Annotated in this window: 37 protein-coding genes and 2 pseudogenes (1 of these 39 cut by a window edge); 20 read left to right on the forward strand and 19 right to left on the reverse strand. The window is 71.4% G+C overall.

From position 1 onward, the window contains the following. Together IPG72_14260 and IPG72_14265 are read right to left on the reverse strand one after the other, a co-directional pair. On the reverse strand, positions 1-444 hold the start of the coding sequence (locus tag IPG72_14260; protein ID MBK6770145.1) for a DNA double-strand break repair nuclease NurA. The gene continues 714 nt to the left of window position 1, outside the view; 444 of the gene's 1,158 nt are visible here — the first part of the coding sequence; it begins with the start codon at positions 442-444; the stop codon falls past the left edge of the window. Positions 445-456: 12 nt separating this feature from the next. Further along, the gene (locus IPG72_14265) at positions 457-774 is read right to left on the reverse strand and encodes a hypothetical protein (protein MBK6770146.1); all 318 of its coding nucleotides are present in this window, start codon (positions 772-774) and stop codon (positions 457-459) included. Between the two features lie 263 nt (positions 775-1,037). Here IPG72_14265 and IPG72_14270 point away from each other — a divergent pair, with 263 nt between their 5' ends. Further along, positions 1,038-1,304: a DUF2277 domain-containing protein gene (locus tag IPG72_14270; GenBank protein MBK6770147.1), complete on the forward strand. Its 267-nt coding sequence runs from the start codon at positions 1,038-1,040 to the stop codon at positions 1,302-1,304. A 155-nt stretch (positions 1,305-1,459) separates the two neighbouring features. Next, complete coding sequence (locus IPG72_14275) at positions 1,460-3,838, forward strand: hypothetical protein (GenBank protein MBK6770148.1); 2,379 nt, start codon at positions 1,460-1,462, stop codon at positions 3,836-3,838. A gap of 57 nt (positions 3,839-3,895) precedes the next feature. Here the strand turns inward: IPG72_14275 and IPG72_14280 are convergent, their stop codons facing one another. Further along, positions 3,896-6,811 carry a phosphoribosylformylglycinamidine synthase gene (locus IPG72_14280; protein ID MBK6770149.1) on the reverse strand — a complete coding sequence of 972 codons (2,916 nt, stop codon included), beginning with the start codon at positions 6,809-6,811 and terminating at the stop codon, positions 3,896-3,898. A 52-nt stretch (positions 6,812-6,863) separates the two neighbouring features. Here IPG72_14280 and IPG72_14285 point away from each other — a divergent pair, with 52 nt between their 5' ends. Next, on the forward strand, positions 6,864-7,445 hold the full coding sequence (locus IPG72_14285) for a methyltransferase (protein MBK6770150.1): 582 nt from the start codon (positions 6,864-6,866) through the stop codon (positions 7,443-7,445). 166 nt (positions 7,446-7,611) lie between these two features. Here IPG72_14285 and IPG72_14290 read toward each other — a convergent pair whose 3' ends face one another. The 6 genes from IPG72_14290 to IPG72_14315 form a co-directional block, all read right to left on the reverse strand. Further along, positions 7,612-8,163 (reverse strand): Uma2 family endonuclease, encoded by a 552-nt coding sequence (locus IPG72_14290; GenBank protein ID MBK6770151.1) that lies wholly within the window; start codon positions 8,161-8,163, stop codon positions 7,612-7,614. 115 nt (positions 8,164-8,278) lie between these two features. Next, positions 8,279-9,343, reverse strand: a complete 1,065-nt coding sequence (locus IPG72_14295; GenBank protein MBK6770152.1) for a thermonuclease family protein — start codon at positions 9,341-9,343, stop codon at positions 8,279-8,281. A gap of 64 nt (positions 9,344-9,407) precedes the next feature. Then, a complete protein-coding gene (locus tag IPG72_14300) occupies positions 9,408-10,094 on the reverse strand; it encodes a LysM peptidoglycan-binding domain-containing protein (protein ID MBK6770153.1) in 687 nt (228 codons plus the stop codon). A gap of 52 nt (positions 10,095-10,146) precedes the next feature. Beyond that, positions 10,147-10,848, reverse strand: a complete 702-nt coding sequence (locus IPG72_14305; protein ID MBK6770154.1) for a response regulator transcription factor — start codon at positions 10,846-10,848, stop codon at positions 10,147-10,149. A 5-nt stretch (positions 10,849-10,853) separates the two neighbouring features. Beyond that, complete coding sequence (locus IPG72_14310) at positions 10,854-11,579, reverse strand: response regulator transcription factor (GenBank protein ID MBK6770155.1); 726 nt, start codon at positions 11,577-11,579, stop codon at positions 10,854-10,856. Then, positions 11,580-12,710 (reverse strand): HAMP domain-containing histidine kinase, encoded by a 1,131-nt coding sequence (locus IPG72_14315; GenBank protein MBK6770156.1) that lies wholly within the window; start codon positions 12,708-12,710, stop codon positions 11,580-11,582. A gap of 223 nt (positions 12,711-12,933) precedes the next feature. Between IPG72_14315 and IPG72_14320 the strand changes: the two genes are divergently transcribed. Both IPG72_14320 and IPG72_14325 read left to right on the forward strand, forming a co-directional pair. After that, positions 12,934-14,082: an ATP-binding protein gene (locus IPG72_14320; GenBank protein ID MBK6770157.1), complete on the forward strand. Its 1,149-nt coding sequence runs from the start codon at positions 12,934-12,936 to the stop codon at positions 14,080-14,082. A 31-nt stretch (positions 14,083-14,113) separates the two neighbouring features. Next, entirely contained in the window at positions 14,114-14,995 is an 882-nt protein-coding gene (locus IPG72_14325) for a VWA domain-containing protein (protein ID MBK6770158.1), read from the forward strand. Positions 14,996-15,023: 28 nt separating this feature from the next. On the opposite strand, the gene IPG72_14330 is transcribed toward IPG72_14325, so the two are convergent. Continuing rightward, a complete protein-coding gene (locus tag IPG72_14330; protein ID MBK6770159.1) occupies positions 15,024-15,398 on the reverse strand; it encodes a sulfurtransferase in 375 nt (124 codons plus the stop codon). 115 nt (positions 15,399-15,513) lie between these two features. Here IPG72_14330 and IPG72_14335 point away from each other — a divergent pair, with 115 nt between their 5' ends. Genes IPG72_14335 through IPG72_14345 form a run of 3 tightly spaced genes read left to right on the forward strand, consistent with a single transcriptional unit; the run spans position 15,514 to position 19,301 of the window. Continuing rightward, positions 15,514-16,080 carry an RNA polymerase sigma factor gene (locus tag IPG72_14335; protein ID MBK6770160.1) on the forward strand — a complete coding sequence of 189 codons (567 nt, stop codon included), beginning with the start codon at positions 15,514-15,516 and terminating at the stop codon, positions 16,078-16,080. Then, a complete protein-coding gene (locus IPG72_14340) occupies positions 16,055-16,873 on the forward strand; it encodes a hypothetical protein (protein MBK6770161.1) in 819 nt (272 codons plus the stop codon). Before IPG72_14335 ends, IPG72_14340 begins: the two co-directional genes overlap by 26 nt. 19 nt (positions 16,874-16,892) lie before the next feature. Further along, the gene (locus IPG72_14345; protein MBK6770162.1) at positions 16,893-19,301 is read left to right on the forward strand and encodes a hypothetical protein; all 2,409 of its coding nucleotides are present in this window, start codon (positions 16,893-16,895) and stop codon (positions 19,299-19,301) included. A gap of 37 nt (positions 19,302-19,338) precedes the next feature. Here the strand turns inward: IPG72_14345 and IPG72_14350 are convergent, their stop codons facing one another. The 3 genes from IPG72_14350 to IPG72_14360 are packed head-to-tail and all read right to left on the reverse strand — an operon-like array spanning position 19,339 to position 27,427. Next, positions 19,339-21,765 carry a glycosyltransferase family 39 protein gene (locus tag IPG72_14350; GenBank protein MBK6770163.1) on the reverse strand — a complete coding sequence of 809 codons (2,427 nt, stop codon included), beginning with the start codon at positions 21,763-21,765 and terminating at the stop codon, positions 19,339-19,341. After that, positions 21,762-23,687, reverse strand: coding sequence for an asparagine synthase (glutamine-hydrolyzing) (asnB, locus tag IPG72_14355; GenBank protein ID MBK6770164.1), 1,926 nt, complete (start codon positions 23,685-23,687; stop codon positions 21,762-21,764). Before asnB ends, IPG72_14350 begins: the two co-directional genes overlap by 4 nt. Before the next feature lie 5 nt (positions 23,688-23,692). Further along, positions 23,693-27,427: a lamin tail domain-containing protein gene (locus IPG72_14360; GenBank protein ID MBK6770165.1), complete on the reverse strand. Its 3,735-nt coding sequence runs from the start codon at positions 27,425-27,427 to the stop codon at positions 23,693-23,695. 317 nt (positions 27,428-27,744) lie between these two features. Here IPG72_14360 and IPG72_14365 point away from each other — a divergent pair, with 317 nt between their 5' ends. After that, a complete protein-coding gene (locus tag IPG72_14365) occupies positions 27,745-28,596 on the forward strand; it encodes a polyphosphate polymerase domain-containing protein (GenBank protein ID MBK6770166.1) in 852 nt (283 codons plus the stop codon). After that, a complete protein-coding gene (locus tag IPG72_14370; GenBank protein MBK6770167.1) occupies positions 28,568-29,287 on the forward strand; it encodes a DUF4956 domain-containing protein in 720 nt (239 codons plus the stop codon). Before IPG72_14365 ends, IPG72_14370 begins: the two co-directional genes overlap by 29 nt. Before the next feature lie 23 nt (positions 29,288-29,310). Here IPG72_14370 and IPG72_14375 read toward each other — a convergent pair whose 3' ends face one another. Further along, positions 29,311-30,339 (reverse strand): RNA methyltransferase, encoded by a 1,029-nt coding sequence (locus tag IPG72_14375; GenBank protein MBK6770168.1) that lies wholly within the window; start codon positions 30,337-30,339, stop codon positions 29,311-29,313. 20 nt (positions 30,340-30,359) lie between these two features. Between IPG72_14375 and IPG72_14380 the strand changes: the two genes are divergently transcribed. After that, on the forward strand, positions 30,360-32,852 hold the full coding sequence (locus tag IPG72_14380; GenBank protein ID MBK6770169.1) for an FAD-binding protein: 2,493 nt from the start codon (positions 30,360-30,362) through the stop codon (positions 32,850-32,852). Positions 32,853-32,874: 22 nt separating this feature from the next. On the opposite strand, the gene IPG72_14385 is transcribed toward IPG72_14380, so the two are convergent. The 4 genes from IPG72_14385 to IPG72_14400 form a co-directional block, all read right to left on the reverse strand. After that, a complete protein-coding gene (locus IPG72_14385) occupies positions 32,875-36,045 on the reverse strand; it encodes a M28 family peptidase (GenBank protein MBK6770170.1) in 3,171 nt (1,056 codons plus the stop codon). Between the two features lie 109 nt (positions 36,046-36,154). Further along, complete coding sequence (locus tag IPG72_14390; GenBank protein ID MBK6770171.1) at positions 36,155-39,010, reverse strand: VCBS repeat-containing protein; 2,856 nt, start codon at positions 39,008-39,010, stop codon at positions 36,155-36,157. Between the two features lie 6 nt (positions 39,011-39,016). Further along, positions 39,017-41,146, reverse strand: coding sequence for a hypothetical protein (locus IPG72_14395; protein ID MBK6770172.1), 2,130 nt, complete (start codon positions 41,144-41,146; stop codon positions 39,017-39,019). A 190-nt stretch (positions 41,147-41,336) separates the two neighbouring features. Next, on the reverse strand, positions 41,337-41,882 hold the full coding sequence (locus tag IPG72_14400; protein MBK6770173.1) for a DUF420 domain-containing protein: 546 nt from the start codon (positions 41,880-41,882) through the stop codon (positions 41,337-41,339). Positions 41,883-42,375: 493 nt separating this feature from the next. Here IPG72_14400 and IPG72_14405 point away from each other — a divergent pair, with 493 nt between their 5' ends. Then, positions 42,376-46,074, forward strand: a complete 3,699-nt coding sequence (locus tag IPG72_14405; GenBank protein MBK6770174.1) for a hypothetical protein — start codon at positions 42,376-42,378, stop codon at positions 46,072-46,074. A 217-nt stretch (positions 46,075-46,291) separates the two neighbouring features. Here the strand turns inward: IPG72_14405 and IPG72_14410 are convergent, their stop codons facing one another. After that, complete coding sequence (locus tag IPG72_14410; GenBank protein ID MBK6770175.1) at positions 46,292-46,549, reverse strand: hypothetical protein; 258 nt, start codon at positions 46,547-46,549, stop codon at positions 46,292-46,294. A 391-nt stretch (positions 46,550-46,940) separates the two neighbouring features. Between IPG72_14410 and IPG72_14415 the strand changes: the two genes are divergently transcribed. The 8 genes and pseudogenes from IPG72_14415 to IPG72_14450 all read left to right on the forward strand — a co-directional run bounded on the left by IPG72_14415 (position 46,941) and on the right by IPG72_14450 (position 51,157). Next, positions 46,941-47,429, forward strand: coding sequence for a hypothetical protein (locus IPG72_14415; protein ID MBK6770176.1), 489 nt, complete (start codon positions 46,941-46,943; stop codon positions 47,427-47,429). 207 nt (positions 47,430-47,636) lie between these two features. Next, positions 47,637-47,825 carry a helix-turn-helix transcriptional regulator gene (locus IPG72_14420; protein MBK6770177.1) on the forward strand — a complete coding sequence of 63 codons (189 nt, stop codon included), beginning with the start codon at positions 47,637-47,639 and terminating at the stop codon, positions 47,823-47,825. A gap of 1,488 nt (positions 47,826-49,313) precedes the next feature. Next, the gene (locus IPG72_14425) at positions 49,314-49,523 is read left to right on the forward strand and encodes a hypothetical protein (protein MBK6770178.1); all 210 of its coding nucleotides are present in this window, start codon (positions 49,314-49,316) and stop codon (positions 49,521-49,523) included. Continuing rightward, positions 49,460-49,702 (forward strand): annotated as a pseudogene (locus IPG72_14430) (DNA topoisomerase IV subunit B). Before IPG72_14425 ends, IPG72_14430 begins: the two are co-directional and overlap by 64 nt. 87 nt (positions 49,703-49,789) lie before the next feature. Continuing rightward, the gene (locus IPG72_14435) at positions 49,790-50,344 is read left to right on the forward strand and encodes a hypothetical protein (protein MBK6770179.1); all 555 of its coding nucleotides are present in this window, start codon (positions 49,790-49,792) and stop codon (positions 50,342-50,344) included. Further along, positions 50,341-50,640 carry a hypothetical protein gene (locus IPG72_14440; GenBank protein MBK6770180.1) on the forward strand — a complete coding sequence of 100 codons (300 nt, stop codon included), beginning with the start codon at positions 50,341-50,343 and terminating at the stop codon, positions 50,638-50,640. Before IPG72_14435 ends, IPG72_14440 begins: the two co-directional genes overlap by 4 nt. 3 nt (positions 50,641-50,643) lie before the next feature. Then, positions 50,644-50,934 (forward strand): annotated as a pseudogene (locus IPG72_14445) (hypothetical protein). Positions 50,935-50,944: 10 nt separating this feature from the next. Then, on the forward strand, positions 50,945-51,157 hold the full coding sequence (locus tag IPG72_14450; GenBank protein ID MBK6770181.1) for a hypothetical protein: 213 nt from the start codon (positions 50,945-50,947) through the stop codon (positions 51,155-51,157). Positions 51,158-51,964: the final 807 nt, after the last annotated feature.

Raw genomic sequence — 51,964 nt, forward strand, 5'->3', positions numbered from 1 at the left:
GAGCTGCGGCAGCCAGCCGTACAGCGCGCCGTCGAGGAAGACGACGCTGCCGGGCGCCGCCACGGCGACGACCTCGCACGCCACGCCGATCTCGTGCTGCCGTTGGAGCAGGTCCGCGTAGCGGCTGGCCGTCGAGGCGGCGGTGGACGGCGGCAGGACCTCCATCCCGCCGCGCTGGAAGGCCTCGCCGCCGTCCTTGAGCGCCAAGGCGCGGACGATAAAGAGGTAGCTCCCGTCGTCGAGGTCGACCTGGACGATGCTGCCGTCGACGGCGTAGGCCGGCCAAGTGGCGGCACCGGGCGGTGCCGGGAGGGCATGCCAGTGCGACGCGACGTAGGCCGGCAGCGCGTCGACGGCCGCCTTCGGCTCGCCGCTGAGGGCCGCGGTCAGGCGGGCGCGATCGCGTTCGATCTGGGCGGTGAGGGTGTCGAGGAAGTCGGCCAAAATGGGCGCCGTTCAGTCGAATGCGTCGATGCGGCGGCGGTAACCCTGGACGGCCGCGACGCCGGCAAGCGCAAAGGCGATGCGGGTGCCCACGTGCAACAGCGCGGCATCGCCGGCCGGATCGCCGCCGCGCCCCGCCCACGCCTCGAACGCCTGCCCGATGCCCACGATCAGCAGGCAGGCGAACGTCAGCGCCCACCACAGATCGCGGCGCTGCCGGAAGGCGCGGTGGCGCGGCAGCGCCATGAGCAGCCCGACGGCCCACGCCAAGCTGGCTGCGGCGGCGAGTGCAAGGTCGATCGTGGCGACGGAAGCGGCGGCATCGGGCATTGCGGAACGTCCTGCGGTGCGTGGATGGCACGGACACGAAACCGCGTCCGGTCGACATCCGAGCGGGCGATGGCGTTGACGATTGGTGTCGATGTCATGTTGGCGTTGAGTCCCTCGCCCGTCAATCGTCGGCGGGTACGTGCGCGGTTGCGGGCGTGTCGGCAGCGACCAACCCGCCGATGCCGGGGCGATGCGGACAGCGGGCGCCGATCGCATTGCCCCGACTATCATGAAGCCCGTTCGGATTCCGAAAGGACCGCCCGATGTGCCGCAGCATCAAGCCCCTCCACAACCTCGCCCCGCCCGCCACGGACGACGAGGTCGCCGCGGCAGCCCGCCAGTTCGTCCGCAAGCTGAGCGGGTGCCACACGCCGTCCCGCGCCAACGCCGCCGCCTTCGAACAGGCGGTCGCCGCCGTGGCCGCCGCCGCCCGCACGCTGCTCGACGACCTCGTGACGAGCGCCCCGGCGCGCGACCGCGAGGTCGAGGCGGCCAAGGCGCGGGCGAGGGCGGTGACGCGACGCCATTAGGGACCGGGCAGAGAGACCGGGCCGAGAGACCGGGTACGAGTCTGCTCTGCCCGACGTTCCATGCGGCCGGCTCCCGAGTCATGCCCCATGCGTGCGTGATGGCCGCAAACGACAGGCCGCGGTATGCTTGCGTTGCAGGAACGGGGGCCCAATCCATGACGTCGTCACGCCGATCCTCCCAGCCACCGACATCTACGGCTGCCGACGGCACGCTCGCGCGCGATATGGGCGTCGACGAGCGTGCGTACGGCGACGATGTCGAAGTGGAAGATGATGTGCGCGTCGACGACCACGGCGATCCGGTACGCGACGTACATGATCCGGTACATGATCCGATCGCCGAACAGAACGTCGCGCTGCGCCGGCGCGTCGCCGACCTCGAGCGGTCGCTGGCGGAACGCGACCGCGATCGCGCGCGTGATCGCTTTCCGCGTGCCCTATCGACAACCATCCATTGGCGTTGGCTCGCGCTGTGGTTGCTCCTGACCACGCTGGCCGCCGCTGGCCCGCTCCTGGTCGTCACCGACCGCTGGCTCGATGTCGCGTCCGTGCGGCAACTGGCGAGAGGGCTGTGGTGCCGCAGCACTTTCCTGTGCGCGAGCGCCTTGCCGGCCTATTTCGCACTTGTCGGCCTTGCCTCTGCCACACTGATCGCGGTCGCGCTCGCCCTGCGCCCGTCGCCGGACGCGTTCCGTGCGGACGACGGCCCGCCTATCCCGACCGAATCGCTTGGCCCCCCCAAGCCCGCGCGGCCGTTCGCGGCGATCTGGCACCGCTATGGCGAACGTTTCGTCGGCCTCGCCGTACTGCAGCTGGCCCTGCTCTCAGCACTGTACGGCCTGTACGGCGCGCGCGAGCCGGTGCTCGCACCGCTGGTCGTCGCCGCCGGCGCGGCGTGGTGCGTTCGCAGTGAGCTTCGTCGTGCCGGCCCGGCCTTCTGGCTGACGGCCCTGGCGCTCATCCTCGGCGCCCACAATATGAACGCGTGGTGGTTCGCCGTGGTGGGGGACGAGTACGGCTACTACGACCTGGCGCGCGACGTCGCGCTGCACATGCCGCTGACCACCGCCCTCGGCAACCTTCTGGACAGCAACTGGTCGTTCGGCAGCTATCCGTTCGGGTCGACGTTCATCCAGGCCACGTTCATGCGCCTCTTCGGCACGGGCAACTTCGGCTGGCGGATCGGCAGCATCGGCACCGCCGCGCTGTCTCTGCCGCTGCTGGCCGTCTTCTACGGCGGCTTCATGCGCCGAGGCGTCGCAGTGTCAGCCTTGGCGTTCCTGGCATCGTCCCACTACCTCATGTCGTTCGGCAAGATCGGCTACGACAACCTGCAAGCCCTGTTGGCCATGGCGCTGGTGCTGGCCGCGGCCACGTGGTCGATCCGCTCGCGCACGCGCAGCGCCGCCGCCGGCCTCGGCATCGCTGTCGGCCTGTGCTTCTACGTGTTCCCGGGCGCCCTGTTCGCACCGCTGATCGGCGCCCTGCTCGTGCTGTGCATGGACCGGCCGTACGACCGCGGTGCGCTGCGGCGCTGGGCGCTGGCGGGCGGCGTCGCGCTGGCGGCGGCCGCGCCGATGCTGGCGCAGGCCACCTTCTGGTCCGAACAGCGCGTGGGGATGCTGCGCCACAACTCGGCGCTCACGGCCGCCGCGGCGCCGGGTTGGAGAGACGTCGCGCACAACGTCCTCTACGCCCTCGCCACGCCGTTCTATACCGTCGATGAGAGCCACTTCGTCGCCGTCGGCCACCTGGACCCGCTCACTGCCGGCTTCATGGCACTCGGCGTGGCGTGCGCGATCGGTATGGCCCGCCGCGACGGGTTCGCCCGCTTCCTGTTGCTTGCGTACGCCGTCTCGGCCGTGCTCGTCGGCGCGCTGCACGGCAAGGCCACGCCGCCGAACACGCGGATGTTCCTGCTGCTGCCGTGGTACGCCGCCTTCGCAGCCATCGGCTTGGCATGGTCGGGCGCGCTCGCGGCGCGTGCCTGGCCAGCGCTGGCAGGCCGCCGCCCGCGAAGCGCCCTGGCCGCCGTGGTCCTGATCGCGGCGCTTGCCCTCAACCTCTACCAGGCCGATGTCCTGTCCCGCCGCCGTCTCGCCGGGCGCTACCAGCCCCCGCCCACGACATTCATGCGCCTCGCGATGGCCGAGGCCGATCGGCGCGGGCCCGATGCCGTCGGCCCGACGTACCTCATCGTCCATCACCCCCAGACGCTGTACGTCGGGTCGCTGCGCAAGCTGATCGCGGTCTACGGCCTGCCGTTGGGCCCGGGCCAGGTGATCGGCGTCGATGTGGGCCCGGAACAGGACGAGGCCAAGACACCGATCGACGCGCTGACCGCGGCTCGCTTGAGCGATCCGGACACGCTCGCGATCATCCCGACGGACGTCGGCGCGGCGCAGCGCGCGCCGTTCGAGGCGGCGCTGCAGGCGAGCGGAAAACACGCGTGCGAGTGGCGCAACGAGGCGAAGCAGCCGACGTTCGTGGTGTGGCTGGGGGGAGCATACGACGGGTTGTGCGTTCCGCCGTAGGGCGGTGCGCTCAGGGCGACTCTCAGGGCGACTCTCAGGCGCGCCCAGCGAAAGACGCTAGTGAAAGACGAAGCGCATCGCCGATTCCCATGCTTCCTGCAGGGCGGCGATGCCGATTCGCGCCAGCTCCCGCCCGCCGTCACTGAGCCGCAGCTCACGCGCGTCGATCGTCCGGCCGATGACGGCATGCGGAACGCCGGTGAACGCGGCGACGTCGGCCGGGTCGACGACCTCGCACACGAACACGCCGGCCGTCTCGTTGAACAGCGCCACATCGGGTCGCATCCGGCGGTCCGCCGTTCCGCTCCCGACGCCCGCTTCGAACTCAAGCGCCGCAAGGTCGATCTCGGCTCCGCGGTCGCCGCCGAAGCCCATCTCGGCCAGGCACGCCAGCAGGCCGCCCTCGCTCACGTCGTGGCACGACAGCACGCGGTCGCCGGCGATGGCGGCGTGCACGGCGTCGAGGACGCGGGGCAGCACCATGAGATCGACGTGCGGCGCGTCGACGCCGCGCAGGCCGTGCACGTCCAGGTAGACCGAACCGCCGAGGCCGTGGCCGCGGAGCGGATCGACGTCCCGGGCGCCGACAAGGACGAGCGTCGAGCCGGAGCGCTTGAAGTCGGACGACGTCGTCTTGGCGACGTCGGGGATGCGGCCGAAGACCGAGATGCACAGGACGGGCGGGATCTCGAGCACGGTGCCGTCCGGGTAGCGGTACGTGGACGACAGCGAGTCCTTGCCGCTGATGAACGGCCGGCCGAGCGCGTGCATGACATCGACGCACGCATCGACCGCCCGGTCGAGCCCGCCGAGCGCCGGCCCGTCCGGCACGGGCCAGATGAAGTTGTCGATCAAGCCGACCTCGCGCGGGTTGCCGCCGACGGCGACGAGGTTCGCCATCGCCTCGGCCGCGGCCCAGATCCCGCCCCAGTACGGGTCGAACGTGTTCAGCACCGGGTTCAGGCCGTGGGCGATGACGAGGCCGTACGGCTTGTCGGGGAGGGGCGCGAGCACGGCCGCATCACCGGGCGCGTCGCCCTCCCGCCCGCCGAACGGCGGCAGGACGCCCATCGCCTGCACGGTGTGGTCGTACTGCCGGACGATCGGCTCCTTGGAGGCCACGTTCGGGTGGGCCATCACGCGACGGGCGAGGTCGATCCAGGCGTCATTCGATGCCGGAAGTGCCGGCAGCGCCGACCGTGCAGCCACGTCGCCGTCGACGGTGCGGGCCGTCCACGTGCCGGTCAGCGTCTTGTCGGGCAGCCCGTCGTGCATGAACCCCATCGCCAGCTCGCCGACGACCTCGCCCGCATAGCGGACGACGAGCCGGCCGGTCGGGAGGAACGCGCCGACGTCGACGGCTTCGACGTTGTAAGTGGCGCAGATCGCCAGGACGCGCGCGACGTCTTCGGGGGCGACGGCGGCGACCATGCGCTCCTGGCTCTCGGAGAGATAGATTTCCCACGGCGCAAGCCCGGTGTATTTGAGCGGCGCCCGGTCGAGCTCGACCTCGGCGCCCAGCCGCTCGCCCATCTCGCCGATCGCCGACGAGAAGCCGCCGGCGCCGCAATCCGTCAGCGCCTGGAGCAGCCCGTCGTCGCGACACACCAGCAGCGCGTCGAGCAGCCGCTTCTCCTCGACCGCGTTGCCGATCTGCACCGCCTGGCTGTTGACGGTGATCGTGTCGGCCGTCATCGCCGTCGAGCTGAACGTGGCGCCGTGGATCCCGTCGCGGCCGGTGCGGCCGCCGAGCACGACGATCCGGTCGCCGGGGCGCGGATGGCCCTTGACCGCCCGATCCTCCGGCAGGAGGCCGTACGCGCCGACGATGACCGTCGGCTTGGCGCGGAAATCGGGGTGGAAGTGCACGCTGCCGTTGTTCGTCGGGATGCCCATTCGGTTGCCGTAATCCCGCACGCCGGCGACCACGCGCCGCAGGAGGTAGTCCGGCGGCAGCGCGCCAGGCGGGACGTCCGCGGGGGGCAGGTCGGGCGGGGCGAAGCAGAACATGTCCGTCGAGGCGATGACGCGCGCACCCTGGCCGGTGCCGAGGACATCGCGGAAGACGCCGCCCGAGCCCGTCATCGCCCCACCGTACGGCTCGATCGCCGACGGGCTGTTGTGCGTCTCGACCTTGCCGCAGACGGCCCAGCCGTCGTAGAAGCGCAGGACGCCCGAGTTGTCGACGAACGCCGAGACGACGAGGTCGTCGTAGCGCCGCGAAGTCTCCTTGAGCCGTTGCATGAACGGCGCCTTCAGCACGCCGTCGATGAGAACCGGGCGCTTGAACGTCTTGTGGACGCAGTGCTCGCTCCAAGTCTGCGCCAGGATCTCGAGCTCGAGGTCCGTCGGGTCGCGCCCGAGTTCCTCGAAGTACTCGCGGATCGCGTGCATCTCGTCCAAGTCGAGATACAGGCCGTCGTTCGACAGCCGCACCAGCGCGTCGTCGTCCATCCCGCGCAGCGCGATCCGCCGGGTCGGCCCCGGCTGGCCCTCGATGAGGAGCGTCGCGGGCGGTTCGGCGACGACGCGCTCGATCGTCGGGTTCACCAGGAGGCGGTGGACGACGCGGTCGACGTCGGTCGTGGAAAGGGCATCCATTGCTGCCGGGTAGAACGCGTACTCCCGGCTCGCGTCGACCGCGACGAGATCGACGCCGAGGTCCGCCGCCGCCTTCAGGATGGACGCCGCTTCCGGGTTCATCACCCCGGGCAGGTACGCCACCTCGACGACGTGCGCCGCGTCGGTCAGGATCGGCGCGTCGATCGTCCAGTCGTGGTCGACCGGCTCGCACAGCAACGCCTCGGCCAGTCGGCGGGCCGCAGCCTCGTCGGCGCCCTCCAAGCGGAATACGCGCACCGTGCGAACCCGGCCGATCGCCGCGAGGCCGAGCGTGCGGCGGATCTCCGCAAGGACATCGCGGCCAACGGGATCGGTGTCGGCCTTGGCGGCGACGCGGATGGTGTGGATCATGCGGCATGTCCGGGGCAGCGCGGTCGAAGCGGCGTAGGTTAGCATATCAGCCATGGACATCGCCGCCCTGAAGGCCCCCCTCGTCATCGAGACCCAGCTGCGGGGCCACGCCTGCACGTTCCACAGCACGTGGGGCCTCTTCTCGCCGAAGGCGATCGACGAGGGCACCCGCCTCCTCATCGACCACCTGCCGATCCGCCCGGACGACGACTGCCTCGACCTCGGCTGCGGCTACGGCCCGGTCGGCATCGCGATGGCCCACGAGGCACCCGGCGGCACGACGCTCATGGTGGACGTGAACGTCGTCGCCGTCCGCTACGCCGCGGCGAACGCGCAGCGGAACGGCCTCGCGAACGCCGACGCCCAGCTCTCCAACGGCCTGGACGACATCGACCCCGCCCGCCGATTCGACCTCGTCGCCGCCAACCTGCCGGCCAAGGTCGGACGCGAGCTGCTGGCGATCTTCGTCCACGACGCGCACGCGCGGCTGCGGCCGGGCGGGCGAATGGCGGTCGTGGCGATCAGCCAGCTGCGGCCGGTCGTCGAGCGGGCGTTTCGCGAGACGTTCGGGAACGCGGACAAGCTGAAGCAGGGGCGGGCGCATGTGGTGATGGGGGCGATTCGTGACGGATAGGCACGGGCGCGATGCGTTTCGGCATGTCGCCCTTTCGACACGGCCAGCGCGATTAGTCGTCGCGCGTGATCGGCAGGTGCGCCGGCAGCCGGTCGACCCTGTGCCCAGGCGGTGAGCACGTGAGCTTGGACATCGAGACACGGCAGAACGGTGACGTCGGGAGGGGCTACAACGCGAAGATGTCCGCCACCGGCATCGTGAAGCCGGGCAAGACATCGCCTCCATCGAGAACTTCACCCTCTGCCACCCGCGACGGACCCACGCCGGGGATGTGAACAGTGACGATCCGACGCCGCGTGTCGACGACCCAAACGAGCCGCGCACCTGCCGCCAGGTATTCACGGACCTTGCGCGCGATCTCGCCGGCTCGGTTCGTCGGCGAGAGGATCTCAACGGCCAAGTCGGGTGCCCCTTCCACGTAGCGATCGAGATCCCCCTCAGAAGCCAGACGGCTCGTGTCGATGAACGCAACGTCTGGCCCGCGCACGGTGTCGGGTCCACGCTCGACGACGTAACCCGTGTGCAGGACGTAGCCGGTCTTCGCCGACTCGGCGAACTGCATCAAGCGGAACGTGATCCGACTTTCGACCAGCGCATGGCGCGGTTTGGGAAACGACATCTCGATCACCACGCCCCGCACGAGCTCGTGCCGGCCTCGCAGATCGAGCTGCGCGAACTCCTCAGCCGTAAGCCCGACCAACGTCTGCATCGTCGCCATGACCATCCTCCCGTTCGCGTGCCGCATTCAACAGCCCGATCCGCGACCTCGTTGTCTGCCCTGAGCACACTGCCCAAACGATAGCGTACCCTTCCCCTCCGACCCACCGCCTTCGTCAAGGCCCGCCCGCCCCCGCCCCTGCCACCACCCGCACGTCCTCCGCCCCTCGAACGACGATCTGCGGCGCCCCGCGGTACAGCTCGATCCGCCCCTGGACGACGATGCACTTGCCCGCAAAATGCTCGGCCGGCGGTGCCGGAAAATCGGCATAGTCCGTGGGGAACACGGCAGCGTAGAAGTGGGATTGGAACGGTTCGTGCGAGTTGAGAAACGTCACCTTGCCCGTGTCCTTGGCCCGCACGACCTCGAACTCGACCGCTTGGTACGTATCGAGGTGGTCGCCGGCCAACTCCGCCGGGATGGCACCGGCAACGCGCGCGCCGCACGGCTGGGACGGGTCGACGGCGCCGCCGCTCACGGCCGCGCGCGTCGCTGCGACGGGAGGCGTTGCGACGGGGGACGACGCGGCCGCGGCCCTCAGCGTCGATTCGTGAGCCTGTGCGTCTGCCGGTGCACGGCCCGACACGGTCGGCGGTGTCGCGAACACCGCCACCCCCGTCGGCCGAGCCCTGCCCCACAGCCCGCGCCGCGCCGCACGCGCCGCCGCCTCGGCCGTGCGCAGCTCGGCCTCGTGGCCGACGTTCGGCGGGATGACGAGAACGTGTGCCAGGCCCTCGGCGACCAACGTGGCGGCGACGAGGCGGCCGTCGACGCGGACGTGGCGCAGCAGACGGCCGTAGTCGTCGATGTCGACGGCGTCGCGCTCAAGCCGCACCGTGCGTCCGTCGACGAGCGCGGACATGCGCACCGCCGCCTCAGGCCCGAAGGGCTGCGGGCCGTCCATGTCCGGGTGGTGCGTCTCCGGCGTGTCGATGCCGATCACACGGACCGTTCGCCCGTCCGCCGTGACCAGCGTGTCGCCATCGATCGCGTGGTCGACGCGGACGCGCTCGCCGCTCGCGCCGCCATCTGCACCGGTAAGGGCGGCCGCGATATACGCTCGCATGCCCGGCGAGACGGCCAGCGCAACCGCCAGCACCAGCGCCGCGACCCCGGCGAGCCTTACGAACCGCAGGATCGGATGCTTCAGACGATGGACAAGCCTGTCGATGCTCGGCATACCGACAGGTTATGACATGGCTCGTGCGTCCGGAAGGCAATCCGCGCCACGTTTGCGACAGACGCTACGACACGCTCTTCGGCGGCGGCGGCGCCACGGGCTCGAGGACCGCGTCAGGCGAAACGGGCTTGCGCGCCGCGCCGGCGCTCGTTCCGCCGCCGGCCCCGGTCGGCGTCGCCTTCCGCTCGCGGAAGCCGAGGGCCCACGCGAACATCGGGAAGGCGCTCGACCACGCGAACCCGTCCTTGATCGCCCCGAAGAGGAAATGCGGCGTCATCTCCGGGTTGCCGACCACCCCGGCCTGCATCGCAGCGTAGCTGGCCAACGCGAGGACGAACGAGATGCTGAACATCTGAACGCGGTAGCCCTTGGGGAGAATCCCGACGGCCAGCGCCAGCCAGAAGCTCAGGAAGACGCCGAGGAACTCGGCCCCGAGGCCGGCGGCATGGGTGCCGAGCAGCTTCTGCCACGTCATCGCCTCCGGCGGCACGGTGACCTCGGTGCCCTCCGTCAGAATGGCCGTGGGCGAAAGCGTCGCGTTCGCCAGCTTGAGGTCGTCCACCGTGACGCCAAGCTCGGCGGCGATACCCGGGAGCGTGTCACCGCCTTTGCCGATCTCCACGACCTGCGTCGTCGTCGTGTGGACGACGAGGCCGCGGTCCAGACGCGCGCCGCGCCAGCCGGACCAGCCGACGAAGGCGATGACGGCGAGGAAGCCGAGGGCCAGGACATAGAGCGCAAGGGCCTTCATCGCGTTCTCCTCTGATGCGCGCGGCGTCCGCAACCGACGCCGATGCGCAGGTCTACGTCGCTGCGGCGAATCGGTAGCCGGCGCCCGGCACGGTGAGGACGATCTCGGGCTTTTCCGGATCGGCTTCGATCTTCTGCCTCAGCCGCCAGATGTACTGCTTGAGGACTTCGGTCGGGCGGTGCTTCTCCGGGGCGCGGCCCCAGACACCGGCCAGGATCTCCTCGTGGCTCAGCGGGCCGCTGCCGTGGGCGATGAAGAACTCGAGCAGCCGAAACTCGCGCGGCGTGAGCGGTGCCGGCTCGCCGCGCACCCAGACCTGGCGCGACTCGAAGTTCACCCACAACCGGCGATCGACGTACACGCCCGCATCCGGTTCGGCCGCCGGCACCCGGTCCGTGCGCCGCAGCACGGCCTCGATACGCGCCCCGACCTCGTCGGGATGCGCGCCGGCGTCCACACAGTCCTCTGCGCCGGCCTCGAACGCGCGCCGAACGTCGCCGGCGCCGGCGCCGAGGACGATCAGACGGCCGGAGGACAGGACGGGCGCCAGCGACCACGCCACGTCCTCGGGCACGCCGGTCGTATCGAGGAGCACGAGATCGGGCGGCGGGTCGCGGTCGTATACGTCCTCGTCGGCCAGCCGCGCGCTCGGGGCCTCGATGTCGACGCGAAAGCTGTTCGCGCGCAGCGCCGCGACGAGGTCGGCGCGCGCGTCGGGCCGCGCGCTGACGAGGAGGATCCGCCGACCGGCCATCCCGGCTACACCGTCTGGAAGCGGTAGCCGATGCCGCGCTCGGTCCGCAGATAGCGCGGTCGGCGCGGATCGGGCTCGATCTTGCGGCGCAGGTGGTGGAGGTGGACGCGGAGCGTCGCCTCGGCGTCGTTGTAGGCGTCACCCCAGATCAATCGCAGGAGCTCGGCGCTGGTCACCGGTTGGTTGGGGTGCTGGACGAGGTGGCGGAGCAGATCGAACTCGATCGGCGTCAGCGCCACGGACTCGCCCTCGACGACCACGTCGCGCGTCGCCAGGTCGACGGTCAGATGGGCGTCCTGGTAGCGCATCGGTCGCTGCAGATAGGGTCGATCGCTTGCGCGCTTGAGGACCGCCTTGACCCGCATCCGCAGCTCGTCGATGTCCCAGGGCTTCGAGACGTAGTCGTCGGCGCCGATGCCAAGCCCTTTGACCCGGGCATCGAGCTGCGAAAGCGCCGTGACCATGATGATGGGCGTGTCCCAGACCTCGCGGATCCGCTGGCACGTCAGCCAACCGTCCATGAGCGGCATCTCGATATCCAGCAGGATCAGGTCGGGTCGCATCTCGTGAGAAACGCGCAGTGCCGCCAGCCCGTCGGCGGCCTCGATGATCTCGTAGTCATCGAGGGAAAGCGCCATGCGCATCAGCGCACGCGCCTCGTCGTCGTCATCGACGATGAGAAGGCGCTTCAGGTCGGCGATGCGCTTGGGGATCTCGGCGCTCGTCGGCATCTACTGGGACGGCTCAGCGGCCACCGGCAGCGTCAACGACATCGTCGTCCCCGATGGCGAGGTGCGGGCGATCCATAGACGGCCGCCGTGCGAGCGGGCGATGTTGCGCGCCAAGTACAGTCCGAGGCCGTAGCCTTCCTTGTCGCCGGTGTTCCGGCCGCGCCCGAACGGCGTGAACACCCTGTCGACGTCCTCGGGTCGGATGCCCGGCCCGCGATCGGTGATGTCCAATCGCACCCCGCCCTCGGATGCGTGAATCCGGACGTTGACCGGCTTGCCCGGCGCGTACTTGGCCGCATTGTCGATCAGGTGCTCGATCACCCGCGCGATCTGACTGGCATCGCCGCGCGCGAGCGGCGTTCCGGCATCGACCTTCACATCGAATGTCGTGCCCGTCGCCCTCTCCTCGGCCGCCAGCGCGAACGGTTCGATGGACGAGGCAGCCATCGCGCCAAGGTCGAGCGGCTCGAGCTTGATCAACCAGCCGCCGGTGGCCGCAACGGCATCCAGCAGCGCCTCGAGCCGCGCCAGCAGCCGTCCGCTTTGGCTCTCGATGATCGTGAGCGCCTTGCGAACGCTGTCCATATCGCCCACGTCCAGGTTGCGCTGCGCCAGCTGCGCCCCAACGCGCACGTTCGACAGGGGTGCGCGCAGGTCGTGACCGAGCAGCGCCAGGAACTGGTCGCGTGCATCCGCGTCGAAGCGCCCGGCATCCGCGGCGTCCAGTCCGAGCCGGGCGAGCGTGGCCGCCACCTCGACGAGCGTGACCTCCTCGGCGTTCGGCGCGACGGAACGCGACAGTGCGATGACACCGCGCGTGCCGGTGCCGGCAGTCTGTGGGAGGGGCACGCACAACCAGCCGTCGATGTGGGCGACCTCGGCCTCCGCCATCACCTCGGCCAACGCTCTGCGCTCCGGCGAGCGCGGCGGGGCACCCGAACCGGGCGCCCGGTGCAGCGCCGAGAGCGTCGGGCCGCCGACGTCAAGCCATACCTCGCACGCATCGGCCTCGAGGACCTCAGCGATGCCGCGCGCCACGACCGGCAGGAACGCCGTCCGGTCGACTGCGCCGGCTGCCGCCCGGGCCATGTCCAGGAGTGGATCGAGTCGCGTGTTCAGCTGCAGATCCACAGGTTCCTCCGCGCGCCGGGCTCAAGCCGGGCTTAATCCTTCGGTCACGAGAACTAAACGATAATATAACCAGCGCAGGGACGGATTGCAAGGGGGAGCGCGCGAACGGGTCGCACGGTCTTGGCCGATTCGCACAGCGTCCACGTTGCGGGCGGGGGCACAACGCGACGCGGATGGCCTTCGGGCGACGCATGCGTCGTCCCTACGATATAATCGTCGCCCTATGCCACAGCTCTTCCCGTTCTCGGCCATCGTCGGGCAAGACGATCTGCGACGCGCGCTCGTGCTGAACGCCGTGCGGCCGGACATCGGCGGCGTGCTGGTGCGCGGCGAGCGCGGCACGGCCAAGAGCACGGCGGCGCGCGGCCTCGCGGCGCTCCTGCCGCCGATCCGCGCGGTGGTCGGCTGCCCATACGCCTGCGATCCGGACAGAACGGCGCAGCTCTGCGAACGGTGCATTGCGCTGCTGGAAGACGGCCTCGACCTGCCGAGCGGCCTGCGTCCGACGCCGTTCGTCGACTTGCCGGTCAGCGCCACCGAGGACCGCGTCGTCGGTACGCTGGACATCGAACACGTGCTGGCCACGGGCGAGCGGCGATTTGAGCCGGGCGTGCTGGCCTCGGCCAACCGCGGCCTGCTCTACATCGACGAGGTGAACCTGCTCGACGACCACGTCGTCGACGTCCTGCTCGACGCCGCGGCGATGGGCGTGAACGTCGTCGAGCGCGAGGGCGTGAGCTTCAGCCACCCGGCACGCTTCATCCTCGTCGGAACGATGAACCCCGAAGAGGGTGAGCTTCGCCCGCAGCTGACGGATCGCTTCGGCCTTTCGGTGACCGTCGGGGCCGTGCACGATGTCGAGCTGCGCACCGAGATCCTCCGCCGCCGGTTGGCCTACGACGACGATCCGGACACGTTCATGGCCCGCTGGTCGGCCAGCGAGGCGGCGTTGCGCGAACGGATTCTCGCCGGGCGCGACGGACTCGGCCACGTCGAGATCACGGACAACGACCTCCGCTTGGCAGCGCGCCTCGTCGCGGCCGCCGGCGTCGACGGGCACCGGGCCGAGATCGCCATCCTGAAGACGGCGCAGGCGAACGCCGCGTTCGAGGGCCGGACGGCCATCAGCGTGGCCGACATGGCGCTTGCGGCCCGCCTGGCCCTGCCCCACCGCCAGCGCCGCGGACCGCTCGAGGGCGGCTCGTCCGACATGGTGGCGGTGCACGAGGTGCTGGCACAGGCCGACCGCGACGGGCTCGAGACCGCGGCCGACGGCATGACGTCGCTCGCCGACGGGCAGCCGCAGCACGGTAAAGGAGATCCGTTGGCGCCAGACGCCGACGGGCCGAAAAGTGGAGGCTTCAGCTTCTAGCCCGTCGGCCGATGGCCAGGGTTCGCAGCCCATGCCGGGCCACACCCAGCCGGACGCCACGCGGACCGAGGAAGCCGTTCAGGCCGCCGCCACCTTCGCCGCGCGCCACTTCGAGACCGACCTCGACCGTCTCAGCCGCCGCGCCTCCGGCCGCCGCAGCGTGACGCGCACCGAGACGCGCCGCGGGCGCTACGTGGCCGCCCGCCCGGCCGAAGGCCGCTACGACGACATCGCGTTCGACGCGACGCTGCGGGCGGCGGCGCTGCGGCAGGCGCCGATCCAGCCCGGCAAGCCCATCGAGATCAAGCTCGGCGACCTGCACCGCAAAGAGCGGGTCCGCAAGGCCGGCAACCTGATCCTGTTCATGGTCGACGCCAGCTGGTCGATGGCCACCGCCGAGCGCTTGGCCGCCGCCAAAGGCGCCGTGCTCAGCCTGCTCGTAGACGCCTACCAACGCCGCGACCGCGTCGGCCTTGCCGTGTTCCGGCGCGAGGGCACGGAGATCGTCCTGCCCTTCACCGGCAGCACCGCCCTGGCCGAACGCCGGCTGCGCGACATCGCCGTCGGCGGAAAGACACCGCTGTCGCACGCCCTGTACACCGCCGACCAGCTCTTCCAGCAGGCGATGCAGCGCGATCCGTCCGCCCTGCCGTTGCTCGTCCTCCTCACGGACGGTGCCGGCAACATCTCCCTCACCGGCCGCGCGCCGCTCGAGGAGATGCGCCTCCTCGCCGCCGCGCTCCGCCGCCGCGGCGTGCGCTCGATCGTCGTCGACATGTACACCCGCTCCCGCTTCTACCCGACCAGCCCGGCGGCTGAGCTGGCGGCGTGCCTCGGCGGTGAGCTGTGCAACATGTCGGAGCTGCGGGCGGAGGGGGTGGTGACGAAGGTGCGGTCGGCGATGGGGGGGTGAGGGAACCGGGCATGCGTCCGCGTTCCGCTCAGTAGCCCATCATCCCGGGCTCCACCTCAACCCGCCAAGCCTCGATCCCCCCGGTCAGGTTCGCCAGTGCCGTGAATCCTTGCGCCGCCAGCGCGTAGCACAGGGACTGGCTGCGGCGGCCATGGTGGCACTGGAACACGATCGGCTCGTCGGGGTCGAGATCGGGCCACCACGCGCGGACTTCGGATAACGGCAGGAAGTCGGAGCCGGCGATGCAGCAGATCGCGCGCTCGTGGGGTTCGCGGATGTCGATCAGGCGGGGCGCGGAATCGGCGGCCATGAGGGCGGCCAACTCCGTCGGCGCGATCTCGCGAAACGGCATCGTCGGCGGCGGCGACGGCTCGGTCGGAGGGGGCGGTGCGGGGGTCGACATCGCGCGCTATGATAGGTCGCCTTCACATGCGGCGCCACAACCGTCCGATGGGGTGTCCGTCGGGTGTCCGTTGGGGCTGTGGTCAGCGAAGGACGTGTCGCGTGTTGTTAACCCCGTGAGGTCGGAAGCCTTGGTGTACGACGAGGACTGGCTGGTCGAGGCCGCACGCCACGACCGCCAAGCATTCGGGCAGTTGTACGACCGTCACTTCGACGCGATCTACCACTACGTGGCGCGTCGGGTGGGGGATGAGGCACTGGCAGAAGACCTGACCGCCGCGGTGTGGGAGCGCGCCTTGGTCGCCATCGAGCGCTTCGAGCTGCGCGGCGTGCCGTTCGCGGCATGGCTCTATCGGATCGCCGGCAACGTCATCGCCAACCACCATCGTCGCGCTCACCTCGTCTCGTTCGTCCCCTTTCTGCCGCAGGCCCACCATGAAGGTGTCCATTTCGCCGATCCCATCGATGAACGCACCATGGTTCGCGAGGCGTTCATCCGTTTGTCCGACAGCGATCGCGAGGTGCTCAGCCTGTGCTATCACGCCGGCCTGACGCCGCCGGAGATCGCCGACGTCCTGAGCTGCAGCCCGGCCGCAGTGCACAAGCGACTGCACCGCGCCCGCCAGCGGCTGCGACAGCTCCTCGAGGGAGAACATCGTGTCCCGGTCTCATCCGTCCACTAGCCCGCCGCTCGATCCGAATGACCCGTTCGTCCGCCTGCTGGGTGCCGACGAGCGACACACGGCGCGCCCGGAGTTCCGGGCCGCGCTCCGCGATCGCCTGCTGACGCTGACCCCGGCGCCCGGCGTGCCGATCGACGCGCCGCTGATCGGCCGCGTCGTCCTTCGCCCCGTGCCCGCCCTCGTGGCTGCGGCGCTCGGCACGGCGCTGATCGCCGCAGTGTGGGTCATGCAGCCCGTCGACCGCGACGGCTTCATCCCGCCGCCGCCCGTCGATCAGCGGGAGCCGGCTGCACCGCTTCCCGCCGCCGCAGCACCGGCCGTCGGGTCCGTGCGCGTGCGCCCGCCATCCAGTGCAGCCGAACTGCGCGCCACGATCGCCGACCGCAGCGCCGTCGACCGTCCGGTCAAGCGCCCGGCGACGTCCACGTCGGCCGCCGAGCGGGACGATGTCGTTCCGGCACGGGCAGCCCTGCGAGCGGCGCCCCTTCGACCGCTGGCCGCGACCGAGTCGGGGGCCGGTGTCGCCGATCGTGCGCTGCCCGTGCCGCCGGCGCCCGCCGATGCGGCGAGCGTTGCGCCGCCGCGCAATCCATCGTCGGACGGCGGCCGTGACCGCGGCCGGCCGGCCGCCGCCCCGTCGGCCACCGCCACCACGAACGCGGCCGACGCATCGGGCGGCGCCGGGGCGACATCGCCCGCGCTCCTGCCGCCGGAGCCGGCGGAGCCGACACCGGCACCCGTCGTGGCGATGCCGACCGTCCCCGTCGCGCCGACGCCAACGCCCGGCCCGTAGCGCCGGCAACCCAACGCCGTTGGCCAAGGCCGTTCCCTCGCTGCGGGTCGCGCGACCGACGTCGCTTCTGGCGCGCGGCTCGCGATGGACGCGGATCGCCCTCGTCCTCGGCATCGCGGGCACGATCGCCCGCCCGTCGGCGCCGGTGACGGGCGCGGCGGTGAGATATGGGCTCGGTGATGGCGGCGTCGCAGGTGGCCGGATCTATCTGCCGCGGCTCGATCGCGCGTTCGAACCGCCCGGCGCCGAGACGCTCGTCGACGTCCCGTGCGACGTCGCCGGCGACGCGTGCCTGCCGCTCGGCTGGCAGGTGCGGTGCGGCGGCATGGGCCGCGTGCGCGACCTTGTCGTCGTCCGATCGGACGAGGGCGCCGCCCACGCGGGTGCCCCGACCTTCTCGGCCGTGCTGGCCGTCGGCGACGGGGCGGCGCTCGGCGTGCCGAGCGGCGACGGCATCGATTGGCGGGTGGCCACCGGCGTCGACCTCGGCGGGCTCTACCACGCGACGGTCGCCAACGACCTCGGCGGCTGGGCTGTCGGCGACGGCGCCCGGATCGCCCGCCTGGGCGACGACCGCGGCGCGTGCTGGTCGATCGCCGCATCGGGCTGGGTGACGGCCACGCTGCGCAGCATCGAGCTGAAACCTGGGGGCGTCCCGCCGATCGGTGATCCATGGCCGAAGGACATCGGCGGGTGGGCGGTCGGCGGGACGGTCACCGTGACGGACGGCGTGACGCGAACCGCCGCGATGATCGCCCAGCTGGACGTCAGCGCCGACCCGCCGCTCTGGCGCCACCTCACCGAGGACACCGAGGGCCGCCTTGCCCTGCCGCCGCTGTTCGACGTCCAGAGCGTGCCCACCGGAAGCGGCGGCCAGGAGCTCTGGGCGATCGGACAGGACGGGCCATCCGGCGTGCTGGCCCGGATGGAGGAGATCGACGGGCAGTGGACGTGGCGCCGCGACGCGAACGCCGTGCTCAACGGCTACCCGACCGAGCTCGCGCTACAGTCCGAGAAGCAGGGCTGGGCGTTCGGGCGCAGCGCCGCGGCCCATCCGACGGCCGCCGTGTGGCGCTTCGAGGGCGGCCAATGGCGATCGCAGCCTCAGCTGCTGCACCCCGGCCAATCGCTGATCGACGCCTATAGCCTCGACCTGAGCACGATCGCATACGGCCTCACGCCCGCCCCCGACGACACCGGGGCCGCCCGCGATGTCATCCGCCACACGGACGGCGACCGCGAATGGGCCACCATTGCCCGATGGCCCGCCGGCGCACCGGTCCCGTCCGGCAGCGGGCACCACTCCCTGGCCCCGCTCGGTGCCGAACGCTATCTCTATGCGCTGGGCGACGGTCTTTGGCTCGTCGACGCCGGCGGAGGGACGGGCGCCGAGGGTGCCGAGTGGACAAGGCTCTGGCAGCGCCACGACGTGTACGACGTCGCGGGCGTCCCCGACCACGGCTGGGCGCTGGCCGACGTGGCGGCGCCCGACGGACCGCACCTGATCAAGCTCGACCGCACCGGCATGCGCCGCTGGCGGCCCGCCCGGCCGCTGCCCCGCCTGCGCGCGCTCGCCCACAGCGGCAGGACGTACTGGGCGGTCGGCGACGGCGGCGCGACGTGGTGGATGCCGGCTGGCGCGACGACGTGGCGTCCGGCGCCGGCCGATGGGACGACAGCCGGCGGTCACCTGCTGGCCGTGGCCGCCACGCCGGGCGGCGCGGTCTGGGCCGCCGGGATGGATCCAAGCGGCGGCGGGCGGGTGTGGCGCATGATCGAAGGAAGGTGGCACGTCATCGAGGCGCCCGCCTCCCGGACACCACTGACCGCGATCGCCGCAACGGACGGCGGGAACGCGTGGGCCGGCGGCGACGGGTCATCGCCGACCGGCGCGGTGCTCTTCATCCGCCCGGCGCCGGCCGGCGACGGCCCGTGCCCATCCGCCAACCCGGTGGACGATCCGTGGCAACGGGCGGGCGACGTCTGCTTCGCCATGAAGCCCTCACGCGTCGGCGGCATGGCGGCGCTGGGGGACGACATCCTGTGGCTGGCGCGCGAGCGCGACATCGTCCGGACGGGCGGCGGCGGCTTGCGCGTCCATGACGACCTCGGTGTCCGCGGCCCGGACGGCGACTGCCCGACGACATCCGCCTCCGCCCCGTGCAAGCTGCGCTTCGAGTGCCGCCTGACGGCGATCAGCGCCGCCGCGGCGAACGCGGTGTGGGCCGCCGTCCGCTGCCCTTCCCCGCACGACGATCCGGGCCGCGGCGCGACGCGGCTCCTGCGCTGGGACGGCACGGCATGGCATCAGGGCCCGGTGGTCAACACCCGGATCCGCCGCCTCGTCGCCGGCGCCGACGAAGTGGGCACGCCCTGGGTGCTGGCGGTCGGCGACTGGACGACGGTCCTGCAGTTTCCGACACGCTGATCCCGACACGCTGATCCCGAAGGCCGCAACGACCTCGTCAGGGCAGCGGCTCGAGCGGCTCGAACCGCACGCCGGCATGAGAGATCTCCACCGTGCCCAGGACGACCTCGTCGGCCCCCCATCGCCGGCCCGCCGCATCGCGCGCCGGTCGCCGCACCCCGGTTTCCGGTGCGTACCAGCCGACGGACAGCCGCAGCGACCCGTTCGCCCGGCCGCCGATCGGGATGTGGTGCTCATCCGGCACGACGTCGCCCGGTTGCCACAACGACGACGGGTACGTCCCGCCCGCCGGCGGGCCGTCCGCACCGGCGCCCGGCCAGCCGCTCGCATCCGTGAGGTGCACGAACACGGTTTCGTCGCCCGCGACCGGAGCCACGGACGTCCAGTAGAGCGTGAGCCGCAGGGGCTCCTCACCGGCCGGCATCAGGCGTTCTTCGATGGTGTACCCGCTCAGGACGGCACTTGTCGGCTCGCCGAACACGTCGGTGCGCACGTGCGCGGCCGGCGGTAACGTCACGGGCTGCACCGGCAGCAGCACGACCGGCCAGGCGTAGCCGCCGCCCTCCGGCAGCACGTCGCTGCTGCGCGCATCACACGCCGTCGCCTCGCGCCGCCCGCCGACCGCCGCGACGCGCGAGTCCCAGCCGCGGTCCGCAAGCCACCCGGCCACGATCGTCGCCCGCCGCGGCGCGTCGATCGGTGGGACGGTGAACGTCACGTCTTCGGTGAAGCGGCGGTTCGGCAGCCAGGCACTGCTCGGGTAGCGTCCACCCTGCGGGATCCGGTCGTCGGCCGACAGCACGCGACCGTCGGCGTCGACGAGCTGCGCGAACTGGCGCAGCGGATCGTCGGGCTGGCGACCGGACGTGACCCAGGTCAGCGGCCATGTGGACACCGCGCCGGAGGGCACGCGGGCGATCGGGGCGCACGGGTCGACGACGAGGCGCACCAAGCCCGGGCCGAAGTCGGCACCGGCTGCCGCAGGCGCGGCGTCGACGCCCATCGCTGCGGCAGCGGGCACGTCGTCGAGCGGCAGCGACCCTCGCACCGGCCCGAACGACGGTTGCAGGACGTGCGTCAACCCGTAGGTCCCGAGTCCGAACCACCCGACGACCAGGGCGAGCTGCGCCCCCGGTCGCCATCGCACCGGCAGCCAGCCGGTCAGTCCGAGCACGAACAGCACGCTGAACGCGGACAGCGCCGGGAACAGGTACCGGCCCTGGGCAACGACGAGATCGAACGTGAAGGCCAACCGGAACACCGACGCGTAGACGAGCACGACCGCCGCTGCGAGCAGGCCCACCGCCCAGCGTGTCGAGGCGCAGCCCAGCACTCCGTCGGCGTCGTCCGGACGCCGCCGCTGTCGGAGGGCGAGCGCGGTCCAGCCGGCCGCGCACGCGACGAGCAACCCGCCGAACGCCGCGTACAACCGCTGCGGCATCGCCACGACCATCCAGCCGAAGCGGCCGAGGAACGACTCGAACTGCACGCGGAAGTACATCGGCAGCTCCGGCCACAGCGGCGTTCGGCGCACGCTGGCCACGGCGGCGCGCTCGAAACCCGCCCAGCCGAGCACGTCGCCGCCCATCGCCACGTTCCACATCAGCCACGCCCCGGCCACCGCCAGCAGCGTCCCGCCGCACCACGCACCGCCGCGCACGAGCACGCGCCACGAGCGCGCCCGCCGCGCCGCGATCCCGATCGCCAAGCCCCCGACCGCCACGAGCGCCAGCGTCGTCAGCTTGGCAAGCAACCCGATGCCGAGGAGCAGGCCGAGCACGGCGAACGCCCGCCGGCGGGGCGACCGGACGGCGACGCGCGCAGCGGCGACGAGCGACAGCGCGCCGACGGCCGACGCCAGCGCGTCGTTGTTCGCCACACCGCTCATGTACAGGAACTGCGGCAGGAAGGCAGTGACGGCCGCCGCAGCGAGTGCCGACGACCACGCGCCCGGCACGACGGTGCGGGCGAGCGCGAATGTGGCAAGAACGGTGACCAGACCGAGGATCATCGACAGGCGCCGCAGCGCCGCGACGAACGCGTAGCGCGGGGCCATGGGTGGCAGCTCGTCGGCGGAGTGGTGGTGGGCGGTGTAAGTCGCGGGATCGAAGAAGTCCGGCACGAACTGGCGGTTGGGCACGAAGTAGAGGTCGCGGTCGTCATGTCCCCATGTCGCCAGGACGCCGAGCGCGTAGTACAGCGGCGGGTGCTTCACCTGCTGCTGCAGCGGCTCGCCGACCTCGCCGTGCCGTGGCGGGCGCCCGTTCGCCCGCAAGAACGAGACGTAGGCGATGTGCCCCGGCTCGTCCGGCCCTTCGCCGAACGGCGTCGCATCACGATACGCGCAGGCGAGGGAGACGTATGCGACGAGCAACGCGGCGAGAGAAGCGCGACGGAGCCACGATCGACGCCCGGCCGGATCACCCCGTCGATCCGCCGCCAACGGCCCGCGATCCTCCGTCAAGGCGCGTCCCCGTCGATGAAGATCTGGTGCCAGAGCTCGAGGATCACGAGCGCCATCACCTGCTTGACCACGATGAACTCGCGGCCGGCCATGCGCGCGACCAGGGCCTGCACCGCGGCAGGCTCGAAGTAGCCGCGGCGGCGCACGGCGTCCGGGCTCAGCGTTCGCTCGATGAGCCGGGCCACGGCGGGCTGGTCGACGAAGAACTCGCCGGGCAGATAGAACGGGTTCTTCTTGCGCCGCGTGTTCTCGGGCGGCAGCACCCGCTGTGCCCACGTGCGCTCGATGACCTTGTCCGCCAAGCCGCGCACCTTCCACCGCGGCCGCAGCCGGAACGCCAGGTCGACGAGGTCGGCGTCGAGGAAGGGCAGCCGCAGCTCGAGCGAATGCGCCATGCTGCTCTTGTCCTGCCGGAGCAGCGCGAAGTCCTGCAGCCAGTCGTCGAACTGCAACGCGAGCAACCGATCGAGAAAGTTCGCCGACGCCGGGTCAGCTACGCGCCGACCGGCCTGGTAGACATCGTGTGCGGCCAGCGTATCCAGCATCGGCATGGCGCCGAAGGCGGGGCTGTACAGCCGGGCGCGGTCGGCCGGGCTGAACAGCGTCCGCAACCAGGTGTAGTTGCCGTACAGGCCGCGCGTGTCATAGCCGGCCAGGAAGTCCGCCACGCGCCCCCGACCCTCGCGGCCGAGGTGGGCCGGAAAGACGAAGAAGCGATCCAACACGTCGACGGGTGCCCGCCGCACGGCCTCGGCCACGATGTGCCGGTTCACGGCGCCCGGCACAAGGCGCCGATAGCGCTCGGTCCACAGGAGCACCTTGTGGAAGCTGTAGCCGCCGAACAGTTCGTCCGCCCCCTCGCCGGCCAGCACGACCTTGACGTGACGCCGCGTTTCCTGGGCCAGCAGGTAGTAGGCCAGAATCAGCGCGTCACCGATCGGGCGCTCGAGGTGCCAGATCATCTTGGGCAGCAGGTCGAAGTGCTCGGGCCGGCAGATGATCTCGGTGTGTCGCGTCCCCAGCCGATCGGCCAGATCCCGCGCTTGCCCGGTCTCGTCGGTGGCCGTCCCGAAGCCAAGGGCGAACGTGCGGACGGTCCCGCCCAGCCGCGCCATCTCGGCCACGATCGCGCTCGAATCGACGCCGCCGCTCAGGTAGGCCCCGACGGGCACGTCGCTGACGAGGTGACTGCGCACGGCGCGCGTGAAGCCTTCGTCGAACGCCTCGAGGGCTTCGCCGTCCGGCACGTACGGACCCGTCGTCAGCGGCACGTCCCACCAGCGCCTGATCTCCAGTCGGCCGTCTTTCAGGCGCAGGTAGTGCGCCGCGGGCAGGACGTGGATGCCCTCGAAGAGCGTGGCAGGGTTCGGGACGTAGCGCAGCGCCAGGAAGGCGTCGATTCCGGCCGGATCCACGCGGCGGGGTACGTGGGCGCTCTGCAGGATCGCCTTGATCTCGGAGCCGAACACGAGCCGCCCGTCCTGCCAGTGGTAGTACAGCGGCTTCATGCCCACCCGGTCGCGCACGAGCGTCAGCGAATCGTCGCGGCGGTCGTGGACGGCGAAGGCGAACATCCCGTGCAGGCGGGGCAGGCAACGGAGGCCGTCGTCCTCCCAGGCATGGACGATGACCTCGGTGTCGCAGCGCGACGCGAAGCGGTGGCCGCGCTCGGTCAGCTCGGCCATCAGCGGTCGGTGGTTGTAGATCTCGCCGTTGTAGACGACGACGACGGACCCGTCCTCGCTCACCGCCGGCTGTCGGCCGCCGGCCAGATCAATGATCGCCAGGCGGCGCATGCCGAGGTGGACGCTCCCGCCGTCGTAGAAGCCGTCGTCATCCGGCCCGCGGTGGCGGATGGCATCGCCCATGCGTGCCAGCGCACCCGGTTCATCGAAGCCGGCGAAGCCGAAGATGCCGCACACGATGCCTAGCGCCTTACCTGCGCCCACGGGATGAACCGCACGCTCAACACGCTCGCGGCGATGCCCGGCGATCCGCCCGTCCGCAGGGCAAACCACGACCGCGGGTCGTTGCCCCACCCGGCCGGGAACCGTCGTTCGAGCGAGGCGCCGGTCGGGAACAGCGGAATCTGCCATGGCGGCGCGGACCGCCATTCCACGCCATCCACCCGCACCCATGGCCCGAGGACCGGATCGGCGGTGCGGCCGACGCGCGGGCGGCCGAGCGCCACGGTGCCGCTGGCGGCCGCGAGCCGCCCGGCCCACGGGCCGAACAACGGCACGCCGTCGGGGACGCTCGGGGCGGCGGCATGGTCGAACGGGTCGACGGCCACGACGACCGCGTACCCGTTCGCGCTCAGCTGGGCGCCCGCGGGAAACACGAACCGGACGTCGCCGATCAGCGACCACGGACCGGTGCCGGACGCCGGATCGCCGCCGAGATCGATCGGGCGATCCGTGAGATTGCGCAGCTCGATCCACGCCGAACGACCCTTGGGTGGTGCCGCCAGCATCTCGCTGATGATCACCGGTCCGATCGCCGGCGGCGCGTTCGGCGCGCCCGTGCCGGCGCGGAACGCGTCGACATCGACCGGTCCCACGACGCCGAACGTCGGCTCTGCGAGCGCGGCAACGTCAAGGCCGCCCGGATGGCGATGCGGCCCGAACGACGTGCTGCCGTCCGCCGCGCCGCACGTCAGGCGCTGCACGAAACCCGTCGGCCGACCGGCCGCATCGGCGGACGAGAGGTAGACCGGCTCGCCGTCGCTGTCGAGCCCGAACGCCGTCGCGGCAGGTGCGAGCGCCTTGAAGTCGCGCTCGTAGATCACACTGAAGCCGCCTGCCGGGATCGCAAACGGCGCCGGGAGGCGATACTTCTGGAGCGCACCCCGGTCATCGGACACGAACCAGCCGCCGATATCGACGGGTGCGGCCGATGGGTTCGCGAGTTCGACGGCGTCCTCGTATGGCGCGGCGCTGGCGCACATCACCTCGGAGAGCGTGATCCGGCCGTCCCACGGCGGGGCGGGGTCGTCGCGGCCGGGGGAGCCGCCGGCGGCGCGGCTGGCGCGCCATGCCAGCGGGTCGGTCGCGTCGATCGGGTCGGCGCCCGGGCCGACATCGCGCAGCACGAGGGAGAATCCGTGGCCGTCGGGGCCGAGCGGCCAGAGATCGCCCTCACGGTACGTGACGTCGGCCAGCGTATCGCCGCCCGTGTCGAGGAGCGTGATCCGCTCGCCGCCGTCGGCGAGGCGGCCGGTGAACAAGGCGTCGGGCGCGAAGCCGTAGCGCGCCGCGAAGGCGCTGGGGCTGCGCGCCAGGACGAGCGGCCGGCCGGCGGTCAACCGCGTGCCGGGCGGCAGCGTAGCGGTGATGCCGTGGGTGAAAACGGCGCCCGACAGGTCGATCGGCGTCGTGCCGGCGCCGCGCGGCACCGCAAGCTCGACGAACTCCTCGTCGTCACCCGCAACCGGGTGGTAGTTGATCTCGGCGATCGCGACGCGCGGCCGGCTGTAGATCGCGTCGGCCATGGCGCTCCACCGGCCGTCCGGCGTGCGCTGGCGGGCGCGCAGGCGCGTGTAGCGGTCACCGATCCGAATCGCCCGGTCGTAGGGCAACGCGCTCGGCGAAGGGTTGGCGGCGTTGGGGGTGCGCGGATCCGTGCCGTCCGTTGTGAACCAGATCGTGCCGTCGGTGGCCTGGTCGGCACAGCCCTCGTCCAGGAGGCCGATCGTCACGACGGTCACGGGCTTCGCGCCGCTGCCGGGCGGGGAGAACCGCGGGCTCGCGACGGCTGGGTACAGGCCCTCGCCACACAGTTGGGCGAGCAAGTCGGCCGTACGGTGCGGGTAGAGATCGCGCAGCAGCCGCGCCCGCTCGGGACGCCAGTTGTCGTCGCGGTTCTGCGGGCGGTTCAGCTTGACGTTGTCCAACATCGCGAAGCGCACGAAGCGCCAGTTCTCGCTGCGCGTACGCTCCTGCCACGGCCCATCACCCCATCGCGCGCTCTCGCCGACGATCGCGCGCTCGATCTCGCCCGCGACGGCGTCGTAACGCGCGGCGGCGGCGGTCGGCGACAGGGCGCCGGCTTCGAAGAGCTGGCGGCGGACGCGATCGGCGAACAGCAGGCGGTACTCGGCGCTGCCGTCCGACAGCCAGCGGTGGAGCCCGGCCACGCCATCCGAGTCGATGCTCCGGCCGCAGCGCTGCGGCTTGCCGATGCAGGTGTCGATATCGAGCCGGTCGTTGCACGGGCCGCAGTAGGTCTCGCCCGGGCTCTGCCGCAGGCCGAGGCTGTGCTCGATGTCCCAGACGAAGAACTGGAACGGGCCGCCGAGCACGCGGTTGCGGGCGGCGATGAAGTTGTTCGTCGGCCAATCCCAGTTGTCGGCGTACAGCTCGATGAGCATGTAGTCGGCGTGCTGCGGCAGGTCCATGAGCTGCGCGACCCGGCCGTACGTTGCGCGGTCGATCTCGACGCCGGCCGGGATGGAGTCACGGACCGCCAGCAGCGCCTTCCAAGCCGCATCGTCGCCGTCGCCGAGATCGTACGCGTCGCGATCACGGAGCGTATCGTGCGCGCGGATGACGTCCCAGTTGCCTTCCTTCCCGCCGAGGTGGGCGGCCATGAAGTCGGCGTCGAGTTCCTCGGTCAGGTTGTAGAGGCCCCAGTAGAGCCCGTCAAGGTAGAGGTGGACCCACGTGCCGCGCGCGCCGACCCAGCCCATGTCCCGCTGCGTGCGCCGGCCCCACTCGTCGTGGACGTATTGGGCCTTGCCCGGGAAGTAGATGAACGTGTCGGCCTGGCCGCCGCGCAACCTGAGGCTGTCGAAGCGGGTCGGCTGTTCCGGCTGGCCGTCGGAGTCGACGAAGACCGGGTAGTCCAGCTGGCTCGGCCCGTACATGCTGCGAAAGCGCACGGAGAACGAGTGCTTGAGCGTGGTGTCGGGCTTGCGGCTCCAGCCGCCGGCGATCCGCACGCCGGCATCCACCTGGAAGCCGGGGCGTCCGTCGGTGCGCAACATCTCGATGGATGCCGGCCGCTCCCACGCCATGCCGCGCTCGAGCGGGTGGCTGTAGATGCCGCTGTCGGGATGGAACAGGTGGTCCGGGGCCGTGACGATCGAAACGCTTGGGATGGCCTTCAGGTCGTCGATGATCTCAGCCGCATAACGCGGGTCGTCGACGACGCGGCCATCGACGGCGTAGTCGGCCGGCACCGGTCGACCTTTCTCGGTGCCCTCGGGATAGACGCCCCACGTGGCCGGGAAGCCGGGCGCGCTCACCCCTTGGCGGATGCGGTCGGCCAGGAAGAGAAAGGTGTGCGTCGCCACGCTCGACGGCGTCCAGCCCGACCGGAATGCCGCAGCGCGAATCGTCGTCGTGCGCTCGATGCGCAGCGGGCCGTCGGCGGTCGCACCGTGCTCGAGCGACGGCGGACTGCCGTCCGCCGTGTAGCGGACGAGCGCGTCGCGAACGGGGCTGTGCAAGGTGAGATCGAACGGTGCGTCGAAGAAGCCGCGCTCGACCGAGAAGACGACCGGCGGCATGTCGTGGAGCACGTGGTTGCGACCGGCGTACGGCAGGTAGATCGCGCCGCTGCCCGCGGCGGTCGCCTTCGGCGTGATCGTCGCGCCGGCGGCAGCCGCAACGAACAGCAGCGCCACGGGGACGACACGGATACGGGTGATCGGACGGCGCATGGCGATTGGGTGGCCCTTCCTCCACCCTGGCCGGCGGTTCACCTGCGCGGCCGAGGGCATTGTACCGTATGGCCGGCGGCACGAATCGCGGTGTTGGGGCCATGACAACGCGCGGCCCGCCAGGGTGTCGGCGGATCCCGGAAAACGGGCGTCTCCCTCATGCGACGTCGCGAGTCTAGACAGCTGGGGCCTGCGGCGCATAACATGCGCTTAACATCCCAATCAGATCCCGGCCATGCGTCGTATCTACGATCACACCACCGCTTCGCAGCCGCAGCCAGCAGCCGCGCCCGGTGGGTCAGGTAGTGGGTCAGGTCATGGAAGCCCGCCCGGAAGTCAACCGGTTCGACCGACTAGAGATGAAGTACGTGCTCGATGCGCACCAGCGCCGCGCGATCGAGTCCGTCATCCGCGCGCGCCTGTCGCCCGACCCCTATGGCGATGCCGAGGGCTGCTACCCGATCATCAGCCTCTATTTGGACGACGCCGAGCTGTCGGCTTTCTGGGACCGCGAGCGCGGCGTCGCCTCGCGGCGCAAGCTGCGGGCGCGGATCTACGGCGGCGCCGGCACCCGCGCGGCCCCGACGTGCTTCGTCGAGATCAAGCACAAGTACGGCCGGCGCACCGCCAAGCGCCGGATCGCCCTGCCCGTGGCCGACGCGATGGCGCTCGTCGGCGGTGCGCCGCCGCCGGCTGCCTCGACCCGGATGGCGACCCTGACGGCGCGCGAGACGCTGGTCGTGCTCGAGGCGCAGAAGATGGTCCGCGACCTCCGGCTCGCCCCGCGCTGCATCGTGCGCTACGACCGCCACGCCTACCTCGGCGCCGCCGATGCACCCGACCTGCGGATCACGTTCGACCGCAGCGTCCGCGCACGGGCCCACGACCTCGTGCTCCGGACGGACGACGACGACTTCGACGTCGATCTCCTGCCGGAGGGCGCCTCGGTCCTCGAGATCAAGGTCGATCACGTCGCACCGTGGTGGCTGGCAGCGGCGGTGGCCGCGCTCGGTCCAACAGGCCACGCGATCAGCAAGTACGCCCTGGCGGCCGAGAAGCTGCTCGTGCCCTCATTCCTCGCCGAATCGCGCTCGGCCGAACGGGCCGCGCCCACCCACTCACGCAACGGACGGACGGCCCATGGACATGCTCAACCAGCTCTTCGGTGACGTGCTCCGGCCGCCGGCCGCAGGCGACGCGGCCACGCTCATGCAGCTGGTGACGGCGCTCGGGCTGTGCTGCGTGCTGATGATCATCGTCGGCTTCGTGTACCAGCGGACACACCGCGGCACGCTCTACACCCAGGACTTCGTCCACGCGCTCATCGTCATGGGCGTCGTCGTGACCGCGGTCATCATGGGCATCGGCCAGAGCCCGGTGGCGGCGTTCGGGATCTTCGCCGCGTTCTCGATCATCCGCTTCCGGCGCGCGCTGCCCCAAACGCGGGACGTCGCCTTCATCTTCCTGGCGATGGCGATCGGCGTGGCGTGCGGCGCGCACCAGTACGCGCTGGCCGTTCTGACGACGCTGCTCGTCAGCCTCATCGTCGTGGCCCTCGCCACCTTCAACCTGTTCGCGCCGGTGCGGCCAAGCCACTTGCTGCGGCTGCGCGTGCCGCCCGAGGTCGACTTCGATGCAGCGTTCGCCGATGTCTTCCACCGCTTCCTCGACCGCATCCACCTCCAATCCGTCGAGTCGGTCCAGGCCGGGATGCTGACCGAGCTGCGCTACGCCGTCCGCCTGCGCGCCGACGCCCGGCCGCACGACCTCGTCCTCGCGCTGCAGCAAGCGAACGGCAACAACCGCGTCATCCTCACGACGGCGATCTTCGACGGGGACGGCGGCGCGGACGACGATTGAACGGGCACGGCAGCGCCGCGCCCCTACCCATGGATCCCGTCGTCCAACCGTTGTCGCACCTCGCGCAGCCACGCGTACATCAGGATCCCCCCCGCCACCGCCACGTTCAGCGACTCCGCCCGCCCGACGATCGGCAGCCGCACGCGCGCCACCGCGAGGCCGTCGATGTCCGGCGACAGGCCGCGCGCCTCGTTGCCGAGGACGAGCGCGACGCCGGGCGCACCGTCGCTCCCCGCACCGTCGCTCCCCGGTCCGAGCACGCCGGCCCCCCAAAGCTCGCCCCCGTGCGCATCCGCGCCGACGACGCGATACCCCGCCCCGCGGAGCCACGCCGCGAGCGCCTCGGCGTCGCTCACCCGGCCGAGCGGCAGCGTGAACAGCGAGCCCATGCTGCCCCGCACCGCCCGCGGGTCGAACGGGTCGACGCACGGCTCGACGAGGACGACAGCGTCGGCGCCGGCGGCGTCGGCGGTGCGGATGAGCGTTCCGAGGTTGCCGGGGTCCTGCAGGCGATCGAGCACGAGGACGAGGCCGGGCGTGCCCGGGCGGGGCACGAGGCCCTCGGCTTGGCGTCGGGCGATGGCGGCGTCGAACGGCATCGCACCGCCATCCGCGCCGCTGCCGGTAGGCGGCAACGCCCACCCGAACGTCGCAAACGTCGCCACGACGCCCTGCAGATCGTCCCGCTCGCACAGTGACGCCAGCACATCGGCCGTCACCGCGTGCAGCCGCGCGCCGGCGCCCGCGAGGCGGTCGGGCAGCGCGCGTGCGGCCGGCGGCGTCGACGGGTCGTCGAGCACGGCCGGCGCGAAGAAGGCATCGAGCGGGCGATGGCCGGCCTCGAGCGCCATGTGGAGGAGCTGGAGCCCCTCGACCAGGAATCGCTCCTGCGCGCGCCGGTGCTTGCGCGTCTCGAGCTTGCGCGCCTCGACGACCGCCGGGTTGCGGCGACTGGTGACGAGGTCGGTCGCCCGAGGATCCTTCGGCCGCGGTTCCTTCGGCCAAGGTTCCTTCGGCCGAGGATCGGTCGACCCGGTACGTGGTGTGGACATCGGGCGGTACTATACCGGCGATGGACGATTCCGGCGGTCCGCGCGAACCGATCTCGACGGCCATGATCCGGGCGTCGCTCGCCGCGCTCGCCGATCGGCTCGGCCCAGGCGCCGTGTCGACGGCACCCGACATCCTCCACGGCGCGTCGCACGATGCCGGCCTCGACCGCGCCACCCCGCTTGCCGTCGTCCGGCCGTCGACGACCGACGACGTCGCGACAGCCGTGCGCTGGGCGCGCGGCGTCGGCGCGCACGTCGTCGCCCGCGGCGCCGGCACGGGCCTGTCGGGCGGGGCGGTGCCGGGCGCGACGTCGATCGTTCTGGCGCTCGACGGCCTGGACGGGATCGCGATCGACCCCCTCGACCGCGTCGCCGTCTGCGGACCCGGCGCCGTCACGGCGAACGTCGATGCCGCGGCGGCGGCACACGGCCTCATGTACCCGCCCGATCCCGCCAGCTGGCTCCGGTGCACCGTCGGGGGCAATGCGGCGACGAACGCCGGCGGGCCGCGCTGCCTGAAGTACGGCGTGACGGCCGGCTACGTCCAGGGACTCACGGCCGTCCTGGCCGACGGGCGGACCGTGCGCCTCGGCGGCCCCGCGCTCGACCCGCCCGGCCCCGATCTCGTCGGCCTGCTCGTCGGCAGCGAGGGGACGCTGGCCGTCGTGACCGAGCTCATCCTGCGCCTCATCCCGCGCCCGCCGGCCGCCGGCACGCTCCTCGCCGCCTTCCCGGACGCCGCCGCCGCCGGCGCCGCGGTCGCCGCCATCGTCGCCCGCGGCCTCGTCCCGGCCGCGCTGGAGCTGATGGACCGGGCGATGCTCGCCATCCTGGCCGCGGACCGCAATGGCGACGGCGAGGCCGACCTCGACGACCCGCACAACGACGGCCCGCCGGCGTGGCCGCCCGACGCCGGTGCGGTGCTGATCGTCGAGGTCGACGGCCATCCCGGCAGCATCGCGCCTCAGCTCGCCGCCGTCGCTGCCGCCGCCGAGCCACACGGCGGCCGGTGCCGCATCGCCGCGGACGATGGCGAGCGAGCCGCGCTGTGGGCCGGCCGCCGCCGCGCCGGCTTGGCGGTCCTCCGCCCCACCGGCGCCTATCACACCGCCGACGCCGCCGTGCCGCCCAGCCGCCTGCCGGCCGTCATCGACGCCGTTGCCGCGATCTGCGCCGCCCGCGGTCGGACGTACGGCCTCGTGGCCCATGCGGGCGACGGCAACCTGCACCCCCTCGTACCGTTCGATCCGGCGTCGCCTTCCGACGCGCACGCCGTCGAGGCCTGCGTGGCCGAGATCGCGGCCGCGGCTGTGGCCGCAGGCGGCACGATCAGCGGCGAGCACGGCGTCGGCCTCGCCAAGCGCGCGTTCCTGCCGTGGCTGTTCGATCCAGCGACGCTCTCAGCGATGCGCGACGTCAAGCGCGCGCTCGACCCATTGGGCACGCTGAACCCCGGCAAGGTGCTGCCGCCGGCCGGCGATCCGGGCGCAGCTTGGCCGCGCGAAGATGTGCCGCCGGGGCGATCGTCCGGACGGTCGCGGATCGTATCGATCACCGTCGACCCCGCCGACCTCGTCCTCACCGCCCCGGCAGACGCCACCCTCGCCCAAGCAGCCGCCGCCGCGAACGCCGCCGGCTGCCTGCTCCCCCTCGCCTCGCCGTGGCCTGAATCGACGCTCGGTGACGTCATCGGCCAGCGGCTCGAAGCGCCGTGGCGGACGCGCTACGGCGCGATCGGCGATCACGTGCTGACCGTGAAGGCGACGCTGCCGGACGGCCGCGTGATCCGCGCCGGCCGCGCCGTCCGCAAGCACGTCGCCGGCTACGCGCTGCCGCGCCTGTTCGTCGGGGCGGGCGGGCGGATGGGGCGGCTCGATGCGGTCGGACTGCGGCTCGTTCCGGCGCCGCCGCGCCGCGCGTCCCTGGTGGTCGGCGCGGACGCCATCGACGCGGCCGTCGCGCTCGCCCTTGCCGCACGTGCCGTGACGATCGGCGCGAGCGCCGTGCTCGTCGTCGAAGCCGCGACCCTCGCGTCGCACCCCAACCTTGCCGCGTGCGCCGACGGCCGACCGTGGGCGGTCGTCGTGACGAGCGAGGGCGTGCCGGCGGACGTCGACGCCGATCTGGCGCTGGCGCGCCGGGCGATCGGCGCCCCGAACGGCCGCACGCATCGCGTCGATCACGGCGCTGCCGACGTCGGGGGCGTCGACGTGTGGGCAGCGGCGGTGGCGGAAGCGGCGCCGGTCGTACGGGTTGGGGTGCCGACCCACTGCCTGTCGACCGCGATCACGGCAACGACGGCGTCGGGCTGCGCGCGCGTCGTCATCGACGTTCTCTGCGGCCAGATCTTCGTCCGCGGGCACGTCGGTGGGGCGATGGACGCACCGGAGCCGACGCTGGGTATGATCGCCGCGGCGTACGGCGGGCATGCCGTGGCCTGCGGACCGCCCTCTACTGCGCAGCCGGACCGAGCGTGCTTGCGCTCTGAGATGCGGCGTGGTGTGCCCGAGTAGGAGCAGCCACGGGGGGCTGCCTCTACTCGCGCGAACCCGGCGTCACCGTCAGCGTGATCCGCTGCCCGTCGCGATCGACGATGACCTTGATCGCCTGTCCGATCTTCAGGGCATCGAGCGACTTCGTGTAATCGTAGATGTTCTCGACCTTCTGGCCGGCCAGCTCGACGATCACGTCGCCGGCCTTGAGGCCGCCCTGCTCCGCCGGGCCGCCCTCCGCGACGCCCGACAAGAGGACCCCGGCCACGCCGGTGTCGGCGTAATCGGGGATCGTGCCGAGGTAGACCCGGCGGCCGCCGCTGGATGGGCGCTGTTCGGGCGCCTTGGCGGCCACATAGTCCAACGGTGCGTCGGCGCGGGCGAGCGAGACCGTGATCCCGCTCATCAGGCGGGCGATCTTGGCCAGCGCAACGTAGTCGAGGCGCTCGGGCGTGTCGCGGAGCGTGTGGTACTCGGAGTGGGCGCCGGTGAAGGCGGCCAGGATCGGGACGCCCTTCAGGTAGAACGAGGTGGCGTCCGTCGGCAGGAACGTGTCGTCGGACAGCGTGAGCGGCAGGCCAATGGCGACGTTGCGCTGCTCGATCAGGCGGCGCCAGCCCGTGCTCGAGCCGATCCCCTGCAGGATCACGCCGTCATGCAGCCGACCGATCATGTCCATGTTCAGGTAGGCGGCCGCCGCAGGGTAGATGGACTCCGCCTTGGGATCGTCGCCATACGCCTTCACGTAGTGGCTGGAACCGAGGATGCCGAGCTCCTCACCCGACCACGCCGCGAAGACGATGTCCCGTCGGGCGTCGGCCAGCCGGCCGTCGGCGTGCTCGTCGGCCAGGAACTGGGCGATCTCGATCAGGCCCGCGACGCCCGAGGCGTTGTCGTCCGCGCCGTAGTGGATCTTGTCCTTCTCCTCGGGCTTGGCCAGCGAGTCGCCGGCACCGCCGTGCCCGAGGTGGTCGACGTGCGCGCCGATGATGATCTGCTCCGCGCTCGGCGCCTGGCCCACCTGCAGACGGCCGACGACGTTGCGGCCCTTGCCGGTATCGAACGTCAGCGTGAAGTGCGCGCCGATCTGGTGGCCCGGCAGCGCGAAGCCCGCCACCGCCTCACCACCGTCGAGCGCCGCCTGCGCCGCGGCCAGCGTGTGGCCGCTCTTGCCGAACAACCCCTCCGCCCAGGCATCCGTCACGCTGGCCGCGGCGATGCTCGTCCCGGCCACGGACGCGTCGAAGCGCAGCGGCACGAGCTGCTCCTTGACGTTGCTCGTCGGCCCGCTGACGACGAGCAGGCCGACGGCGCCGCGGTCACGGGCCTCCATCGCCTTGTAGCGCAGGGACGCGTAGCGGTTCAGATGCTGGCGCCGCTCGGCATCCACGTCCTCGGGCAGGTAGCGCAGGGCGACGACCCACTTGCCGTTCACGTCGAGGTCGCCGTAGCTGTCGTAGGCCGCCTGCTCGCCGTCTTTGGGTGCCACGATGCCGTAGCCTGCGAACACGACGCCCCCAAAGCCGACCGAGCCCGTCTTCGAGAACGACAGCGGTCGCCAGTCGGTGTCGACGACCCCTTCCTCCTCCGCGCCCCCCTCGGCCTGGCGAACGAGCATGTTCACGCCGTCGATCCGGACGCCCGACGTGAAGTCGAATGCCTGGAAGTAGCCGTCGTCGCCGGCGGGCGCGAGGCCGAGCCCATCGAACACGTCGGCGACGTACTGCGTGGCCTTGCGCTCACCGGCCGTGCCGGTCTGCCGGCCGTCCATCTCGGCGGCGGCGAGGCGGACGACGTGCAGCTTGGCGTCCGTGGCCGTGATGTCGTCCGTCGTCGCCGCCATGTCCGGCGGTGCGGCCGGTGCGTCATCGGCACCCGCCGCACCGGCCGACGACGACGCGGCGCGCGGCGGGCTCAGTTCGAGCAGCGCGCGGGCCTTGGCATCGTTCCAGTCGGCGACAAAGATCTGGTACTCGCCGCCGGCGGTGCCACGCTTGTTCGACCACGAGAGCGTGGCGCCGTCCGGCGAGAAGACCGGCAGGACGTCCGCATCGGGGGTGAACGTCACCCGCACCGGCTCATGCTCCCCGGCGGCATCGACCATGAACAGCTCGAAGTTGTCGTAGCCCAGTTTGCTGGAGGTGAAGACGATGTAATCGCCGCTGGGGTGGAAGTACGGTGCCCAGCTGAGCGCGCCGAACGCCGTGAGCTGCCGTTCGTCCGTGCCGTCGGCGTTCATCGTCCAGATCTCGGCCAGCGTCCCCTCGGCGTTGAACCGCCGCCAGACGATCCGCGCGCCGTCCGGACTGAAGAACGGACCGCCGTCGTAGCCTTTCACGTCCGTCAGGCGCCGGACGTTGCCGCCGTCCGCGTCCATCGTGTAGATGTCCATCATGTAGGCGGGGTCTTGGTCGAACAGCTTCTGATCCGCTGTGTCCATCGGGGCGCTGTAGGCGAGGCGGTTCGAGGCGAAGACGATCTGCGACCCGTCGGGCGACAGCGCCCCCTCGGCGTCGTAGCCGCGGGTGCGGCTGAGGTTGCGGTAATCGTTGCCGCCGATCGTGACGGCATAGATCTCGTAATCCTCGTCGTAGTCCCAGCTGTAGCGGCGCGTCTCGCCCGAGGCCCGGAAGTCGATCTCGGCCTGCATGTCCTTGCGGGCGTCCGGGTCCTCGTGGGTCGAGGCGAAGATCGCCTGCTTGCCGTCGGGCGCGAGCCAGCCGCACGTCGTCTTGCCCCAACCAGGCGAGACGCGCCGGCTTTCGCCGGTCTCGAGGTCGAGGATGTAGATCTGGTAGAACGGGTTGCCCGGCTCGCGCTCACTCTGGAAGATCATCCGCTTGCCGTCGGCGTCGTAGTAGCCCTCGCCCGACCGCCGGCCCTCGAAGACGAGCTGGCGGATGCCGGTGATGAGATCGGCTTCGGTGTGGGTGGTCGTGGCGCCGGTGGCCGACACGGCGTTCGTGGCCGTCAGGCCGTTGTGTGCGGCGAGGGCGGTCGACGTCGCCGCATCGGTCACGGTCACGACGGACGAGGCGTCCGCCGCAACCATCGGCGTGCCGGCGTCCGCGGACGGCGCATCGCCGGGCTTCGTTCCGCCGCAACCGACCGTGAAGAGCAACCCGACGGCAGCGACGCCGATCGTGGCTGCGGTCACGAGGCCGCGGGCGGCGGCGCGGCGTGCCGGCAACTGAGTTCGGATTCGCTCCGACATGAGGGGCTCCTGTGAAGGCGACGCACGTTCCGATGTCGCCGATGACGTGCGGGACACCGTGCCGGTCACCGAACTGCGCCCGGCACGATGTCGGATCTTGCGCGAGCGATCACCGACCCAGGTCGGCGATCGTGCGATCGAGTGCTGCATACTCGCTGTCGACGTCCGCCGCGGATAGTGCCTCACCTACCGGCCGCGTGGCCAGCGCGGCGAGCTCGGTCCCGAAGAGCCGGCGGCGCTTCACCGCCTCGACCTCGTGCGCGCGTTGACCGGGCAGCCCGGTGTCGCCCTCGGACGGAGCGGGCTGTGTGGGCTGCTGATCATGGCTGAGGTCCATGGCCTTCTGCAACGCGCTGCCCGCCGCCTCCGCATCGCCCGCCTGCCAGGCGATGTACCCGAGCAGGTAGTGGACGATGATCGCCTGCGCGTTCAGCCGCCCGGCCTGCCGCAGCGCCTGCTCGGCCGCCGCGATGTCCCCGGCCGCCAGCGCCGTCGCACCGAGCTGCATCAGCGCGCCGCTCTCCTCGGGGTTGATCGCGACGGCGGTCGCGTAAGCATGTTCGGCGACCGCGAGGTCGAACAGGTGGCCGGCGTCGGGCGAGGCGTGGATCGCCCCGATCTGCAGGTGGCCGCGCAGGCTCTGCGGGTTGAGGGCCACGAGGTCCTCGAACGGCTCGAGCGCGGCGGCGTAGTCGCCCAACTCGCTCAGGCAGCCGCCCAGACCGAACAGGGCGTCCTCGTGCTGCGGATCGAGGACCAGCGCCTCGCGAAACAGCGCGCTTGCCTTGGCGCAGTCGTTCTCGCCCTTCATCGCGGCCACGGCGGCGCGCTGCAGCTCCCAGAAGCGGACCCGCGCCTGCGGATCGGACGGGCCAAAGTGGACCGGGGTGCCGCCGGCCAGTTGGGGTACGGATTCGCCGGCCGCGATGGGGGCGCCTGCGTCGGCGGGCGCTGCGGCTGCATTGCCACCCGCATCCAGCGGGCGGACCTGAGGGCTGCCCTCGGCCAGCTCGATCCGCCGGTCGACGGCGACCTCAGCCCACGTCTGCACCGCGCCCCCCGGCCACCTCACCTCGACGGTGCTCGGCCCGCCGATCGTCCCGAGCCCGAACAGCGCCTCCGGCGCGTGCTGCGAGAGGTAGGACGAACCGACGCCGACCTCGCGGACCTGGCGGTGTTCGCCGGTCGTCACCGTCACCTTGGCGCCGATGCCGAAGCGGTTGCGCCGGCCGGCGAGTCGAACGCTCAACCAGTGGTTCGTCGAATCGGCGGGATCGGCGGGATCGGCGGGATCGGCGGGATCGGCGGCGTCGCTGCGATCGGCGGCGTCGCTGCGATCGGCGCGATCGGCGCGATCCCCGTCGTTGCGCAGGAGCGTCGGCGGCGCGCCGTGGTTCGCGACGACGATGTCGGGATCGCCGTCGTGATCGAAGTCGGCCACGGCGGCGCCGCGCGCGACGTGCGTCTCGGCCCAGGCCGAGCCGCTCACCGCGCCGACGTCGAAGTAGCCTTCGCCGTCCGGGCCGCGGTTCCAGAACAGCTGGTTGACCATCGGGACGAGCCGCGTCGGATCGGCCTCCTCCTGGAACGTGTGGCCGTTCGCGACGAACAGATCGAGTCGCCCGTCGCGGTCGTAGTCCAGGAACGCCGTGCCCCAGCCGACGAAGTCGAGCGCGATCTGGCCGACACCGTACGGGTCGGCCATGTCCGTGAAGCGCATCGGCGGCGCGGGGGGCACCGTTGCGGGCGCGGCGACGTCGGTGCGGTTATCCGTCGCGTCGGCGGCCGCGACATCGGTAGGCGCGCCGTCGGCGACCGGCGGCGCGGGGATGTTGCCCTTCAGGTTCACGTAGAGCGCGTTCTCCTGGGCGATCCAGTGCGTGACGAAGATGTCCTGGTCGAGGTCGTTGTCCCAGTCGCCGGTCGCCAGGCCCATCGCGCCGCGCGGATCGGACACCCAGGCCTCGTGGCTGATGTCGGCGAACGTGCCGTCACCGTTGTTGCGGTAGAGCGCGTTGTCCGAGACGTCGTTGGCCACGTACAGGTCCAGCCAGCCGTCATCGTCGAGGTCGCTCCACGTGGCGGACAAGCTCCGGCCGGTCGGGTTGTCGACGCCGGCCGCGGCGGCGACCTCAGCGAACGTGCCGTCGCCGTTATTGTGGTAGAGCAGGTTGCGCTCGGGCTCGAACGAGGACGGGTTCAGCGACACCGGCGTCAAGGCGCCGTACTGCTCCTCGGTACGCCCGGCGCCGGCCGGGTCCACGACGTACTGCACGTAGCCGCAGACGTACGCGTCGAGCGCGCCGTCCCGGTCGTAGTCCGCCCAGCTCACGCCGGTCCAGAAGCCTTCCGGGCCGGCGAAGCCGCTGGCCGCGCCGACATCGCGGAACGTCCCGTCCCCGTCGTTGCGGTACAGCGCGTTCGTGCCGAAGCGCGTGACGGACAGGTCGAGGTCGCCGTCGCCGTCGATGTCGGCCCAGGCGGCGCCGAGGCCGAGGTCGGGGGTCGCCAGGCCGGCGCGGGCCGTCACGTCGGCGAACGTGCCGTCGCCTTGGTTGCGATAGAGATGACCCGTCGCCGTCGACGCCGCGCGCTCGGCCACCGTGCGAGAGAGCGCGCCGGCGAAGTTCGGCACGTAGAGGTCGTCCCAGCCGTCGCCGTCGAAATCGCCCCACGCGGCGCCGGGGCCCATGTCCTCCGGCAGTTGGCTGGAGCGCGGACCGTCGAAGTGGACGGCCGTGAGGCCGGCCTCGGACGCGACGTCCGTGAACGGCACGCGGGCCACATCGTCCGGCAGCGTCCGGCCGAGCGAGTCGGTGATGCCCGCGACGTCTTCGCCCGGCCGGTAGGGCTTGTCGTCGCGACGGGCCACGAGGATGGCGCCGACGGCCAGCGCGACGAACGTCGCGCTGCCGCCGAACGTGTACAGGACGCGGCGGGTCCGGCGTGAGATCGGTCGGTGCATCGTCCCCTACCTCGCCGACGTCGTGCGTTGGACGATCGGCACGACGGCCTCGGCCGTGTCGATGTCCGTGATCGGTGCCGTGATGCCGGAGTCGACGCCGAACATGTAGTTCAGCAGGAACTGGTCGTACTTGCGGTAGCGCAGCCGGGCCGTGATGTGCAGCGCGCCGCCTGCCCCGGCGGGCGCGTTTGGCACTTCGAAGGCGTGATCGCCCGCGCCGGGCGGCTCGGTCAGGACGGTGACGGACGACGGGCAGCCGAACGTGTACTCGCTCGAGTCCGAGAAGCCCGGGAAAAGCGAGCGCCGGAAGCGGACGCCGGCCATCTCCCAGAGGTTGTGCCGATCGATCAAGTTGCCGTATTGGTCGACACCCTCGGCCTTGAAGATGAACGACCCCTTCTGGATGAAGTTCGCATCGTCGACCGCGCCGGACTCGAAGACGACCTTGCCGGCGTCGTCCTTCACGACGACCTCGACCCAGGACTGGATGATGTCCAGCGGCCCGGTCGGGAAGTCGTGCCCGACCTTGCGCGACGTCGTGACGGCCTTGATCGACAGCGGCTCGCCGGCGACGGCGGTCTCGGGCACCTCGAGCGCGACCGTCACGACCGGGCCCGTCTCCCACTTTTCGGCGATCTCCGGCACCTCGATCTCGCCGCGCAACCAGTCGGCGACGAGGTCGACCTGCTCCTGGCCGCCGGCCAGCTTGAGCATCGTCGGCATCATCTGGTTCGCGCCGAGGAAGCGGTGGCTGCGGTGCGCGCCGTCGTCCGGCGTGCGGTTGTAGTCGAGCCCATCGCCCGCCGCCGGGTCCGTCGACGCGATGAGCGGCATGTGGCACTCCCGGCACTCGACGGTCTTCGTCGGGTCGCCCGGCTTGTTCCAGTGGCTCTTGCGCCAGTTGTCGTACTGGTTCTGGAGCTGCACCCAGCCGACCTGGTTCACCTCTTGGTCGATGAACTGCTTGTGGCACGCCGCGCAGTACTCCGGCGTCTTGAAGGCGCGCTTGGCCAGCGCGGTGACGTGGGCGCGCGGGTAGGCGCGGATCAGGAAGTCCCGGGCGAAGCGCGCCGCGGTGTTGTCCGGATCGCCCAGCTCGAACATGTAGCGCGGCGGCTGCTCGACGATGTAGTTCGCGTTGCCCTTGACGTCCGTCTCGCGGATCGAATGGCACGACAGGCACGACACGCCCTCGTCGAAGCCGTGCTTGCCGGTCAGCTGGTCGGTGAAGATGTTCTTCGTGCCCTCGAACAGCGAGATCGGGTCGTGGCAACCGGCGCAGTAGCGGGTGGATTCGGTCCCGTTCTGGGTGGCCATGACGGCCTGGATCTTCATGAAGCCCGGGTCCATCGCCGCCCAACGGTGGGCGCTGACCTCCCACTCCTTGACGATCTGCTCATGGCAACCCGAGGTCCCGCACGTCTGGGAGCCGGAAAGCCGTCGGGCGTCATAGGCCTCGTTCGTGACCGTCCGCGCCAGGCTCGGGGCGAACGGCTTCTCGGGCCCGTAGACGTACTGGTAGTCGGACGGAAACGCGTCCGTCAGCTGCGGCGCCCGATACGCCAGCCGCGCCGCGCCGACGACGCCGAAGCACAACGCCGCGACCGCCACGACGCGGACGCCGTAGCGCCGCTCGGCGACGCGCACCGGCTGCCGCACCGCCACGCCGCTCGCGGCGTCGTGCCGTGCTGCGCGCCCGTCCCGCCACACCAGCCACACGATGTGCGGCACGATGAGCGCGATGACGACGATCGTCGAGACGATGTGCGCCATGTCCCAGGCGTAGTCGATCCGCCGGCCGAAGAGCGCCTGTACGGTGAGCACGACCCCGGACACCAGGCAGACCGCCGTCGCGATCAGGCCGGCGTAGCCGGTGAGCGTCGTGTGCGACAGCGCGTAGTGCCGATACGTCCGCCAGTGCTGGATCTGATACCACCCGAAGGGCAGGACGAACAGGACGCCGAACAGCGTATGAACGGCGACCATCACCTCGTTCGAGACGCTGAACGGGAGCACGTAGATCGACAGCCCGGTCAGCGTCTCGAACAACAGCACGCCACCGACCGCGATGGCCAGCGGCGATCGCCACGCTGCGGCGCGATCGACCCGGGCAGCTCCGGCGCCGGCATTGGACATGACCGCCTCCCCCCACCAGTGCACATCCAAGGGGATGCGACCGGTGACCCATATGTCCGTCCGTGGGAGGCTGGCCGGCTGGCAACAAAAAACAGCAGCCGCACCAGGTCCGACGGATCGGACGGTGCTGCTGCTCTTGGCGAGAAGCTTACGCTCGGGATAATCGGATGTCAAGGGCCGAATTACGGCGTCAACCGTACAGCATCCCATAGATGACGACGCCCGTCACAGAGACGTACAACCAGATCGGCAGCGTCACCTTGGCGATCCGCCGGTGCCGGTTCACGTCCCACGTCCAGCCGCGGTAGAGCGTGACGAGCGCGAGCGGCACGATAAGCGTCGCCAGGACGATGTGGCTCAGCAGGATCGCCAGGTAGAGGCCGCGGTACGGCCCGACGTACGGCGTCGGCGCCGGTTTGAACGTGTGGTAGACGACGTAGGACACGAGGAATGCCGACGAGCACCCGAACGCGGCGAGCATCGCCCGGCGGTGGAGCTCGAACCGCTTGCTGCGGATCAGGACGTAGCCGACGATCAGGCACACGCCCGCCAAGCCGTTGAATGTGGCGTTGACCGCCGGCAGCGCCCGGACGTCGAGCCGCCCGGCGACACCGTCCGGACGCGGACCGAGGATGAGGAACGCGACGGCTCCGACGACGACGACGGACAGGATGGCGATGACGGTCAGCCAGAAGCGGTCGGTGCGGCGGGGTGCGGCTTGGGCGGATGTCGACATCACGTTCCTCGGCTTGCGGCGTCGGCCTGAGGCCGACTTGGCTTGCGGCGTCGGCCTGAGGCCGACTATGGTAGCTGCCGGCCATCGGCCGATATGGTAGACGCCTCGACCCCAGACGCCACGCCCAGGACGCCGCGCATGCCCCGCTCACGCCAGGCCGCCCTCATCGCGTTCGCTCTCACCGCCGTTGCCGTCGGCGCCGCGATGACCCCGTCCGCCCCGTCGCACCGCGGCTTGACGACGCCGGCGCAGGCCGTCCACGCCGCCCAGGCCGCCCGCTCCCCCGTCACCGTCACGCTCGACAGCGGAACGGTCGAGTGGCGCGCGGCACCGTACGCCGAGGTCGGCGCGTTCTGGTATTCCGGCGAGAGCCTCTACTTCCAACGCCTTCGGGTTCGCCGACAGCACCGGCCGCGTCGTTCTGTCCTGGACCGACCCGACGCCCGAGCGGACGGACGACGACCGGCCGTTCGAAGAACTCGACAAGCTGGTGTTGCATGCCGGCAATTCGGTCGACGCCCGCGACGCAACCACGATCACGCTGCCCACCCTCGACGCCGAGATCGACGCCCCCGGCGACCGCATCGCCCTGCACGGCCCGCCCGGCGCCACGCTCGCCGTCCGCATCCGCCGCATCCTCGACCGCGACGTCCTGGCGCTGACCGGCACGGACGTCGTCCGCCACGACGGTTGGGGCGACGGTGGCGCCCTGACCGGCCAACGCTCGTCCGGCGAGCCCGGGCGCTCGATCTGGGCCGGCAACGTCACGGCCGGCGGTGACGGCACGACCGAGGTCCGGCTCGCCGGCACGGTCGATGTCCAGCCGGGCGACACCGTCGAGGTGCAGCGCGTCTGGGCGGGCGACACGTTCGTGCTGCACCGCACCGCCTTCCAGTTCATCGCCGGCGCTGGTCTGCGGCAGCCGGTCGCCTACAGCCGGCCCGGCGAGCGCGTGGCCATCGACATCCGCAGCAGCGGGCGCCAGCGGAGCTGTGCGACGACGATCGGGCGTGCCGCTTGGAGCAGCTGGTCCTGCGGCGAACCGATCGCGGCCGGCGACCGGCTCACGGTGTCCCACAGTGGCGGGCTCCTCCCGCTCGCCCACACGGCGGCGACGATCCCGCCGCTCGAATTCCGCCCCGGCGCCGGTTCATCGCCGGCGACGATCACCGGACCGCCGAGCGGCCGCGTGCGCTTCGTCGAGGTCGACGCCCTCGGCGGCCCGTCGGGGTTCGACGTCGTGCTCGACGCGCGGGGGCAGGGGGCGCTGCCGGCAGGGCGACCCGCGCGCGGCAGCCGCTACGCGTACGCTTGGCGCGACGGAAGCGGCATCACATGGGGCCGCGGCGGCTACGTGCCGCAGATCCGGCTCGTGCTCGGTGAGCCGCGGCTGCGCGGTGTCTGGCCGACGGACGCCGTGACCGTCACCATCGCCGCACGCGACGGGACGCAACTCGGCCGCTGGACGCGGCAGCGAACGCTGCCCGGCAGCACGCGGCCGATCCCGCTCTACGACCCGCGGAGCGGGCCGCAGGGGCCGCTGCACCGCCTCGCCCCGGGCGAACGCGTCGAGGTCGCCATCGGGGGCGACGAGCCCGTGGTCTGGACGGTGCCGGACCTGGCGCTGCAGCTCGACGCCGACCGCCATCAGCTGACGGGGCGGCTGCCCGTCGGCACGCGCGGCACGCTGACCGTCCTCGAGGCCATCGACGGCGACCCCGACCCGCTCCAGCCCCTGGACGACCTCGCCGACAGCCGGTTCCTGCACCGCGCCACGCTGCCGCTCAGCCCGGCACCCGACGGCGCGTTCGCGGTCCTGCTGACCGACCTGCGAAACCCCGACGGCTTCCGTCTGCCGGCCCACCGGCTCGTCCTGTACGCCGTCACCGCCGAGCGGGCCGACGGCAACGCGGTGATGGCCGTTCTCGCGCGGCCGTGGCTCCGGATCGACGCGCAGTCCGTGACGGCCGAGGGCTTCGGGCCGTCGGGGCAGGCGGTCGAATTCGAGGTGACGGACGCAAACGGGCGCGGAGTCGTGCAACGTCGATCCGACGACGCGAACGCAACGATGATCGATCGGCCGGTATGGCGCGTCCCGCTCGTCGACGCCGTCGGCGCGCCCACCGCCCTCCGACCGGGCGACCGCGTGACCGTCACGGTCGGCGCTTCGCGAAGCTCGCTGACCGTCCCGCCGATGGCGGCATACGTCGATCTGCCGGGCCGGACGGTTCGCGGCCGGGTGGCGCCGAACGCATCGTTCACCGTCGCGCTTACCGGCGACGGATGGGGCGAGCGGCGCTGGGTCGTCCGCGCCGGGACGGACGGCATGTTCGAGACGCCGCTGCCCGCCGACGTCCCGCTCCAGCACAACGACCGGGGCGAGATCGTGGGCCGCGTCGGACCGCACATCGTCACCGCGCAGGTCGTCGTCCCGTCGATGATCGCCGACCTGAGCGTCGGCCGGATCTGGGGTCGCGGCGCCGCCGGCGCACCCGTGGACGTGACGGTGCTCCGACAAGGTCGCGCCATCGCTTCGGGACGCCGGCTCGTGGACGACGGGCTGACCTTCGACGTCGATCCGCACGACGCGGCAGGCAGACACGTCCGACCGATGGCCGGCGACGTCGTCGTCCAGCGCATCGCCGGCCGCGCGGCGCTGACCCTCACCGTGCCGGCCCTGTCGGCACGCTGGGTCCAGGCCGACGGCGCGATCGTCGGGGCGTCACCGCCCGGCAGCGCCGTGGACGTCCAGCGCCCGACCGGCTTCGCGCTGACGAGCGCCGACTGGGACGTCGGCTACGCCGAAGTGGCCGCCACCGGCGCGTTCACCGCATCGGCACGCCATCGCACGGGTCTGACCACCGGCAGGCGCGCTCCTGCAGGCCCGCGTGCCGGACGGCGTGATCGCCTGGCGCTGGGTCGCCACGCCCGTCCTCAACGTTCCGCACGGCGGCGACAGCGTCTGCGGCCAGGCCATGCCGTGGGCTGTCGTGCACGCCACGGCCACGCTCGGCGACGGCCGGGCGGCGGAAGGCAGCGGCGGCGCGGACCCCCATGGCCGCTTCCGCATCCCGCTGCGCCGTGCCGACGGGCCAGCCGGTCGTCCTGCCGCAGGCGACGTCGTGCGCGCGGTCGTCGACGGCACGGCGGTCGAGGCCACGCTGCCCGTGCTGACGTTCAGGGTCGACCGGGCCGCCGGCCGCGGTGCGGGCAACGCGCCGCCGGGCACCGTCGTCTCGATCGAGCACCCGGCCGGCAGTTGCGCCTCCCGCGAAAGCGCCGATCCGATCGAGCGGACATCGTTTGCCTACGCCAGCCAGGCCACCGCCGACGGTCGCGGGGCGTACGACGCTCGGTTGCCGCTGCTGCCGAGCTCGCTCGGGTCCGCGCGCCCGCCCGCGTTCGAAGCCGCCGTCCTCGACGCGGCCGGCCATCGCCACTTCCGGCTCAGCCGGGCGCTGCGCATCACGGCCCTCGTCGACACGGATCGCGTCATCGGCGAAGCCGACGCCGGCCGGCGCGTCGCCGTGACGCTCGCCCGCCCCGGCGGCCCCGCCGCCCGCGGCACCGCCGTCGCCGACGCCCTCGGGCGCTTTACCGCCACGCTCGCTGCCGACGGCGGCGGCAGCGCGGTGCGCCTGCAGGCGGGCGATTCGGTCGCGGCCACGGCCGACGGCGAGATCCGCGGCCTGACCGTCCCGCCGCTGGCCGTCGACTGGCACCCGTTGCGCGGGTCGAAGGCCGCACGGACGCCGGTGCGACGGTCCACATCCGCTTCATGCTGCCGCGCGGCGTCGTCTCGGCGCAGGCGAAGGGACGTCACGTTTGCGCTCACCGCCGACGCCACCGGCCGGTTCGCGAGCGCCGCCGCCGCATCGCGCGGCCAGTGGTCCGCGGCCGACGTCCGGCGGGTCGAGGTCTGGCGGTCGTTCGACGAGGACGATCGGGCGATGGTGGCGTTCGACACCGAGCGCGGCCCGGCGCCGACGCCGCCGCCAGGCGGGCCGACGCCTGTCGCGACGGTGCGGCCGCCGGGCGGCGGGGACGTCGGGCGGGCGCTGCTGCCGTGGGCGGGGCGGGGGGCGGACACGCCCTGAGGCCGCTCGCCCCCTCGCGGCGAGTCCCACCGCCGCGCCATCGCTGTCGCCTGCCCCTGCCCCTGCCCCTGCGCCTGCGCCTGCGCCTGCGATAGGGTCATACCCAACCACCGTGTTTCGGCCGTGTCGTCCATCGCGACGCCCATGTAGGGGCACCCACAAGGGGGTGCCCCACAGGCAGTCGGACAACGGGCCGAACTGGCGCGGATTGGTGTCAGCAACAGTGTCAGCGACAGCGACAGCATCCACGGCGCCGCGACGACCCCGGCTGCCGTCGCACCGATCGTCACACCGCCCCCCCACCCGCTATCGTTACGCCCTCGCCCACTCCGAGGAGCTGACGATGCCCGTGCCCTCTCCCGCCGGCCGCCCCGCCGCGCTCGCGCTGGCCGTCTGCGCCGCGCTGCTGGCCGTCGGCTGTACCGCTCGGCCGACGCGGACGCCCGCGCCGCCGACGGCCACCCCGTCGCCCATCGCGAGCGCGACACCCATCGCCTCTGCAACGGCCACCGCCACGGTAACGCCGCCGCCCATGAGCTGTCGGTCGACTTCCTGCGCCGGAAGGACCACCCCGGCGGGCCGCTGACCGTCGTGCGCGAGCTCGGCGCGAAGGGAACTACACCCAGACCGTCGTACGCTACCCCTCGGATGGCCTCGCCATCCAGGCGCTGCTGACCGTGCCGCAGGGCGATCCGCCGCCGACGGGCTGGCCGGCGATCGTCTTCAACCACGGCTGCATCCCGCCGGCGCAGTACCGCCGACCGAGCGCTACATCGCCCCTACGTGGATGCGTTCGCCCACCAACGGTTATGTCGTCCTCAAGGCGACTACCGCGGCCACCAGCGAGCGAAGGCGATACCGTCCGGCGGCTACGGCAACCAGGGCTACACGTCCGATGTCCGCAACGGGCTTACCGCTCCTCAGGGCGCGGCCCCGACGTCGACCCGGACCGGATCGGCGTGTGGGGCCACTCGATGGGCGCTGGATCACCCTGCGGTCGACGGTCACGACGGTCGCCTTCAAAGCCGGCGTCATCTGGGCCGGCGTCGTGGCCCTTCACCCCGACCTCTCCTCACGCGCTGGCGCCGTCCGGGCGCGCCGACGCGGACCCCGCTGCGACCGCCGGCGGGCTGGGCGCGTCGTCGTCCGCGGGCCGGCGCTGGCGCACCGACCTCGTCGCGCTTCGGCGGCGAGCCGGGCGAACCCGCCGCGTGGGCACCGCTGTCGGCGGGCACCTACTTGGCCGACCTGTCCGGCCCGATCGAACTTCACCACGGCACGGCTGACAGCGTGTGTGCCGTTCGGCTTCTCGGAGACGCTCGTCACGCAGATCGAGGCCGTCGGCGGCGACGTGACACTGTTCGGCTACCCGGGCGACGACCACAACATCAGCGCGAACCTTCGACGGCGCTGGCGCGGTCAGTATGGCGTTCTTCCGATGCGCATGTGAAGGGCGGCACGCCGTAGCCGCGAACCCTCCTCCGTCCGGGGAGATCCATCCCATCGGCCACGATTGACATCCGACCATGATCGATATAATCGACGCTCGACCATCATCGATGTATTGGTTTTGGAAACCCACCGTGACCACAAGCCAACCCACCGCCGTCTCGTTCGCCAAGATCCTCGCCGACGACGCGGCGGCGTATCATGACTGATGCTGCTGCGTGCGCTCGGTCGGCGATCGTCGACTCACTGGGCGGCGACGTGGCCGCAACCGACGGTCGCGCACCACCTGGCGTTGCTGCGGGACGCGGGCCTGGTGCGGCTGCGGCGGGATGGTCGGCAACACGTTCTACGCGCTGGACCAAGAGCGCGTCGCGGTCCTACTGCGGCCAGGTGCTGACGTCATTCGCGCCGCAGACGGCCGCCGCGGCGACCGTGGACGCGTGCTGCGAGGACCGCGGCCCGTGTCGACGTCGGCGCCGATCGTCGCCGCGGGCGGCTGAGCGCGGATGTGACCGCAACCCTTTTTCAGCCAACTCATCGATGACGGTCGATCGGTCGGTCGTGGCGAAGATTCGCCATGGCCCCCCCAAGCGAAGCCGGATCGCGAGCGCGACCGGCCACGAGTCCGAGGAGGATCGCATGAACGACGACGGGTTCGCAGAGCGAGGATCGGACGACGGTTGGGGTGTTGCGAGAGAGGGTCAAAGGTACTGCGGCGGCGGGTGTTGCGGCGGCGGCGGCTGTGGCTGCTGCTGCAGCGACGGTGCGGCTGCGGCGACGGGCGTCACCACGAAGGGCTAGCACCGCGCGGGCCGGGGTGGTCGGTCGGCGGGGGCGGCTAATTGCGCTCGTCGATCAAATGTTCTATTCTTCGATGCGTATAATCCCGCTCGGCCGAAAGTCGGCCGGTCATCGCCCACGCCCGGAGACCGCCACTGACGATCGCCCAGCCCTTGCTCGACCTCGATGGCATGCGTGGTGAGGCGACCAAGCCGGCTTCCGATGGCGATCCCGCGGCCGTCGGCCTGCCCGTCGACATCGCCGACGGCGCCGCACCGCCGCCGCCCGCCAACCCGCGCCGCGCCGCGCCGTCTGCGGAGCCGAACCGACGGGGCCGACTTTACGGCATCAATCAACCATCACCGGCCTTAGCTTCCCCGAAGACCAGCCAAAAGCGGCCCGGGATGTACATCGCTTCCGGAGCAACCTCGGGCACTTGTTGGTCGAGATCGTCGACAACAGCATCAACGGGCGATGGGCGGGCACTGCTCGCGGATCGACGTCACGCTGAACGCGGACAGCAGCGCCACGGTCGTGGACGACGGGCGCGAAAAGCGTGCCGACGGCGATCCATCCGGACCAGCGGGCTGTCGGCGTTGGAGATGGCGTTCCCCGAAGCTCCACACGGGCGGCAAGTTCAAGCCAGGACAGCTACAGCGTCCGGCGGGCTGCACGGCGTCGGGATCAAGGCGACGAACGCGCTGTCGGCGTGGCTCGTCGTCGAGGTCCGGCAGGACGGCGTCAGGGGAATCTATCGGCGGCGCTTACGAGCATGGGTACGTCAAGTCGACGGTCGAGATCCTCGATCCGAGGGCCGCAAGGCCGTCGGCGTCGTGGGGTCGGCCGACGCGGCGACGGCGGCGAAGAAGATGGCCGATCGCAAGCTCGGCACCGGGACGACGATCACGTTCCTTCAGCTGAGTTCCTCGAGGTCACGGGCTTCGACTTCGCGCGATCGCCCACCGGCTGCGCATCGCCGCCTACCTCATCCCCGGCCTCACGGCGCCTCACCCTCACCGACCTGCGCGGACCGGAGACGCCGGCGCGAAATTACCACGAGGGCGGGCTGCCGGGCTCATCGGCCACCTGAACGAGCCGCAAGGTCATCCATCCGGCCCCGGGACCGGATCCACGGCAAGACCGAGCAGCGTCGCCGTCGACGGCGTTCCAGTACCACACGGACGACGACGAGGAAATCCTCAGTTTCGTCGAAAAAAGCACGATCCCGACTCCGGACGGCGGGACGCACGTATCGGGCTTCCGCGCGGCGCTGACAAGGCGACATCCGGCGTCTTCGGCCGGGAGAAAAAGCTGATCAAGGGCGACGACGACATCACGGACCGCGACACGACGGCCGGATTGACCGTCGCGCTGTCCGTGATGATGCCCGAGCCCGAGTTCACTTCGCAGACGAGACCCAGCTCAGCGCGGGACCCGTCCCACGGCCAGGTGCTCAACTTAGCGTACGAGCAACTCCTCGAGATCTTCCGGTCCGACTCGGCCCTCGGCAGATGGTCCGACCGCTGCCTGGCCCGCCTCCCGCGCCCGCGAGAGCAACCCGCCGCCAGGCGCAGCCTGGTCATGCGCAAAACATCCCGGATGCCGTGGACGGAGCGGCCTGCCCGGCACCTGGCGGACGTCGCCGAACGCCGAAACGGCGCCGGACCCTGCTCTCATCGTCGGGAGGGCGACTCGGCCGGCGGGAGCTGCAAGCAGGCGCACAACAACGGGTTTCACCCGATTCTTCCGCTGCGCGGGAAGATCCTCAACACCGAACGCGCCCGCTTGAACCGCGCCCTATCCAACGCCGAGATCAAGTCCGTCGTCTCGGCCGTCGGCGGCGGGATCGCGCGCGACTTTCAGGTGGAGGACATGCGCTACGCCGGCATCGCGATCTTCGTCGACGCCGACGTCGACGGCCTACACATAACGACGCTCCTGCTCACGCTCTTCTGGCGCTTCATGCGCCCGATGATCGACGCCGGCCGGCTGTACGTGGCCCGCGCGCCCGCTCTACCAGGTCAGCAAGGGCAAGCGGAGCAGTACGCCTACACGGGAGGGGGCGCGACCAGGTCATCGCCCGCTTTGGCAAGCGGGGCACGAGCGTCCAGCGCTACAAGGGCCTGGGCGAGATGAACCCGAGCCAGCTGAAGGAAACGGTCTTCAGCCTGCCCGAGACGGAAGGCGGCCCGACTCCCTTCGCCAACCGCAACCTCTTCCGCGTGACCGTCGAGGACGCCCCCAGGCGAACCAGATGGTCCCAGCTCTGGATGGGCGCAAGTCGGCCCCGCAAGGCGCGGCTGATGGCGATCTGGGACGGCAGGCGACGTTCGACGAGCTGGCGGAGGAACTCGTCGCCGGGGCGCCGACGACGTCGAGTTCACCGGGTTCGCCGAGTTCGCCGGCGAAGGCTGATCGATGAGGAAGGCTGATCGATGACCCCCCCGACGACGTGCGCCCAGTCGACATCCAGACGCTGGACTTCACGCCAAGCTCGACCGCGCCTACCGCCTGTACGCCGCCAAGACGACCGAAGACCGCGACCTGCGGACGTCCGCGACGGCCTGAAACCCGTCCAGCGGCGGATTCTTGTATGCGATGCACGACATGGGCCTGCGCGCGGACCGCACCCAACAATGCGCGCCCGCATCGTCGGCGAGGTCCTCGGCAAGTACCACCCGCACGGCGACCAGGCGGTGTACGGCGCGCTCGTGCGGCTGGCGCAAGGACTTCACGATGCGCCATGCCCCGCTGGACGGGCAGGGCAACTTCGGCTCGATCGACGGCGACGGCGCCGCTGCCATGCGATACACCGAAGCGAAGCTGTCGGCCCTCGGCGAGACGATCCTCCAGGACATCGACGCCGACACAGTGGACATCGAGAACTTCGATGACGACGCTCGTAGAACCGTTGGTGCTGCCGGCGGCGTTCCCGAACACTGCTCGTGAACGGCTCTTCGGGCATCGCCGTGGGCGCGGCGTTAACATCCCCTCTCACAATCTGGGTGAGGTGGTGGATGCTTTGACGTTCGTCATCGACCACTGGCGGTCGAAGAGATCACTCGAACATCACTGTACTTCATCAAAGGACCCGATTTCGCCACAGGCGGCATTGTCTTCACTATCGTGACAGCAAAGAGGGTCGGCAGGATCTCTTCACCGCCTACGGCAGCGGCGGATCAAGCTCACCGTCAGGCCAAAGTGCGTCGAGACGTGGCCGCAGCCGCAGCCGCCTGGTCTCACCGAGCTGCCCCTGCAGACGAACAATGGACGTGTGGTCAGGCGCATCGCCGAGTTGGTGCGCGACGGACGGTTGGAAGGCATCGGTGACCTGAGAGACGAGTCCGACCGGCAAAGGTATTATGCGTATCGTCGTCGAGCTGCTGGCGCAGGGTGGAGCCAAAGACCTGCTGGAAGAGCTATACCGGCTGACGCCAATGCGCCAAACCTACGGGTTCAACAACCTGGCCTGGTCGACGGCGAGCCTGCGGCTCCTCTCCGCTCAAGCGCATGCTGCAACTGTTCATCGAGCACCGTCGCGAAATCGATCCGCCGCCGTTCGGAATACATTACAGGCGGGCGAGAACGCCGCCCACATCCCGCCGAGGCCTGCTCCATCGCCCTGGCCAATCTGGACAGGGAGTCATCCGGATCATTCGCCGCAGTGCCGAGAATACGAACTTCGCCCCCTTGAGCGTTTGATGCAGCGCTTCAAGCTCAGCGAGATCAGGCTCAGGCCATCCTGGACATGCCGCT

The organism is Candidatus Avedoeria danica, from assembly GCA_016703025.1.
GTDB lineage: Bacteria > Chloroflexota > Anaerolineae > Epilineales > Epilineaceae > Avedoeria > Avedoeria danica.

Bases quoted from the DNA above. Each gene is read 5' to 3' on its own strand.
- IPG72_14265 (MBK6770146.1), bottom strand. From the start codon at position 774: ATGCCCGATGCCGCCGCTTCCGTCGCCACGATCGACCTTGCACTCGCC.
- IPG72_14270 (MBK6770147.1), top strand. From the start codon at position 1,038: ATGTGCCGCAGCATCAAGCCCCTCCACAACCTCGCCCCGCCCGCCACG.
- IPG72_14275 (MBK6770148.1), top strand. From the start codon at position 1,460: ATGACGTCGTCACGCCGATCCTCCCAGCCACCGACATCTACGGCTGCC.
- IPG72_14280 (MBK6770149.1), bottom strand. From the start codon at position 6,811: ATGATCCACACCATCCGCGTCGCCGCCAAGGCCGACACCGATCCCGTT.
- IPG72_14285 (MBK6770150.1), top strand. From the start codon at position 6,864: ATGGACATCGCCGCCCTGAAGGCCCCCCTCGTCATCGAGACCCAGCTG.
- IPG72_14290 (MBK6770151.1), bottom strand. From the start codon at position 8,163: ATGGCGACGATGCAGACGTTGGTCGGGCTTACGGCTGAGGAGTTCGCG.
- IPG72_14295 (MBK6770152.1), bottom strand. From the start codon at position 9,343: ATGCCGAGCATCGACAGGCTTGTCCATCGTCTGAAGCATCCGATCCTG.
- IPG72_14300 (MBK6770153.1), bottom strand. From the start codon at position 10,094: ATGAAGGCCCTTGCGCTCTATGTCCTGGCCCTCGGCTTCCTCGCCGTC.
- IPG72_14305 (MBK6770154.1), bottom strand. From the start codon at position 10,848: ATGGCCGGTCGGCGGATCCTCCTCGTCAGCGCGCGGCCCGACGCGCGC.
- IPG72_14310 (MBK6770155.1), bottom strand. From the start codon at position 11,579: ATGCCGACGAGCGCCGAGATCCCCAAGCGCATCGCCGACCTGAAGCGC.
- IPG72_14320 (MBK6770157.1), top strand. From the start codon at position 12,934: ATGCCACAGCTCTTCCCGTTCTCGGCCATCGTCGGGCAAGACGATCTG.
- IPG72_14325 (MBK6770158.1), top strand. From the start codon at position 14,114: ATGCCGGGCCACACCCAGCCGGACGCCACGCGGACCGAGGAAGCCGTT.
- IPG72_14330 (MBK6770159.1), bottom strand. From the start codon at position 15,398: ATGTCGACCCCCGCACCGCCCCCTCCGACCGAGCCGTCGCCGCCGCCG.
- IPG72_14360 (MBK6770165.1), bottom strand. From the start codon at position 27,427: ATGCGCCGTCCGATCACCCGTATCCGTGTCGTCCCCGTGGCGCTGCTG.
- IPG72_14365 (MBK6770166.1), top strand. From the start codon at position 27,745: ATGGAAGCCCGCCCGGAAGTCAACCGGTTCGACCGACTAGAGATGAAG.
- IPG72_14370 (MBK6770167.1), top strand. From the start codon at position 28,568: ATGGACATGCTCAACCAGCTCTTCGGTGACGTGCTCCGGCCGCCGGCC.
- IPG72_14375 (MBK6770168.1), bottom strand. From the start codon at position 30,339: ATGTCCACACCACGTACCGGGTCGACCGATCCTCGGCCGAAGGAACCT.
- IPG72_14380 (MBK6770169.1), top strand. From the start codon at position 30,360: ATGGACGATTCCGGCGGTCCGCGCGAACCGATCTCGACGGCCATGATC.
- IPG72_14385 (MBK6770170.1), bottom strand. From the start codon at position 36,045: ATGTCGGAGCGAATCCGAACTCAGTTGCCGGCACGCCGCGCCGCCGCC.
- IPG72_14390 (MBK6770171.1), bottom strand. From the start codon at position 39,010: ATGCACCGACCGATCTCACGCCGGACCCGCCGCGTCCTGTACACGTTC.
- IPG72_14395 (MBK6770172.1), bottom strand. From the start codon at position 41,146: ATGTCCAATGCCGGCGCCGGAGCTGCCCGGGTCGATCGCGCCGCAGCG.
- IPG72_14400 (MBK6770173.1), bottom strand. From the start codon at position 41,882: ATGTCGACATCCGCCCAAGCCGCACCCCGCCGCACCGACCGCTTCTGG.
- IPG72_14420 (MBK6770177.1), top strand. From the start codon at position 47,637: ATGCTGCTGCGTGCGCTCGGTCGGCGATCGTCGACTCACTGGGCGGCG.
- IPG72_14435 (MBK6770179.1), top strand. From the start codon at position 49,790: ATGCGCAAAACATCCCGGATGCCGTGGACGGAGCGGCCTGCCCGGCAC.
- IPG72_14440 (MBK6770180.1), top strand. From the start codon at position 50,341: ATGAACCCGAGCCAGCTGAAGGAAACGGTCTTCAGCCTGCCCGAGACG.
- IPG72_14450 (MBK6770181.1), top strand. From the start codon at position 50,945: ATGCGCCATGCCCCGCTGGACGGGCAGGGCAACTTCGGCTCGATCGAC.